The organism is Kitasatospora sp. NPDC002543, from assembly GCF_053594915.1.
In genome coordinates this window covers 1-56968 of record NZ_JBSFWR010000039.1, presented here as the reverse complement: position 1 = coordinate 56968, position 56968 = coordinate 1, and the positions used below count along the sequence as shown (strand labels likewise).

At 73.7% G+C, this 56968-nt stretch carries 50 protein-coding genes and 2 tRNA genes (1 of these 52 cut by a window edge); 26 read left to right on the top strand and 26 right to left on the bottom strand.

What is annotated here, in order from left to right:
• Positions 1-260: the final stretch of a dihydrofolate reductase family protein gene (locus ACWD4P_RS18680; RefSeq protein WP_449780292.1), read on the top strand. The gene continues 385 nt to the left of window position 1, outside the view; the window shows 260 of its 645 coding nt (coding positions 386-645); its start codon lies off the left edge, out of view; the stop codon is at positions 258-260.
• Positions 261-321: 61 nt separating this feature from the next.
• Here the strand turns inward: ACWD4P_RS18680 and ACWD4P_RS18675 are convergent, their stop codons facing one another.
• The 4 genes from ACWD4P_RS18675 to snpA (ACWD4P_RS18660) form a co-directional block, all read right to left on the bottom strand.
• Positions 322-2406, bottom strand: a complete 2085-nt coding sequence (locus ACWD4P_RS18675; protein ID WP_449780291.1) for a phosphocholine-specific phospholipase C — start codon at positions 2404-2406, stop codon at positions 322-324.
• A gap of 179 nt (positions 2407-2585) precedes the next feature.
• Complete coding sequence (locus ACWD4P_RS18670) at positions 2586-3245, bottom strand: pentapeptide repeat-containing protein (RefSeq protein ID WP_359821457.1); 660 nt, start codon at positions 3243-3245, stop codon at positions 2586-2588.
• 247 nt (positions 3246-3492) lie between these two features.
• The gene (snpA, locus tag ACWD4P_RS18665) at positions 3493-4116 is read right to left on the bottom strand and encodes a snapalysin (protein WP_359821460.1); all 624 of its coding nucleotides are present in this window, start codon (positions 4114-4116) and stop codon (positions 3493-3495) included.
• A gap of 311 nt (positions 4117-4427) precedes the next feature.
• Positions 4428-5069 (bottom strand): snapalysin, encoded by a 642-nt coding sequence (gene snpA, locus ACWD4P_RS18660; protein WP_449780290.1) that lies wholly within the window; start codon positions 5067-5069, stop codon positions 4428-4430.
• Between the two features lie 292 nt (positions 5070-5361).
• Here snpA (ACWD4P_RS18660) and ACWD4P_RS18655 point away from each other — a divergent pair, with 292 nt between their 5' ends.
• Positions 5362-6339 (top strand): LysR family transcriptional regulator, encoded by a 978-nt coding sequence (locus tag ACWD4P_RS18655; protein ID WP_449780289.1) that lies wholly within the window; start codon positions 5362-5364, stop codon positions 6337-6339.
• Positions 6340-6369: 30 nt separating this feature from the next.
• On the opposite strand, the gene ACWD4P_RS18650 is transcribed toward ACWD4P_RS18655, so the two are convergent.
• Positions 6370-7620 (bottom strand): low temperature requirement protein A, encoded by a 1251-nt coding sequence (locus tag ACWD4P_RS18650; RefSeq protein ID WP_449780288.1) that lies wholly within the window; start codon positions 7618-7620, stop codon positions 6370-6372.
• Positions 7621-8107: 487 nt separating this feature from the next.
• On the bottom strand, positions 8108-9814 hold the full coding sequence (locus tag ACWD4P_RS18645; protein ID WP_449780287.1) for an ABC transporter family substrate-binding protein: 1707 nt from the start codon (positions 9812-9814) through the stop codon (positions 8108-8110).
• Positions 9815-10146: 332 nt separating this feature from the next.
• Between ACWD4P_RS18645 and ACWD4P_RS18640 the strand changes: the two genes are divergently transcribed.
• The 4 genes from ACWD4P_RS18640 (at position 10147) to ACWD4P_RS18625 (ending at position 14408) form a co-directional block, all read left to right on the top strand.
• Positions 10147-11127 carry an ABC transporter permease gene (locus ACWD4P_RS18640; protein WP_359817812.1) on the top strand — a complete coding sequence of 327 codons (981 nt, stop codon included), beginning with the start codon at positions 10147-10149 and terminating at the stop codon, positions 11125-11127.
• A gap of 16 nt (positions 11128-11143) precedes the next feature.
• Positions 11144-12169 (top strand): ABC transporter permease, encoded by a 1026-nt coding sequence (locus ACWD4P_RS18635; protein WP_449780286.1) that lies wholly within the window; start codon positions 11144-11146, stop codon positions 12167-12169.
• A complete protein-coding gene (locus ACWD4P_RS18630) occupies positions 12166-14274 on the top strand; it encodes an ABC transporter ATP-binding protein (RefSeq protein ID WP_449780285.1) in 2109 nt (702 codons plus the stop codon). Before ACWD4P_RS18635 ends, ACWD4P_RS18630 begins: the two co-directional genes overlap by 4 nt.
• A 60-nt stretch (positions 14275-14334) precedes the next feature.
• A tRNA-Lys gene (locus ACWD4P_RS18625) sits at positions 14335-14408 on the top strand.
• A gap of 113 nt (positions 14409-14521) precedes the next feature.
• On the opposite strand, the gene ACWD4P_RS18620 is transcribed toward ACWD4P_RS18625, so the two are convergent.
• On the bottom strand, positions 14522-15406 hold the full coding sequence (locus ACWD4P_RS18620; protein ID WP_449780284.1) for an alpha/beta fold hydrolase: 885 nt from the start codon (positions 15404-15406) through the stop codon (positions 14522-14524).
• On the bottom strand, positions 15403-16194 hold the full coding sequence (locus tag ACWD4P_RS18615) for a DUF998 domain-containing protein (protein WP_449780283.1): 792 nt from the start codon (positions 16192-16194) through the stop codon (positions 15403-15405). The genes ACWD4P_RS18620 and ACWD4P_RS18615 overlap by 4 nt, the downstream gene beginning before the upstream one ends.
• A gap of 132 nt (positions 16195-16326) precedes the next feature.
• Between ACWD4P_RS18615 and ACWD4P_RS18610 the strand changes: the two genes are divergently transcribed.
• The 3 genes from ACWD4P_RS18610 (at position 16327) to ACWD4P_RS18600 (ending at position 20281) form a co-directional block, all read left to right on the top strand.
• A tRNA-Lys gene (locus tag ACWD4P_RS18610) sits at positions 16327-16400 on the top strand.
• 224 nt (positions 16401-16624) lie between these two features.
• Positions 16625-19024, top strand: coding sequence for a transglycosylase domain-containing protein (locus tag ACWD4P_RS18605; protein WP_449780282.1), 2400 nt, complete (start codon positions 16625-16627; stop codon positions 19022-19024).
• Between the two features lie 213 nt (positions 19025-19237).
• Entirely contained in the window at positions 19238-20281 is a 1044-nt protein-coding gene (locus ACWD4P_RS18600; RefSeq protein ID WP_449780281.1) for an EamA family transporter, read from the top strand.
• On the opposite strand, the gene lepB is transcribed toward ACWD4P_RS18600, so the two are convergent.
• Both lepB and ACWD4P_RS18590 read right to left on the bottom strand, forming a co-directional pair.
• Positions 20244-21032: a signal peptidase I gene (gene lepB / locus ACWD4P_RS18595; protein ID WP_359817825.1), complete on the bottom strand. Its 789-nt coding sequence runs from the start codon at positions 21030-21032 to the stop codon at positions 20244-20246. The genes ACWD4P_RS18600 and lepB overlap by 38 nt on opposite strands.
• Positions 21033-21207: 175 nt before the next feature.
• On the bottom strand, positions 21208-21543 hold the full coding sequence (locus tag ACWD4P_RS18590) for a chorismate mutase (RefSeq protein ID WP_359817827.1): 336 nt from the start codon (positions 21541-21543) through the stop codon (positions 21208-21210).
• Positions 21544-21818: 275 nt separating this feature from the next.
• Between ACWD4P_RS18590 and ACWD4P_RS18585 the strand changes: the two genes are divergently transcribed.
• Positions 21819-22244: an OsmC family protein gene (locus tag ACWD4P_RS18585; protein ID WP_359817828.1), complete on the top strand. Its 426-nt coding sequence runs from the start codon at positions 21819-21821 to the stop codon at positions 22242-22244.
• Between the two features lie 426 nt (positions 22245-22670).
• Complete coding sequence (locus tag ACWD4P_RS18580; protein WP_449780280.1) at positions 22671-24779, top strand: putative bifunctional diguanylate cyclase/phosphodiesterase; 2109 nt, start codon at positions 22671-22673, stop codon at positions 24777-24779.
• Positions 24780-24893: 114 nt separating this feature from the next.
• Here the strand turns inward: ACWD4P_RS18580 and ACWD4P_RS18575 are convergent, their stop codons facing one another.
• Positions 24894-25985, bottom strand: coding sequence for an LLM class flavin-dependent oxidoreductase (locus tag ACWD4P_RS18575; protein ID WP_449780279.1), 1092 nt, complete (start codon positions 25983-25985; stop codon positions 24894-24896).
• 641 nt (positions 25986-26626) lie between these two features.
• Between ACWD4P_RS18575 and ACWD4P_RS18570 the strand changes: the two genes are divergently transcribed.
• Positions 26627-27214 carry a DedA family protein gene (locus ACWD4P_RS18570; RefSeq protein WP_359817886.1) on the top strand — a complete coding sequence of 196 codons (588 nt, stop codon included), beginning with the start codon at positions 26627-26629 and terminating at the stop codon, positions 27212-27214.
• Positions 27215-27694: 480 nt separating this feature from the next.
• Positions 27695-28972, top strand: coding sequence for a polysaccharide deacetylase family protein (locus ACWD4P_RS18565; RefSeq protein ID WP_359817834.1), 1278 nt, complete (start codon positions 27695-27697; stop codon positions 28970-28972).
• A 142-nt stretch (positions 28973-29114) separates the two neighbouring features.
• On the opposite strand, the gene ACWD4P_RS18560 is transcribed toward ACWD4P_RS18565, so the two are convergent.
• From ACWD4P_RS18560 to ACWD4P_RS18535, 6 genes are all read right to left on the bottom strand, one after another.
• Positions 29115-30020 carry an alpha/beta fold hydrolase gene (locus tag ACWD4P_RS18560; protein WP_449780278.1) on the bottom strand — a complete coding sequence of 302 codons (906 nt, stop codon included), beginning with the start codon at positions 30018-30020 and terminating at the stop codon, positions 29115-29117.
• Complete coding sequence (locus ACWD4P_RS18555) at positions 30017-31147, bottom strand: branched-chain amino acid ABC transporter permease (protein ID WP_449780298.1); 1131 nt, start codon at positions 31145-31147, stop codon at positions 30017-30019. Before ACWD4P_RS18555 ends, ACWD4P_RS18560 begins: the two co-directional genes overlap by 4 nt.
• Before the next feature lie 164 nt (positions 31148-31311).
• The gene (locus tag ACWD4P_RS18550; RefSeq protein ID WP_359817840.1) at positions 31312-32178 is read right to left on the bottom strand and encodes a branched-chain amino acid ABC transporter permease; all 867 of its coding nucleotides are present in this window, start codon (positions 32176-32178) and stop codon (positions 31312-31314) included.
• Positions 32178-32942, bottom strand: a complete 765-nt coding sequence (locus tag ACWD4P_RS18545) for an ABC transporter ATP-binding protein (protein ID WP_449780277.1) — start codon at positions 32940-32942, stop codon at positions 32178-32180. Before ACWD4P_RS18545 ends, ACWD4P_RS18550 begins: the two co-directional genes overlap by 1 nt.
• Positions 32943-33028: 86 nt before the next feature.
• Positions 33029-33835, bottom strand: coding sequence for an ABC transporter ATP-binding protein (locus ACWD4P_RS18540; RefSeq protein WP_449780276.1), 807 nt, complete (start codon positions 33833-33835; stop codon positions 33029-33031).
• 5 nt (positions 33836-33840) lie between these two features.
• Positions 33841-35112 carry a substrate-binding domain-containing protein gene (locus tag ACWD4P_RS18535; protein WP_449780275.1) on the bottom strand — a complete coding sequence of 424 codons (1272 nt, stop codon included), beginning with the start codon at positions 35110-35112 and terminating at the stop codon, positions 33841-33843.
• Between the two features lie 507 nt (positions 35113-35619).
• Between ACWD4P_RS18535 and ACWD4P_RS18530 the strand changes: the two genes are divergently transcribed.
• From ACWD4P_RS18530 to ACWD4P_RS18515, 4 genes are all read left to right on the top strand, one after another.
• Positions 35620-36381: a CoA transferase subunit A gene (locus ACWD4P_RS18530; RefSeq protein ID WP_449780274.1), complete on the top strand. Its 762-nt coding sequence runs from the start codon at positions 35620-35622 to the stop codon at positions 36379-36381.
• Between the two features lie 4 nt (positions 36382-36385).
• A complete protein-coding gene (locus ACWD4P_RS18525) occupies positions 36386-37102 on the top strand; it encodes a 3-oxoacid CoA-transferase subunit B (protein WP_359817850.1) in 717 nt (238 codons plus the stop codon).
• Positions 37103-37599: 497 nt separating this feature from the next.
• On the top strand, positions 37600-39657 hold the full coding sequence (locus tag ACWD4P_RS18520; protein WP_449780273.1) for a glycosyltransferase family 2 protein: 2058 nt from the start codon (positions 37600-37602) through the stop codon (positions 39655-39657).
• 76 nt (positions 39658-39733) lie between these two features.
• Positions 39734-41665, top strand: coding sequence for a galactose oxidase-like domain-containing protein (locus ACWD4P_RS18515; protein ID WP_449780272.1), 1932 nt, complete (start codon positions 39734-39736; stop codon positions 41663-41665).
• A gap of 114 nt (positions 41666-41779) precedes the next feature.
• Here ACWD4P_RS18515 and ACWD4P_RS18510 read toward each other — a convergent pair whose 3' ends face one another.
• The 3 genes from ACWD4P_RS18510 to ACWD4P_RS18500 all read right to left on the bottom strand — a co-directional run bounded on the left by ACWD4P_RS18510 (position 41780) and on the right by ACWD4P_RS18500 (position 44810).
• Positions 41780-42820, bottom strand: a complete 1041-nt coding sequence (locus ACWD4P_RS18510) for a glycoside hydrolase family 6 protein (RefSeq protein ID WP_359817854.1) — start codon at positions 42818-42820, stop codon at positions 41780-41782.
• A 240-nt stretch (positions 42821-43060) separates the two neighbouring features.
• Complete coding sequence (locus tag ACWD4P_RS18505) at positions 43061-43789, bottom strand: uracil-DNA glycosylase (protein ID WP_449780271.1); 729 nt, start codon at positions 43787-43789, stop codon at positions 43061-43063.
• A gap of 241 nt (positions 43790-44030) precedes the next feature.
• Complete coding sequence (locus ACWD4P_RS18500; RefSeq protein WP_449780270.1) at positions 44031-44810, bottom strand: HAD-IIA family hydrolase; 780 nt, start codon at positions 44808-44810, stop codon at positions 44031-44033.
• A gap of 272 nt (positions 44811-45082) precedes the next feature.
• Here ACWD4P_RS18500 and ACWD4P_RS18495 point away from each other — a divergent pair, with 272 nt between their 5' ends.
• On the top strand, positions 45083-46159 hold the full coding sequence (locus ACWD4P_RS18495; protein ID WP_359817860.1) for a Gfo/Idh/MocA family oxidoreductase: 1077 nt from the start codon (positions 45083-45085) through the stop codon (positions 46157-46159).
• Between the two features lie 72 nt (positions 46160-46231).
• The gene (locus ACWD4P_RS18490; protein WP_359817862.1) at positions 46232-46834 is read left to right on the top strand and encodes a hypothetical protein; all 603 of its coding nucleotides are present in this window, start codon (positions 46232-46234) and stop codon (positions 46832-46834) included.
• Here ACWD4P_RS18490 and ACWD4P_RS18485 read toward each other — a convergent pair.
• Both ACWD4P_RS18485 and ACWD4P_RS18480 read right to left on the bottom strand, forming a co-directional pair.
• Positions 46821-47186: a type II toxin-antitoxin system VapC family toxin gene (locus tag ACWD4P_RS18485; RefSeq protein ID WP_359817864.1), complete on the bottom strand. Its 366-nt coding sequence runs from the start codon at positions 47184-47186 to the stop codon at positions 46821-46823. The two genes, ACWD4P_RS18490 and ACWD4P_RS18485, sit on opposite strands and share 14 nt — an antisense overlap.
• 49 nt (positions 47187-47235) lie before the next feature.
• Positions 47236-47520, bottom strand: coding sequence for a type II toxin-antitoxin system Phd/YefM family antitoxin (locus ACWD4P_RS18480; protein WP_196950091.1), 285 nt, complete (start codon positions 47518-47520; stop codon positions 47236-47238).
• A 273-nt stretch (positions 47521-47793) separates the two neighbouring features.
• Between ACWD4P_RS18480 and ACWD4P_RS18475 the strand changes: the two genes are divergently transcribed.
• Both ACWD4P_RS18475 and ACWD4P_RS18470 read left to right on the top strand, forming a co-directional pair.
• Positions 47794-48087 carry a DUF6412 domain-containing protein gene (locus tag ACWD4P_RS18475; RefSeq protein ID WP_359817866.1) on the top strand — a complete coding sequence of 98 codons (294 nt, stop codon included), beginning with the start codon at positions 47794-47796 and terminating at the stop codon, positions 48085-48087.
• A gap of 87 nt (positions 48088-48174) precedes the next feature.
• Positions 48175-48894, top strand: coding sequence for a YidC/Oxa1 family membrane protein insertase (locus tag ACWD4P_RS18470; protein ID WP_449780269.1), 720 nt, complete (start codon positions 48175-48177; stop codon positions 48892-48894).
• A gap of 103 nt (positions 48895-48997) precedes the next feature.
• On the opposite strand, the gene ACWD4P_RS18465 is transcribed toward ACWD4P_RS18470, so the two are convergent.
• Together ACWD4P_RS18465 and ACWD4P_RS18460 are read right to left on the bottom strand one after the other, a co-directional pair.
• On the bottom strand, positions 48998-49681 hold the full coding sequence (locus ACWD4P_RS18465) for an HAD family hydrolase (RefSeq protein WP_449780268.1): 684 nt from the start codon (positions 49679-49681) through the stop codon (positions 48998-49000).
• 51 nt (positions 49682-49732) lie between these two features.
• Complete coding sequence (locus tag ACWD4P_RS18460; RefSeq protein WP_449780267.1) at positions 49733-50308, bottom strand: NUDIX hydrolase; 576 nt, start codon at positions 50306-50308, stop codon at positions 49733-49735.
• A 395-nt stretch (positions 50309-50703) separates the two neighbouring features.
• Here ACWD4P_RS18460 and ACWD4P_RS18455 point away from each other — a divergent pair, with 395 nt between their 5' ends.
• The 3 genes from ACWD4P_RS18455 (at position 50704) to ACWD4P_RS18445 (ending at position 53740) form a co-directional block, all read left to right on the top strand.
• The gene (locus ACWD4P_RS18455; protein WP_449780266.1) at positions 50704-51471 is read left to right on the top strand and encodes a CDP-alcohol phosphatidyltransferase family protein; all 768 of its coding nucleotides are present in this window, start codon (positions 50704-50706) and stop codon (positions 51469-51471) included.
• 128 nt (positions 51472-51599) lie between these two features.
• A complete protein-coding gene (locus ACWD4P_RS18450) occupies positions 51600-51752 on the top strand; it encodes a hypothetical protein (RefSeq protein ID WP_449780265.1) in 153 nt (50 codons plus the stop codon).
• Between the two features lie 167 nt (positions 51753-51919).
• Positions 51920-53740, top strand: coding sequence for a hypothetical protein (locus tag ACWD4P_RS18445; protein ID WP_449780264.1), 1821 nt, complete (start codon positions 51920-51922; stop codon positions 53738-53740).
• An 18-nt stretch (positions 53741-53758) separates the two neighbouring features.
• Here ACWD4P_RS18445 and ACWD4P_RS18440 read toward each other — a convergent pair whose 3' ends face one another.
• Entirely contained in the window at positions 53759-54094 is a 336-nt protein-coding gene (locus ACWD4P_RS18440; RefSeq protein ID WP_359817878.1) for an ArsR/SmtB family transcription factor, read from the bottom strand.
• Between the two features lie 109 nt (positions 54095-54203).
• On the opposite strand from ACWD4P_RS18440, the gene ACWD4P_RS18435 reads away from it, so the two are divergent.
• Positions 54204-55238, top strand: a complete 1035-nt coding sequence (locus tag ACWD4P_RS18435; protein WP_359817880.1) for a quinone oxidoreductase family protein — start codon at positions 54204-54206, stop codon at positions 55236-55238.
• A 151-nt stretch (positions 55239-55389) separates the two neighbouring features.
• On the opposite strand, the gene ACWD4P_RS18430 is transcribed toward ACWD4P_RS18435, so the two are convergent.
• A complete protein-coding gene (locus ACWD4P_RS18430; RefSeq protein ID WP_449780263.1) occupies positions 55390-55575 on the bottom strand; it encodes a hypothetical protein in 186 nt (61 codons plus the stop codon).
• Between the two features lie 177 nt (positions 55576-55752).
• Here ACWD4P_RS18430 and ACWD4P_RS18425 point away from each other — a divergent pair.
• The coding region (locus ACWD4P_RS18425; protein ID WP_449780262.1) for a LuxR C-terminal-related transcriptional regulator at positions 55753-56968 on the top strand (1216 nt) is incomplete at its 3' end.

The following is a 56968-nucleotide window of genomic DNA, read 5'->3' as shown; positions in this document are numbered from 1 at the left end:
ACGGCGACCCGGCCACCGTCCTCAAGCAGGCCCGGGAGGCCGCCGACGGCAAGGACGTCCGCCTCGGCGGCGGGGTCACCACCATCCGCGAGTTCCTCGACGCCGACCTCGTGGACACCCTGCACGTCGTGGTCTCCCCGCTGGAACTCGGCTCCGGGCTGAAGCTGTGGGAGTCCCCCGACGAGCTGCTCGACCGGTTCCACCTGGAGGTCGTCCCCAGCCCGAGCGGCGTGGCGCACCACCTGTTCTGGCGGCGGTGACGCGGGGGCCCCGCTTCTCGGCGGAGGAGTGGGGCCCCGTTCGGCGCGGTGGGGACGACGGTCAGCCGGTGATGCTGGGGGCGCCCGTCTCCAGGTGGCCGGTGAACCGCTGCGACCAGCTGCTGTCGGCGTCGACCGTCACCGTGAAGTCGTACCAGCCGCCGTTGTACGCCACCGCGTTGAAGAAGTCGCTGACGCTGCCGCCGGCCGGGACCTGGTACGTCCAGGGGCCGTCCGTGCGGTAGTTGTTGGACGCGATCGTGAACGTCATCGGGGTGCTGCCGGAGTTGGCGAGCCGGAAGTAGAGCGCGAGCTTGCCGGTGCCCGGCTCGACCGCGTAGGAGGCGGTGACGGCCGCGTTCTTGCCCGCCTTCGTCGCGTCGCCCTTGAAGCGGCGCAGGAAGCGGTTGGGGCCGACCACCGTGAGGTCGTACGGGCCGCCGCCGAAGTTGGTGCCGCAGTTGAAGAAGTCGCTGGTGCTGCCGCCCGGGTCCACCGTGTACTGCCAGGGGCCGCCGCCGCGGTAGGCGTTGGCGTAGGCCGCGAAGTGCGCGGACTTGGTGGCGACGGCACCCCCGTTGTCCATCGCGATCCAGACCTTCATCACCCCGCCCGAGCCGAACTCGAGGTGGTCCAGGTTGGCGTTCGGCTGGTACGGCAGGGCGCGCGCCGGGCGGGTGCCGGACTCCTGCACCGGGAGCTGGTTGTTCACCGGCGCCGGGTTGGGCAGCGGGCCGCAGGCGGACAGGCCGATGGTCTGCGAGGTGTCGGGCAGCGCCGGGAGGCCGTAGACCGGGTTGGCGAAGTCGAACACGCTGGTCAGGTCCCCGCAGACGCGGCGGCGCCAGTCGCTGATGTTCGGGCAGGTGGCGGGCTTGCCGAGGGCGGCCGTCCAGGTCTCCAGGAAGCGCAGCACCGAGGTGTGGTCGAAGGTCTCGGAGTTCACCCAGCCGCCACGGGTCCACGGCGAGACGGCGATGAGCGGGACGCGGAAGCCGAGGCCGATGTTGGTGCCGTTGTAGAACTCGCCCGGGGTGCCGGCCGGGGCGGCGGGCGGCGGGACGTGGTCGAAGAAGCCGTCGTTCTCGTCGTAGTTGATGAACAGGACGGACGAGTCGAAGACGTTCGGGTCCGCGTTGAGCGCGTCGATCACCATGTGGACGAAGTGCGCGCCGTCCACCGGGGTGGCGTACGGGTGCTCGGAGGAGGCCTGGTCGGGGACGATCCAGCTCACCTGCGGCAGCGTCCCGGCCAGCACGTCGGCCTTGATGGCGGCGGCGATGTCGTCCGGGGTCCGCCCGGTGACCTTGGGCACCGAGCCCATGCCCTTGACGGCCAGCGGGCTGCCGGCCTGGGCGCCCGTGAAGTTGGTGAAGTACGCCAGGGCGTTGTCGCCGTAGTTGTCGGCGGCGTTCTGGTAGACCTTCCAGCTGACGCCGGCGCCCTCCAGCGCCTCGGCGTAGGTCTGCCAGCGCAGGCCCTTCTCGTCGCCGCCGTCGTAGGCCGGGCCGCCCGCGGTGCCGGCCGGGTCGATCTGGCCGGACCAGTGGTAGGTGCGGTTGGGGCCGGTCGCGCTCAGCACCGAGCAGTGGTAGGCGTCGCAGATCGTCCAGTTCTCGGCCAGGGCGTAGTGGAACGGGATGTCCTGGCGGGTGAGGAAGCCGAGCGTGCGGACGTTGCCCTTGGCGGCGACCCAGGAGTCCATCTTCCCGCCGTTCCAGGCCTTGTGCTGATCGCCCCATCCGTGGCTGAGGTCCCCGTTGCACTGGGCGAGGCGCTCCGGGTCCGCTCCCCCGGCCGGCTTGGTCTGGCTGAACTGCCACGGGTACTGGCGGGCGAGCAGGCCGTTGGGCTGGTTGAAGACGCTGTAGCCGCCGGAGATCTGGATGGCGCTGCGGTCCGCGAAGCCGCGCACGCCGCGCAGCATGCCGAAGTAGTGGTCGAAGCTGCGGTTCTCCTGCATCAGGATCACCACGTGCCGGGCGTCGGTGATGGTGCCGGTGGTGGCGCGCGCGGCGGTGGCGGCCGTCGCGGCCGTGCCGCTCGGGGCGGCGTCCGCGGCGCCGGTGCCGGTGCCGGCCACGGCGAGGCCCGCCGCGGCGGCGCCGGACAGCGTGACGAACTTCCTACGACTCAGCTCGGCCATCGGCCCGGCCCGTCCCTTCGCTGACGATGTTGTGTACACAAGTCGGGGCGCACTCGATCGCGCAGCAGTCTCCACCGCGCGCGGAGCGGGCCACCAGGTGTGCGCGGGAGGGTTGGCGGACTGTTCGCCCGGGTGTCACCGAGCGACGCCCGGTTGAACGGGCGAAGGGGCCGGCGTGCTCAGCGGTCCTTGACCTCGATCCCCAGCGCGTGGGCGAACTGCGGCGCCAGTTCGAGCAGTTGGGTGGAGCTGATGACGGCTCCGCGCAGCCCCTGGTGGCCGTCGGTCAGCCCGAGCCGGGCGGCGTCGCGCAGGTCCGTCCGGCTCAGCGTCGCACCGCGCAGCCGCACCTCCTCCAGCGTGGAGCCGGGGAAGGAGACGCCGGTCAGTTTCGCCTCGCCGAAGTCGACGTCGCGCAGCAGGCAGTCCTCGAAGACGACGTCCCGCAGCACGGCCGAGCGCAGGTTGACCGCCTCCAGCTTGCAGCCCCGGAACACCACCCGGCGCAGCGCCGAGCCGTACCCCGCGACGCCGGCGAGCACCCCGCCGACGAAGGAGCTGTCCTGCCACTCGGAGTCGCTCAGGTCGCAGGCGACCCAGCGGCCGGCCTGCACCCACACCTCGTTGAACCGGGCCTGGCGCAGCTTGACCCCGCTGAGCGCGACGCCGGTGAAGGCGCACTCCAGGAAGGCCGCCCCGGCGCCCGACTCGTCGGTGTGCTCGCCGCCGTCGAAGTGCGCGGTGTCGTACCGCTCGTCGCTGCGCAGCGGCCCGGTGTGCGGGCGCAGCAGCTCGGCGTACGGGAGGTCGGCGAGCCGGTCGGGGACGGGACGGGGCATGGGGGTGGCTCCTGGCGGTCGGGGCGTACGGGTCTCGGCCGCATGCTCGCACGCGGCACCGACAGCACCCGGCAACGGCAGCACCCGGCACCGACAGCACCCGGCACCGACGGCGCCCGGCCACGCCCCGGCGGCGTGCCCCGGCCGAGCCCCGCCGCCGAACCCGGCCGCGCGCCGATGCGGCGGTGCCCCGGACCGGCCGCGGGCGAGCCAGCCGGTCCGGGGCGGGGCGGTCACGCCCAAGGGGTCAGCCGCGCACCCAGAGCGAGTTGACGCGGCTGCGCTCGGTGGTGTTCGGGTACGGGTTGGTGCAGGAGGTGCCGGGGCCGCCGCCCGACATCAGCTCGCTGCACGGGCCGGAGTAGTGGTCCGGCAGGCCGAGCACGTGGCCGGTCTCGTGCGCCACCACGCGCACCGAGCTGTACTGCTGGTTCTGCTGGTAGTCGAGGAAGACGTAGCCGCGCCCGTGGCCGTCGGTGCTGGCGTAGGAGCCGCGGCTGTCGTTGCCCTCGTAGTAGCGGAAGTCGGCGGCCGAACCGGACCGCAGCTGAACGTTGGCGACCGAACTGTTCCAGATCTGCGCGGCCTGGGATATCTGGTTGCGGAAGGACGGCGCGGAACTGGCGTCATAGGTGACGGTGACGGTCGCCAGGCCCGGGTTGGCGGCCTGCTTGGCCTTGGCGGAGGCCATCACGGCCTGGAAGAAGGCCTGGTTGTTCGCGGCCTCCGCGGCCGAGCCCGCGTACGTCGTCGCGGTGTAGCCCTGCACGGCCGGGGCGGCCGGCGCCGCGGCGGCGGCCGTGGCGGGCAGGACGGCGAGGCCGGCCGCGAGGGCGAGGCCGAGGGTGGCGGACAGCACGGATCGCTTCATGTGGGGGCTCCGATTCCTGAGGTGACGTGGCCGGTGGGGGCCGGCCCGGGGGAACACCTGGTCAACGGGTGGTGTCCCCAGAGCTTCGGGCAACCCGGTGCGTGCGCGGATGATGCCAACCCGCGATAGCACCGTCCAATACCCCTTCCGCGGAGTCGAATTGAATTGTCTTTCCCTGACCTTGACTCAATCGTGCCCCTGGCATTCCGTTCCGGCGGCGGCTAGGCTCCCGTCCGGGGAAGTACCCGGAACGGCGGGCCGCTCGATTCCGGCCGAGCGGCCCGCCGTTCCGAACCCGCCCTCGGGTCCGGTCAGTTCCGCGCCGCGAGACCGTTCGCCCAGAGGTAGTCGACCTGGCTGCGCTCGTTCCCGTCCGGGTACGGGTTGGTGCAGGACGGGCCGGGGCCGCCGCCCGACATCAGTTCGCTGCACGGGCCGGAGTAGTCGTCGGGCAGGCCGAGCACGTGGCCGGTCTCGTGCGCCACCACGCGCAGCGAGCTGTACTGCTGGTTCTGCTGGTAGTCGAGGAAGACGTAGCCGTGGCCGTGGCCGTCGGTGCTGGCGTAGGAGCCGCGGCTGTCGTTGCCCTCGTAGTACGAGAAGTCGCCGTTGCCGCCGGTCTCCTGGAGCCGCACGTTGCTCTCCGAACCGTTCCAGATCTGGGCGGCCTGGGATATCTGACCGGTGAAGGAGGGCGCGTTCGCGGTGTCGTAGGTGACGGTGACGGTCAGCAGCCACGGGTCGGCGGCCTGCCGGGCCTTGGCGGAGGCCATCACGGCCCGGAAGAACGCCTGGTTGTTCGCGGCCTCCGCGGCCGGACCGGCGGACGCCGGGGCGGTGTAGCCCTGGACGGCCGGGGCGGCCGGCGCGGCGGCGGCCGCGGTGACGGGCAGGGTCGCGAGGCCGGCCGCGAGGGCCAGGCCCAGGGCGGCGGACAGCACGGATCGCTTCATGTGGGGGCTCCGGTTTCGCGGTGCGCCGGCCCGTCGGGGCCGGTGGGGGCCGGGCCCGGGGGCGACGCACGGTGGGGGCCGCCCCGGACGTGCTGCCGGGGCGGTTGCTGTCCACCGAGCTTCGACCCGCCCGGGGCCGTCACGGATGATGCCAACCCGCGATAGCTCCGCCGCATGGCGGCGGCGCGTCGCCGTCCGCCGAGCCGGCCGATCCGCCGGCCGGCCCTCCGGCATGCCTTGAATGCCTGTCATGTCCTTGGCGAGGCGGTGCGGCTGCGTCTATGCTCCGAACGTGGAGCTCGACGTGAGACACCTCCGGGTGCTGTGCGCGATTGCCGACACCGGCAGCCTCCGCAAGGCCGCGCTCCAGCTCGGCATGACCCAGCCCTCCCTCACGACCCAGCTGCACCGCATCGAACGCGCCATCGGCGGCACCCTGTTCACCCGCGAGCAGACCGGCAGCCGGCCCACCGTGCTCGGCCACTCGGTGCTGTCCCGGGCCCGGCCGGTGATCACCGAGATGGCCGCCCTGGTGGCCGCGGCCCGCCAGGAGGCCCGGGACGCCACCGCGCCCGGCCGGCAGCGGCGGCTGCGGATCGGCAGCGTCGGCAGCCGGGCCGTCGCCGCCTGGCTGCGCCGGGTGCACGAGCGGCTGCCGGACACCGACACCACCATCCACGTGGACGTCTCGGCCAGCGCGCTGCTGCGGATGGTCGGCGCCGACCAGCTGGACGTGGCCTTCGTGTACGAGAGCGAGGGCTTCCCGTTGCGGGTGCCGCCGGACGCCGAGCAGCGGGTGCTGATGGCCCGGGAGCCGCAGTTCGTCGCGCTCGCCGCGGGGCACCCGGCCGCCGCCCGTCCGGTCGTCCGCCTCGCCGACCTCGCCGAGGACACCTGGATGGTCGACCCGACCGCCGACCACGAGTACGCCGCGATGCGCCGGGTGTTCAGCGAGGCCGGGCTCAACCCCCGGGTGGTGCAGGTGCGGGACGCCGCCACCGCCGCCGAGCTGGTCGCGTCCGGCGAGGCCGTCCGCCCCTGCCAGCCGACCTCCCTGCCCGGTCCCGGCACGGTGGTCCGTCCGGTGCACGGGGACCCGCTGGCCGTCCGACTGCTGTTCACCTGGCGCCCGCGCGTGCTCAGCCCGCCCGCGCTGGACGCCCTGTACGGCGAACTGCGCTCCGCCTACCTGGATCTGGCCAAGGTCAACCCGGCCTATCTGGACTGGCTGGCGCGGCACGAGCCGGTCCTGCTGGGGCGGGCCGGCTGAAGCCCCGGGGCGGCCGGACACCCCGACCGGCTAGACCCCCGGTCCGACCGGCCCCCGGGTCGGCCGGACCCCGCGGGCGGTGGCCCGGCTCTCCCGGCCGTGGATCAGCACGCCCACCGCCACCATCAGCGCGCAGACCAGGCCCGCCGCGAGCACCCCGGCGCCGCCGAGCGCCGTGCAGGCCAGCACCAGGACGGCCCCCACCGGCGCCACCGCCTGGGCCACCGCGCCCCGCTTGGTGTGCCGGGAGTGCAGGAACCAGACCGTGACCAGGTAGAGCGCGGTGGGCACGGTGACCGTCGCGGTGGCCGCGGTCTCGGAGATGTGCGCCTGGTGCACCGCCGACTCCACCGCGACCTCCAGCCCGGTGCCGATCGCCGCCGCCGAGCCGAACACCAGGTAGTGCCCGTACCCCCAGACCAGCGCCTGCCGGTTGGAGCGCAGGTGCTCGTGGACGGGCCGGGCGAAGTAGATCCACCAGGCCGCGAAGCAGATCAGCAGCCCGCCGACGGCCACCGGCACCAGCCGGCCCAGTTCCTCGTGCTCGTCCACCGCCGACTGCACCGCGACGGTCGCCGCCGCCACCGTCTCGCCGAGCACGATGAGGGTGAACAGCCCGTACCGCTCGGCGATGTGGTGCGGGTGCCAGGAGGTCCGCATCCGCAGCTCGGCGATCACCGGCACGGTCAGCTCGCACAGCACCCCGACCGGGATGACGTACGGCCGCACGTCGTGCGGCAGGAACAGCATCACCACCCAGCCCGTCTGGCAGAGCGTGATGCCCGCCGCGTAGCCCAGCGCGACCCGGCGCGCCACCCCCTGCTCGCTGGCGGCGGCGCGCAGCCACTGGGTGACCATCGCCAGGCGCATCACCACGTAGCCGGCGATCGCCAGCGTCAGGTCCTGGGCGGCGAACAGCCGCGGCACCCCGGCGGCGAGGATCAGCACCCCGGCGATCTGCACCAGCGTGGTGACCCGGTACGGCACGTCGTCGACGTCGTACGCGGAGGCGAACCAGGTGAAGTTCATCCAGGCCCACCAGATGGCGAAGAAGGACAGGGCGTACCCCTGCAGGCCCGCCCCGTAGTGCCCGTCGGCCAGGGAGTGGGCCAGTTCGCGCCCGGCCTGGCCGACCGCGACCACGAAGCAGAGGTCGAAGAAGAGCTCCAGCGGGGTGGCGACCCGGTGCGGCTCGTGCCGGTCGCGCGGGACCATCCGGCGGACCGGCGGCGGGTCCACGGGGTGGCTGAGGGGTGCCGTCGCGGCGGGGTCACTGGCCATCGGAACTGCTCCGGGAATCGGAAGGGGGGACCGTCCCGCGCATCCTGGCAGCGGCTCCGCCCCGGCGCACGCACCGGCGCGGCAGGTGTGCGCGCACCGGCACGACAGTGTGCGCGCACGGGCGAGACCGGGGAAGGCCGCACGCCCCCGGTCACGATGGCCCCATATGCCCCCTTTTTTCCTTGCCGTCAGCCGTAGTTGACGCTCCGGTGCGCGAACCGGGTGACAGCGCGGCGGGTTTCCGCGCGTGCCCCGCGCGCTGCCTCGCGAGCGGCCGGAGCGCCGCTAGATTCTTCCCCGGTTGGAAGAGCGCGGGCCCTGCCGGGCCCCACGACACGGGTGGCGTGCGGGCAACGCGGAAGGTCAAGGCGGGTGGCGGGACAGCGGGGGTGGCGGAGCCGATCCTCCCGCGTCCGCGCCACCGGCCTCGTGATCACCGCGCTGCTCGCCAGCGCCTGCCGTGCGGCCCGCCTCCTCGCGGCGCCACCTACTTCTCCCAGCCGACCTTGCTGTAGTCCTCCTGGCCGAGACCGAAGGCGCCGTAGTTGGCCAGCCCCTTGCGGGTCGCCACCACGGCGGGCCGCTGGTAGAGCTCGACGGTGTGGCCGAGCTCCCAGATCTTCGCGTCCGCCTCGTTGTAGAGCTTCACGGCCTCCGCCGGGTCGACCGTCCCGGCCGCCTTCTTCAGCAGCGCGTCGATCTCCGGGGTGCCCAGCCGCGAGGGGTTGCTGAAGGTGTTGTCGCCCACCGGCAGGCGGAAGTTGGCCAGGCTCTTGGAGTTCGGGAACGAGTCGGTGTTGCGCCAGCTCGCGATGTCGAACTTGCCCGGGGTGACGTACTTGGCGAAGTAGTCGTTGGCCGCGACCTTGTCCAGGTCGACCTTGACCCCGACCGTCTGCCACATCGCCGCCGCCGCGGTGGCGAGGTCGAGCTGGGCCTGCGTGGTGCCGTCGCTGAGCACCCAGTGCAGCTCCAGCTGCCGGCCGTCCTTGGTGCGCGGCTGGCCGGCGCCGGACTCCTTCCAGCCGGCGTCGTCCAGCAGCTTCCCGGCCGCGGCCCGGTCGAACTTCGCCCACTCGCCGGAGTTGTCCTGGTAGCCGGTCTGGTTGGGCATGATGATGTGGTTGCCGAGCGGCTTGAACTCCACCGGCACCCCGTTGTTGGCGATCTTGATCAGCGCCGAGCGGTCGAGCGCCCTGCCGAGCGCCTGGCGGACCTTCTGGTCCGCCAGCGCGCCGGTGCCGCCGAAGGAGATGTGCACCTCGTCCCACGGGCTGGCGGCCCGGATCGTGGTGTCCTTGGCGTTCTTGAGCTGCCCGTACGCGGTGGCGGTGCCGGCCGAGGCCAAGTCGATCTCGTTGTTGAGGTAGGCCTGGATGCTCGCGGCCTTGTCCATCACCCGGAAGGTGATCTTGTCGAGCTTGGCCCGGGTGCCCCACCAGGCCGGGTCCGGGACGAGGCTGATGGTCTGCGCGGTCTTGTCCGCCGCGCCGATCTTCAGCGCGCCCGCGGTGATCGGGACCTTCTCCACCCAGCCCTTGTTGAAGTCGTCCGGGGTGGAGATGCCGGCCGCCGGGATCAGCGGGCGGAACAGGTTCTGCCAGTCCGCGTACGGCTCCGAGAAGGTGACCACGACCTCGTCCGGGCCGGCGCCCTGCTCCACCCCGGAGATCAGCTCGTAGCCGGACGGGTCGTAGATGTTGTACGCCGGGTCCTTGCCGCTGCCGGCCTGCCAGTCGGCCCTGAAGTCCAGGTAGCTCAGCGGCTTGCCGTCGGACCACTTGGCCTTGGGGTTCAGCTTGTACGTGACCACCTGCGGCGAGGTCGAGGTGACCTTGGCCTCCACCAGGTAGTCCGGGTCCGGGTGGAAGGCGCCGGAGGAGTCGGTGCGGAAGAGCGAGGGCTCCAGGGCGCGGACCAGGTTCACCGTGTCGGTGTAGGAGCCGCCGTCCACCTGGAGCGGGTTCCACTGGGTGATCCACTGGTCCAGCTGGAAGCGCACCTCGCCGCCGTCCTTGATCCGGTCCGACGGCTGGGCGTTGATGTCCTGGGAGTCCTGTCTCGGCGGCTCGCTCTTGGCCACGTTGTCGGCCGAGCCGCCCCCGCCCGAGGTGCACGCGGTGACCGCGAGCGCGACGGCGACGGCGAGGGCGGCCGCCCGGCCGGAGCGGCGGGCCGTGGTGGAAGCGTCCATGAGGGTCCCCCTGGGGTCGATGACGGTAGTTGGGGCGCGGGAGGTGTGGCGGGGCTTGAGCGTGGGCAGCCAAGTCGGCACCGGGCGAGCAGAACGTAACAGCGGATCAGATCCGCCACCAGGGGGAGGAGCGCACACCTGATCCAGACGTCACACGCGGCAACACGGCCGCAACACCGCCTCAGCGCACCGGTGCTTCACTCTGACCTGCTGGTTCCCAACCTGCCCGGGAACCACGACAACTGACGCCCCGACGGGCCCGGAACCGAAAGCCACCACTCGATGCCCACCAGACGCGTCGGCCCCACCCGCACCACGACGGGCGGCCGTTGATGCTCCGCTACCTGGCGAAACGGCTGAGCTACTACGCGGCGCTGCTGATCGCCGCCGTCTTCCTGGCGTACGCGGTCTCCGCGACCGCCATGCAGCCGCGCACCTACTTCGAGGCCAAGGTCCCCCGGCCGTCCGCCGAATCGGTCGAGCGCCAGCTCACCGCGCTCAACCTGAACGACCGCACCCCGGTCGTCGAGCGCTTCGGCCACTGGGCCGGCGGGCTGCTGCACGGCGACCTCGGCCGGTCCATCCACGACACCCCGGTCGCCGACGACTTCGGCCGCCGGGTCTGGGTCTCGCTGCGGCTGCTGCTGCTCGGCAGCCTGCTGGGCATGGTCCTCGGCGTCGCCGCCGGGGCCTGGAGCGCGGTGCGCCAGTACCGGATCTCCGACCGGCTGCTCACCCTGCTGTCCTTCGTCCTGCTCTCCACCCCGGTCTTCCTGGTCGCGCTGTTCCTCAAGAACGGCGCCATCGCCGCCAAGGACGCGGCCGGCCACGAGGTGGTCCCGTTCACCGGGTACGAGACCCCCGGGCTCACCGGCGGCCTCGGTGCCCACCTCGCCGACTGGGCGCTGCACCTGCTGCTGCCCACCGTCTCGCTGGCCCTCGGCGGCCTCGCCACCTACAGCCGCTACCAGCGCGGCACCATGCTCGACGTGCTCGGCTCCGACTACCTGCGCACCGCCGAGGCCAAGGGCCTGACCCGCGGCCGGGCCCTGCTGAAGCACGGGCTGCGGACCGCCGTGATCCCGATGTCGACCATGTTCGCCTACAGCTTCCTGGGCATCTTCACCGGCGCGATCTTCACCGAGACGATCTTCGGCTGGCACGGCATGGGCGAGTGGCTGATCAAGTCGATCAACGAACAGGACGTCAACTCGGTCGTGGCGATCAACCTGTTCACCGCCGCCGTCGTCCTCGTCTCCGGCTTCCTCGCCGACACCCTGCACGCCGCCCTCGACCCGCGCGTGCGGTCCTGACCGGAGGAGAGCCGAGATGACCACCACCGCCACCACCGCCGAACCGGTCGAACCGGCCGGCCCCGCCGAACCCTCCGCACCCGCCGGACCGCCCCGGGCCGCCGGCCGCGGCCGGCTCGTCCTCTCCCGGCTGCTCGCCGCCCGCGGGGCCGTGGTCGGCGCCGTCCTGGTGCTGCTGCTGTTCGCGCTCGCCTTCGGCGGGCCGTACCTGACGCGCTGGGACTACGCCGCCCCCGACTTCTCCGCGCTGCACCAGCCCCCCTCCGCCGAGCACCTGTTCGGCACCAACGGGGTCGGCCAGGACGTCTTCGCGCAGACCGTCCGCGGCCTGCAGAAGTCGCTGGTCATCGGCCTGCTGGTGGCACTGTTCTCCACCGTGCTGGCCTCCGTGGTCGGCGCCTGCGCCGGCTACTTCGGCGGCTGGACCGACCGGGCGCTGATGTTCCTGGTCGACCTGCTGCTGGTCTTCCCCGCGTTCCTGATCATCACCATCGTCTCCGCCCGGCTGAAGGGCGCCGGCTGGATCGCCTTCGTCCTGCTGCTCGCCCTGTTCAACTGGATGATCACCGCCCGGGTGGTCCGCTCGATGACCATCTCCCTGCGCGAACGCGAATTCGTCCGCGCCGCACGGTTCATGGGGGTGCGGCCGCTGCGGATCATCAGCCGGCACATCCTGCCGAACGTCGCCTCCTTCCTCATCATCGACGCCACCATCGCGGTCGGCGGCGCCGTGATGAGCGAGACCGCGCTCTCCTACTTCGGCTTCGGGGTCAAGCCGCCGGACGTCTCGCTCGGCACCCTGCTCGCCGCCGGGACCGGCGAGGCCCCGGTGTTCCCCTGGCTGTTCTACTTCGCCGCCGGGCTGCTGGTGCTGTTCGTCCTCGCCGTCAACCTGATCGGGGACGGGCTGCGCGACGCCCTCGACCCCACCTCGGGGGCCGCGCCCCGCCGGTCCCGCCGCACCCGCGGTTCCCGTCGCACCCGCCGTACCAGCCGTTCCGTCAGCAGCCCCAGCCCCGCCGGCCGTAGGAAGCACCCGTGACCACCACCGTCGAAACCCCGCTGCTCGCCGTCCGGGACCTGCGGGTGGACTTCGCCGGGCCCGACGGCCCGGTCCCCGCCGTCCGCGGGGTGGACCTCACCCTGCGGCGCGGCGAGACCCTCGGCATCGTCGGCGAGTCCGGCTCCGGAAAGTCCGTCACCGCGCTGTCCGTGCTCGGCCTGCTGCCCCGCACGGCGAGCGTCAGCGGCTCGGTGCGGCTGGACGGGCGCGAACTGGTCGGCCTGCCGGGCCGGGAGCTCGCCGCGATCCGCGGCCGCCGGATCGCCATGGTCTTCCAGGACCCGCTGTCCGCCTTCACCCCGGTCTACCGGATCGGCGACCAGATCGCCGAGGCGGTCCGCGTCCACCAGCGGGTGGACCGGGCCGCCGCCCGCCGCCGGGCCGCCGAACTCCTCGACCTGGTCGGCATCCCGGCGCCCGACCGGGCCCTGGACAGCTTCCCGCACGAGTTCTCCGGCGGCATGCGCCAACGCGCGATGATCGCCATGGCGGTCGCCAACGAACCGGACGTCCTGCTCGCCGACGAACCCACCACCGCGCTCGACGTCACCATCCAGGCCCAGGTGCTGGACGTGCTGCGCACCGCCCAGCGGGAGACCGGCGCGGCGCTCGTCCTGGTCAGCCACGACCTCGGGGTGATCGCCGGTGCGGCCGACCGGGTCGCGGTGATGTACGCCGGACGGGTGGTCGAGACGGCCGGGGTGGACGAGCTGTTCGCGGCCCCCCGCCACCCGTACTCGCTGGGCCTGATCGGCGCCCTGCCCCGGCTGGACGGACGCGGCGGTCCGCTCGTGCCGATCCCCGGCACCCCGGCACCGATGGCCGAGCTGCCCCCGGGCTGCCCGTTCGCGGCGCGCTGCCCGCTGGCGGAGGAGCGCTGCTCCGCGGCGGAACCCGCCCTGGAGGCCGCCCCGGACGACGTCGGCGGCGTCGACGGTGCCACCGGCCACCTGTCGGCGTGCGTGCGGTCGGCGGAGCTCGCCGAGCGGCGGCCCGCGCCGGCCGAGGTCTACCCCGTCCCGGAGCTGCCCACCGCCGCCGGACCCGGCGACCGCTCCGCCCGGACGCCGGTGCTGTCCGTGAGCGACCTGGGAAAAACGTTCCCGCTCCTCAAGGGCACGGTGTTCAAGCGCAAGGTCGGCGAGGTGTACGCGGTGGACGGCGTCGACCTGGACCTGCGGGAGGGCGAGACCCTCGGCCTGGTCGGGGAGTCCGGCTCCGGCAAGTCCACCACGCTGTTCGAACTGCTGCGGCTCGGCGCCCCCCAGAGCGGACGCATCGAACTGTTCGGCCGGGACACCTCCACCCTCACCCGGGCCGAGGCGCACCGGCTCCGCGCCCGGGTGCAGATCGTCTTCCAGGACCCGATGGCCGGCCTCGACCCCAGGATGCCGATCGGCGACATCGTGGCCGAACCGCTGCTCGCCCAGCGCGCCCCGCGCGAGGAGATCGCCCGCCGGGTGCCCGAGCTGCTGCGCCAGGTCGGCCTCGACCCGGAGCACGCCGTCCGCTACCCGCACCAGTTCTCCGGCGGCCAGCGCCAGCGCGTCTCGATCGCCCGGGCCCTCGCCGTCCGGCCCGGCCTGCTGGTGCTGGACGAACCCGTCTCCGCCCTGGACGTCTCCATCCAGGCCGGGGTGCTCAACCTGCTCCAGTCGCTCAAGGCCGAACTGGGCCTGTCCTACCTGTTCGTCTCGCACGACCTCTCGGTGATCCGGCACCTCGCCGACCGGGTCAGCGTGATGTACCTCGGCCGGACGGTCGAGCAGGGCGAGGTCTCCGCCGTCTTCGACCGCCCCCGCCACCCGTACACCCGCGCCCTGCTCTCCGCCGTCCCGCTGCCCGACCCCACCGCCGAGCGCGCCCGCGACCGCGTCCTGCTGGCCGGCGACCCTCCCCCGCCCACCGAACGCCGCGCCGGCTGCGTCTTCCGCGGCCGCTGCCCGCGCTACGCCGGGCTCACCGCCGCGGCCGACCGGGCCCGCTGCGAGCAGGAGCGGCCGGCCCTGCTCGGCGGCGCGCGGGAGGCGGACCACCAGGCGGCCTGCCACCACCCGGAGAGCGGAGCCGGACACGAAGAGTGATCACTCGAACACGATTCGGTGGATCCGGTCGGCGCCGTGTAGAGTCTTCGACGTCAGCAAGCGCCGCTAGCTCAGTTGGTTAGAGCAGCTGACTCTTAATCAGCGGGTCCGGGGTTCGAGTCCCTGGCGGCGCACATGGCAAGGTCTCAGGCCGTCCACTCTGGTGGGCGGCCTGAGGCGTTTCCGGCCCGGGTGGGCCGCCTCCTCGTGAACGCCTCCGAGGCCGCCTCGGCACCTCGGCTCGGCCTCAGTGGGTGTCGAGCACGGCCGAGGCCACCGCGTCCGGGCGGTCGAACATCACCAGGTGCCCGGCCGGGGCGGTGGTGCGGAAGTCCGCCCCGAGCAGCGCCGCCAGCTCCCGCTGCCGGGCCAGCCAGTCCTCGGTGCGGCGGGTCCGGCAGCCGTCGTCCGCGGCCAGCACGGTGATCGGCAGGTCCTCGGCCAGCGGCCGGGTGCGCCGCAGCTCGTCCACTTCGGCGGCCGTGTCGAGGTAGCGGCCGTTCTCCCGCAGCAGCGCGCGCAGGGCCCGCCCGGTGCGGTAGCAGTGCCGGACCAGGGGCGCCGGGGCGAGGTCCTCGCGGCGGACGGTGGACATCCGGGCCGTGGCCCGGCGGGCGGTCGGGCCCAGCAGGTAGGGCACGGCGAGGGCGGTGGCGGCGCCGGCCACCGCCCGGGCCGCCAGATCGCGCGCGGCGGGTGCCGGGTACGGCCGGGCCGCCCGCTCCACGCTGCCGTCCACCAGCACCAGGCCGGCGGTCCGCTCGGGGTGCAGCCGGGCGAACGCCTCGGCGTGGAAGCCCGCGAGCGAGTGTCCGACCACGGTGCAGGGCTCCCGCAGTCCGAGGCCGTCCAGCACCGCCCGGATCCGCGCGGCCTCGCCGGCCGCGGTCGGTGCCGGGCTGCCGGTCGCCGGCTCGGCGGCGCTCAGCCCGTAGCCGGGCCGGTCGAAGCGGACCACGGTGCGGTACGGGGTGAGGAAGGGGACGACCAGGTCCCAGTCGAACCAGCTGCTGCCGAGGCCGCCGGAGAGCAGGCAGAGCGGGCCGCTGCCCTCGGTGCGGACGTGCAGCGGGACGCCGTCGACGCGCAGGAAGCGCGCCCGGCCGGCGGTGTCCGGTCCGGGGGTGCTCATGCCGGCCGCCGCCCCGGGAGCGGCGCGGCCGGGCGGTGCCGGTCCACCGGATCCTCGGCCGTCCCGTCCGGTCCGTCGGGCCCGTCCGTGCGGGCGGAGCGGGCGATGCCCAGCGCCAGCAGGCCGAGCCAGAGCGCGACCAGCAGCACCTGGAGCCGCTGTCCGGCCCCGAGCGCCCAGGTCCCGTGCCCGGCCTGGAAGGCGGCGATCGAGGCGAGGCTCCAGCCGGTGGCGAGCAGCTCGGCGCCCAACAGCCAGGGACCGAACCGGCGCACCGGCGGCCACCAGCGGTGGCGCCGGGCGGCGACGGTGAGCGAGACCAGCGCGGTGAGCGCCCCGGCCATGGCGAGGCTGCTGGTGACGGCGTGCGCGGTGTGGGTGGCGGGGACGAGCCCGGCGGTCTCCCGGGCGGCGCACATCTCGTCGCTGGTGGGCGCGCAGCTGAGCGGCAGCCGGGAGTCGGCCGCGGTGGCGGCGCCGAACAGGGCCAGCGCGGACCAGCCGGCCAGCGCCCAGCGGTGCCGCCGGGAGGCCCCGGCCCGCCCGGTGGCGAGCGCGGTACCGGCGGCGGCGAGGAGGCAGAGCCCGGCGACCAGGTCGGTGGCCCGGAACAGGCCGCCCAGCGGCTGGTCCTCGGCGGCGAGTTCGCTGATGTACGCCTGCACCGGGTCGAGTCCGGTGCTCAGCACGACCTCCAGCACCCAGGCGGTGTACGCCACGGCGCTGAGCAGCAGCAGGGTGGCGACCGCCGTCGGCGCGGCGCGGCGTCCTGGCTGGGGGCTGGGCACCGTTCCACCCTAACCAGCGGCGAACTCCAGACCAACCGGAAGGAAAGGGGCGGATCGGGCGGTGGCCGCCCGGGCGGTCCAGGCCGGTTCGAGGCACCCCTCGGGAGCGTGTATTGTTTTCCAGGTCAGCAGGCGCCGCTAGCTCAGTTGGTTAGAGCAGCTGACTCTTAATCAGCGGGTCCGGGGTTCGAGTCCCTGGCGGCGCACAGACAGTTGGGGAGCCTCTCGCAGCAGCGAGGGGCTCCCCGATTTTTTGGCCTCCGACGTCCGTTTTGCGTGTGATGTCGGTCTCGATTGGCGATCCGCCGGAGCCATCCGGCCCGTTCTGCTCGTCCAGGGCAGTAGAACCGGAATCGGGACAAAGGTCCCCAACCGCCGATGTCCCCGTCCGTGCAGGCTGCCCAGGTGCGCCCGCAGGAAAGGCCGCGCTTTGTCCAGAAACGCCCAGGGCGGCCGTCGCACGCCGTCGATCGGCCTCCGCCCGGTCAAGCGGTTCAAGCGTTCCACCGGCTCGACCGGCTCCGCCGGCGGGTCCGGCGGCAGGAAGCCGCGCCGTCCGAAGCGCACCGGCTGGCGACGGCTGATACCCACCTGGCGGATGACCCTGCTCGGCTTCGGCTCGGCGCTGCTGCTCGGCATCGGCCTGTTCGTGCTCGGGGTGTTCCTGGTGAAGGTGCCGGACGCGCACGCCGCCGCGACGGCCCAGAGCAACACCTGGCTCTACTCGGACGGTTCGGTGCTCACCCGCACCGGCCAGACCAACCGGCAGAACGTCGCCCTGGACAAGGTCTCCCCCGCCGCCCAGCACGCCGCGCTGGCCGCCGAGGACCGGAACTTCTACAACGAGGGCGCGGTCAACGTCCAGGGCCTGGCCCGGGCCGCGATCAACACCGCCAAGGGCCAGGGCACCCAGGGCGGTTCCACCATCACCCAGCAGTACGTGAAGAACACGTACCTGAACCAGAAGCAGTCGATCACCCGCAAGGTGAAGGAACTGTTCATCGCCATCAAGGTGGACGCCACCGAGAGCAAGGACGACATCCTCTCCGGCTACCTGAACACCTCCTACTACGGCCGCGGCGCCTACGGCATCCAGGCCGCCGCCCAGGCGTACTTCGGCGTCGACGCCTCCGCCCTCGACCCCGCCCAGGGCGCCTACCTGGCCACCCTGCTGAACGCCCCGAGCGCCTACGACGTCGCCACCGCGACCGCGGCCGGCAAGCAGAACGCCGTCAACCGCTGGAACTACGTGCTCGACGGCATGGTCAAGGAGGGCTGGCTCTCCGCGGACGAGCGGGCGAAGACCGCCTTCCCGGACGTCCGGGACCCGCAGCCCAACCCGGGCCTGTCCGGCCAGGCCGGCTACCTGGTCGACGCGGCCACCAAGTACCTCACCTCCAGCGGCGTGATCAACGAGACCGAGCTGGCCAAGGGCGGCTACACGATCAAGCTGACCATCGACCCGGCCCGCCAGCAGGCCCTCCAGGACTCCGTCCAGGCCCAGCTGCACGACAACCTGAACCCGGACAAGCGGAAGAAGGACGCGGCCGCCCAGGCCGGCGCCGCCTCGGTGGACCCGAAGACCGGCGCGGTCGTCGCCCTGTACGGCGGCGTCGACTACGTGAAGCACTACGTCGACAACGCCACCCGGCGCGACTACCAGGCGGGCTCGACCTTCAAGGCGATCGCGCTGGCCGCCGCCTTCGAGAACAACGCCAAGACCCAGGAGGGGCGCACCGTCACCCCGCGCACGGTCTACGACGGCACCAGCGGCCGGAAGGTCCGCGGCGGCAAGGGCACCCCGTACGCGCCGCCGAACGAGGGCGACAAGAGCTACGGCCAGATCAGCCTCCAGCAGGCCACCGACTGGTCGGTCAACTCGGCGTTCGCGCAGCTCGCGCAGGACACCGGGCTCCAGAAGGTCAAGGACACCGCCGTCGCGCTGGGCCTGCCCGGCAACACCCCGGGCCTCGACCCGGTGCCGTCCATCCCGCTGGGCGCGGCCACCCCGAGCGTGCTCGACATGGCCGGCGTGTACGCCACGCTGGACAACGGCGGCAAGCAGATCACCCCGTGGCTGGTGCAGTCGGTGGACCGCGAGGGCGAGAACGTCGCGCTGCCCGCCCACAAGACCACCCAGGCGATCAGCGAGGACACCGCCAACCAGGTCACCTCGATGCTCCAGGGCGTGGTGAGCGACCCGGGCGGCACCGGCTGGCGCGCGAAGGCGCTCGGCCGCCCGGCGGCGGGCAAGACCGGCACCACCGACGACCAGAAGTCCGTCTGGTTCGTGGGCTACACCCCCGAGCTGGTCACCTCGGTCGCGTTGTTCGGCCAGGACCCGGGCAACGGCTCCCAGGTCAGCCTGAGCGGCGTCGGCGGCATCGACGGCGCGGCCGGCGGTCAGTTCCCGGCCCAGATCTGGACCAGCTACATGAAGGCCGCGCTCAAGGGCCAGTCGGTCAGCGACTTCCCGACCCCGGCCGGCGGCGACTCCTCGGGCGCCACCGACCTGCCGACCGCCCCGAGCACCCCGAGCAGCGCCCCGTCGACGAGCGCTCCGACCGACGCTCCGAGCACCGGCCCCACCACGACCCCGGGCAACGGCTCGACCTCGGCGGGCGGCGGTGACGGCGGAACGGCCACCACGCCGACGGCTCCGCCGACCAGCCAGCCGACCACCCAGCCCACCCGGCCGACCCGGCCCACCTCCAGGCCGACGCCGACCACCCAGCCGACCGCGCCCCCGACCTCGCAGCCGACCACCCCGTCCACGGGCGGGACGGACGCGGTCGCCGGGGCGGGCGCCTCGTCCGGGTCCGGGGGCTGACGGACGACGCCGGTGGAGCCCGGGGCCTTCGAGGCCCCGGGCTCTCGGGCCTTCCGGGCCTCCGCGCCTCGGGACCCGGGTGCGCGGAACCGGGTGCGCGGAACCGGGGCCGCACGGGCTCGGTTGAGTGCGCCACTACGCACAGGTGGAGGCAGGACCGAATGACGGAATGGCGCCTTACCCGATCATCGGTATGACTGTCACAATGCGGCCGTGCACAGATCAACGGCCTCGCCCTCCGTCCCCTCGGGCAGAACCCTCGGCCTCGGCCTCGCGCTGGTCTCCGCCATCGCCTTCGGCGGCTCCGGCACCGCGGCCAAGCCGCTGATAGAGGCCGGACTCTCCCCGCTGCACGTGGTGTGGCTCCGCGTCACCGGAGCGGCGGTCGCGCTCCTCCCGGTCGCCTACCGGCACCGGGACGCCGTCCTGCGCCGCCCCGGCCTGCTGCTCGGCTTCGGGCTGCTCGCCGTCGCGGGCGTCCAGGCCTGCTACTTCGCGGCGATCTCCCGCATACCGGTCGGCGTCGCCCTGCTCATCGAGTACCTCGGGCCGCCCCTGCTGATCGGCTACGTCAAGTTCGTCCAGCGCAAACCGATCACCCGCGGCGCGGCCATCGGCGCCGGCGTGGCGGTGGCCGGGCTGGCCTGCGTGGTCGAGGTCTGGAACGGTCTGAGCTTCGACGCGCTCGGCGTGCTGTTCGCCCTCGGCGCCGCCCTCTGCCAGGTCGGCTACTTCGTGCTCGCCGACGCCGGCCGGCACGGTGACCGCCCGGTCGACCCGCTCGCGGTCAGCGCGTTCGGGCTGCTCGTCGGCGCGGTACTGCTCACCGCCCTCACCCGGCCGTGGCAGGCCGACTGGGGCAAGCTCGGCGGGTCGGTGGTGATGAACGGGCACACCCTGCCCGCGTTCCTCCCGGCCGCCTGGATGGTGCTGATCGCGACCGTGCTCGCCTACCTGACCGGGGTGATCTCGGTCGGCTACCTCTCGCCGCCGATCGCCGGCGTGGTCGCCAACCTGGAAGCGGTGGTGGCCACCGTGACGGCCTGGGTGCTGCTCGGCGAACACCTCGGGCTGCCGCAGATCGCGGGCGGCCTGCTGGTACTGACCGGGGCCTTCGCCGCTCAGGCGAGCAAGCCCGCGGAGGCGGAAGCGGTGCCGGTCGGCTCCGCCGGCGGCTCCGCTCAGGGGGCCGCCGAGCGGGTGGCCGCCGAGCGCGGGGTCAGCGGCCGGTCCAGCCGAACCAGTCGAGGTGACTGAGCGGCCACACGACGGCCGACACCGGGCCCACCACGTTGTCCACCGGCACGGCGCCGCCACCCGGGCCGTGCTGGTGGTAGCGGGAGTCCGCGGAGTCGCTGCGGTGGTCGCCCTCGACCCAGACGTGGCCCGCGGGCACCTTCACCGGCCCGAAGTCCAGCCCGGCACAGGAGTCGTCCCCGGGGTGCAGGTACGGCTCGTCGACCTTCCGCCCGTCCACGGTCAGCGTGGTGCCCTGGCACTGCACGGTCTGACCACCGGTCGCGATGACCCGCTTGACCAGGTAGTTGTCGTCCTTCGGCGGCACCAGGCCGACGAAGCTGAGCACCGAGCTCACGGCGTTGGTGACGGGGTTCGGGTCGGTGGGCTGCGGCGGCAGCCATCCGCCCGGGTCCTTGAACACCACCGGCTGCCCCGGCTCCGGCTCCCAGCCGGTCAGCGGCGCCAGCTTGTTCACGCCGACCCGGTCGCCGATCCGCAGGGTGTTCTCCATCGAGCCGGACGGGATGGTGAACACCTGGAACAGGCAGGTCTTGATCAGCAGGGCGACCACCAGGCCGACCGCCGCCATCACCGGCAGCTCGATCCACCACGGCCGGGGACGCCGGCCCGAGCGGCGGTTCGCCCGGCCGCGCGGACCGCGCGCCCGGCGACGGTCCCCGCCGCGGCCTCCGGACACCCCGTGGGCGTTCGACGCGGGCCCGCCGGGGGCTCCGGCTCCGCTGGACGTCTCGGGCAGGTTCACCGCCATCGTCGCTGCTCCACCTCTCCGGCTGGGGAAACCTGCACGCTACGCCAACCGTGGAGCCTGACGAAATCGGTCATTTAGCCGCCGCCGACAACACCGGGTGTCCCGGTGCCGGGCCAGAGGTTCCCGGCCCGTGCTGCCGGGCTTCATGGTTCCCGGCCCGTGCTGCCGGGCCCGGTCAGGCGCGGGCGATGGCCTCGTGGTGGCGGATGACCTCGGCGATGATGAAGTTCAGGAACTTCTCCGCGAAGACCGGGTCCAGCTTGGCTCCGGCCGCCAGCTCCCGCAGCCGCTTGATCTGGTCCCGCTCGCGCGCCGGGTCGGCCGGCGGCAGCTTGTGGGCGGCCTTGAGCCGGCCGACCCGCTGGGTCGCCTTGAAGCGCTCGGCCAGCATGTGGACCACCGCGGCGTCGATGTTGTCGATGCTCTCGCGCAGGCTGGTCAGCTCGGCCCGTACGGCGTCGTCGATCCCCTCGGTCAGGCCGGTGTCGGGGGTCGTGGAGTGGTCCGTCATCGGGGCGGCTCCCGGTGTCTGGAGTGGGCGCCCGACCGCACGGCGGCCGGGCTCGGGCCCGGGCAAATCTAACAGGGCCCCCGCTCCGGCCCCGCACCGCCGGACGGAACCGTCCACGATCCGGACAGCGGGCCGGCACCTGTCCACCGGCGCCGCGCACCCGTCCGACCTCCCCGGCGTGACGCGCCGGAGCGGGAGGGCGCTGCCCGTAGGCTGGGCCGTGCATGACCGGAAGTGACCGCTCGAACACTCCCTCAGCACTGGAGGAACCGACCGTGGCAACCACCCGCACCGCCACCACCGCGTGGGAGGGCAACCTCCTCGACGGGAAGGGAGAGGTGACCTTCGAATCGTCCGGCATCGGCACGTACCCGGTGTCCTGGCCGTCCCGCGCCGAACAGGCCAACGGCAGGACCAGCCCGGAGGAGCTCATCGCCGGCGCCCACTCGGCGTGCTTCTCGATGGCCCTCTCGCACGGCCTCACCGGCGCCGGCACCCCGCCCACCAAGCTGGACACCAAGGCCGACGTGACCTTCCAGCCCGGCACGGGCATCACCGGCATCCACCTGACCGTCGTCGGCGTCGTCCCCGGGCTGGACGAGGCCGGCTTCGTGAAGGCCGCCGAGGACGCCAAGGCCAACTGCCCGGTCAGCCAGGCCCTGACCGGCACCACCATCACCCTCTCCGCCTCGCTGGCCTGAGCCTCCCTCCTCCTTCTCCCTCCTCCTTTCTCCGCGCTCCTCCCGAGTCCTTCCGGCGTCGGCTCCGGACCGGCTCCCGGCCCGCTCCGCTTCCGGCGCGCGACCGGCGCCCAGGGGCGCGGCTTCGGCGCACGCGCCCCTGGCGCACATCATGTGATGTGCACCGGGGGCGTCTGCACGTATCGCCATTCATGATCACAAAGCGGGCGAATCACCCTGGCGGCGGTCACCGCGTGTTGCCGTCGCGGCCTATGATCGGCCGCAGCGCCCTGTCCTTCAGGCGGGTCTCCACGCGCCGGCGCCCCACGACGGGCGGCCCCGCAGCGGACCGACTCCGATGACCACGACAGAGTGCGGAGCCGACCGCCGGATCCCGACCGGCCGGCCGGACCATCGTCAAGCGTCAGCAGCGGACGGGAGCATGCCGTGCCGGGCCAGAACGAGGGGGCCGACGCACACCACCCGGGCGTGCGGCACGAGGAGTCACCGCGCCACCGCCACCTCGCCTCGCCGCTCCTGGAACCCTCCGTCGGGCCCACCGTCGGATCGGCCGTCGGTACGGCCGTCGGGCCCCTGGGCGGATCCGGCGCCGGCCCCGCCTCGGGAACCACCACCGCCCTCGGCACCTGCGGAACGCTGGCGGAGCCGGAGCTGCTGTTCTGCCCCACCTGCGCGGCCCCGCTCACCGGCGACGCCCCCCGGGACCGGGCACTCACCGACGGCACCCGGGAGGGCCTCGGCGCCGACCGGCTGCTGGCGGCACTGCGGGCCAGCGAGTCCCGGTTCCGGGCCGCCTTCTGCGACGCCGTCATCGGCATGGCCCTGATCGACGCCGAGGACCGGATCATCGAGGTCAACCCCGCCTTCGCCAACCTGATCGGACGGAGCGTCGGCGAACTGGTCCGCACCCACCTGCACCGGATCATCGACCCGGAGGGCATGCCGGACCGGCTCTTCTCCGAGCTCGTCCGCGGGGAGCGGGAACGGTTCCGCGTGGAGAAACAGCTCAAGCACCGCGAGGGCCACACCGTCTGGAGCAAGGTCACCGTCTCGCTGATCCGGGACGGCGCCGGGGATCCCCTCTACACCCTCGCGCTGGTCGAGGACATCACCGAGCAGCGCCGCCTCGGCGACCGGCTGGAGTACCAGGCCCTGCACGACCCGCTGACCCGGCTGCCCAACCGGGCCTACTTCTTCGACCGGCTCGACGCCGCCTGCCTCACGCCGGTCGACCGGCGTGAGGCTACGGCCGAGACCCCGGACGAACGCCGGGTCGGGGTCTGCTACCTGGACCTCGACGGCTTCGCCGCGATCAACGAGGCGCTCGGCCACCACATCGGCGACCAGCTGCTGATCGCCGTCGCCACCCGGCTGCGGCGGGGGTTCGACAGGCGCGACACCCACCTGGTGGCCCGGATGGGCGGCGACGAGTTCGCCGTCCTGGTCACCGACAGCCGGGGCAGCGAGCAGCTGACCGAGCTGGCCGCCCGGATCCTGGAGGCGCTGGAACGTCCCTTCGACGTCGCCGGGCACCGGCTGGTGATCACCGCCAGCGTGGGCGTGGTCGAGCGGTCCGTGCACGAGACCACCCCTACCGACCTGGTCAAGGACGCCGACGCCACCCTCTACTGGTCCAAGGCCGACGGCCGCGCCCGCTGGACCCTCTACGACCCCGACCGCGGCGCCCACCAGCTCACCCGGCAACTGCTCGCCACCTCGCTGCGCCCGGCCCTGGAGCGCGGAGAGTTCACGATCGAGTACCAGCCGCTGGTCGGCCTGGCCGACGGCACCGTGCACGGCGCGGAGGCGCTGGTCCGCTGGCGCCACCCCCGCTACGGGACGCTCTCCCCGGACCGCTTCATCCCGCTCGCCGAGGAGACCGGCGCGATCGTGCCGCTCGGCACCTGGGTGCTGGAGGAGTCCTGCCGCCAGGCCCGGCAGTGGCTCGCCGAGTTCCCCGAGACCGAGACCTTCGTGAGCGTCAACCTGGCCGCCCGCCAGATCTGGGACTCCGACATCGTCGCCGACGTCGCGCGGGCCCTCGAACGCACCGGCCTGCCGGCCCGGCTCCTCCAGCTGGAGATCACCGAGAGCGCCCTGCTCGGCCCCGGCGGCCGCCCCCTCCAGGCGCTCCAGGCGCTCGCCGACATGGGCGTGCGGATCGCGATCGACGACTTCGGCACCGGCTACTCCAACCTGGCCTACCTCTCCCGGCTGCCGGTCCACGTGCTCAAGCTCGACGGCACCTTCATCGAGGGCTTCCGCGAGCCCGCCCCGACGGACCGCCCCGGCCGCCCCGAGCTCGGCTCCCGCCGCAGCGACGCGGACGAGCAGATCGTCGGCGCGATGGTGCAGCTCGCCCACACCCTCGGCCTGACCGTCACCGCCGAGGGCATCGAGAGCGCCGCCCAGGCCGAGCGCCTGCGGCTGACCGGCTGCGACACCGCCCAGGGCTGGTACTTCGCCCGCCCGGGCGAGGCCGAGCTGGTCGCCGCCATACTCCGCGAGGGCCGCCCCTCCCTGGACGGCCGTTAGCCGCGGAGCGGGGCTAACCAGGGACGGGCCCGCCACCCGGAAGGCCCCCGGCGGCCGGTCGCACCCGGGCCGCCGGGGCAGTGCTGTCAAGGCACCGTCGTCAGCGCACCCCCGTCAGACCGTCGCCGTCAGGCCGTACGCCTCGGCGATCAGGCCGTACGAGCGGAGCCGGGCCTCGTGCCCGTGGATGTGCGAGGTGACCATCAGCTCGTCCACGCCGGTCCGCTTGCGCAGCGCCTCCAGCCCGTCGGCGACCCGGCCCGGCTCGCCGAGCACGACGTTGTCGAGCCAGCTGTCGATGAAGTCCTCCTCGGCCGGGCTGTACGGGTACTGCTCGGCCTCCTCCGGGGTCGGGATCGGGCCGGGGTTGCCACGCCGCAGGCGGAGCATGCCGAGGGCCGCGGAGCGGGCGAGGCGCCGGGCGGAGGGCTCGTCGTCGGCGGCGACCGCACTGACTCCGATCAGCGCGTACGGCTCGGCGAGCACGGCCGACGGGCGGAAGGACGACCGGTAGAGGTCCAGCGCCGGGACGGTGTTGGCGCTGCTGAAGTGGTGGGCGAAGGCGAACGGGAGGCCGAGGCGGCCCGCCAGCTGGGCGCTGAAGCCGGAGGAGCCGAGCAGCCAGACGGGCGGGCGGCCCTCGCCCTTGGGGACGGCGGTCAACCGGGCGTAGGGGTGGCCGTCCGGGAAGTCGCCGTCCAGGAAGTGGGTCAGCTCGGCGAGCTGCTGCGGGAAGTCGTCCGCGCCTTCGGTGAGCCCGCGGCGCAGGGCCCGGGCGGTGGCCGGGTCGGTGCCGGGGGCCCGGCCGAGCCCGAGGTCGATCCGCCCGGGGTGCAGGGCCTCCAGCAGGCCGAACTGTTCGGCGATGGCCAGCGGCGCGTGGTTGGGGAGCATGACGCCGCCGGAGCCGAGCCGCAGCGTCGTGGTGTGGGCCCCGAGGTGGGCGATCAGGACGGCGGGGGTGGAGCTGGCCACCCCGGGCATGCCGTGGTGCTCGGCCACCCAGAAGCGGTGGTAGCCCCACTGCTCGGCCTTGCGGGCCAGTTCGGTGGTGGCGGCGAGGGCCTCGGCGGGCGTGTGGCCGACGCCGACGGTGGCCAGGTCGAGGATCGAGAGCGGCGCGGGTGCCGTTCCACGGGCGACGCCCCTGATCGCCGTGCCGGCCGGCGGCTCGGTCCCCTGCTCCTGCTGGTCCTCGGTGGTCATTCCGTCCGCCCTCCTGGCTGTCGTCCTTGAGCCGGCCGTCTCGAGCCGGCCGTCGTGGGCGACCGCGCGGGCCCGGGTGGCCCGCCGGTCTCTGTCGCCGACCGGGGTCAACCCCGGCCGGGGGCTCGCTGTTCCCGTTCCCGGGGTGTCGTCCGGCCACGGTCCGGACGGGTTTCGGCCATTTCGCACGGAAGTCCGGTTGGCGGCCCGGCTGACGGAGAGCCAGCGGCCGAACACGGTTGGCGACTTCCCGCCAGCGCCGGAAGTCGCCAACGCGGGTACTCGCGGCAGGGGCCCGGTGTCCGGCAGGCTGGGCCCGGAGCGGGTCGCCGGAACGGGATCCGCACTCCACCAGCAAGATCGTCGGGCTGGACCAGCACCGGACGATCACTGCGAGCCCTCGGCGCGGCACCCCGCCCCGGGGGCTCGTTCGGGTTCCGGCGGCCCTCCGCCACCCGGGCACCCCCGCCCTGACCGGCCCGGACGCGCGATTCGCCGTTGTCCGACGCGGCCGGAATCAGCGGCCGTGACCGATGCCATACCGGGGTGCTTCATGCCATGAAAAGTCGAGGCGCTAGCGTTGACCTCTGAGCCACCTGCTCCCCCGGGAGGCGTGGAGGGAGTAAAGGGCCTTGAACTTCGTGGCCGCGATCGGATCCTCGTGGATCTGCGCGCTGGCGCTCGTCGCCGTGCTCGGGGACGCCCTCCTTCCGTTCATCCCCAGCGGAACGCTGGTCATCCTGGCCGTGCTCAAGACCGCGCAGATCAACGGTGCGCCCGTACTGCTCGGACTGGGCGTGGCGGTGGCCTCCTTCCTGGGCGACCTCCTGCTGCTCAACCTGGCCCGGCGCGGCGCCCCGGTGCTGCACCGCCGGCTCGCCCGGCGTCCGAAACTCGCCGCCAGCGTGACCAGGGTCCAGGAGGCCCTGATCGAACGCCCCCACGGGGCGGCCGCCGCGATGGTGGTAATCGCGCGGTTCGTCCCGGCCGGGCGGACCGTCCTCGACCTGGCGATCGGCCACTCCCCCGCCCACCCGCACCGGTTCCTACACTGGTCCGCGCTGGCGGCGCTGGTCTGGGCCGCCTACATCGTGACGCTGGGCTGGCTGAACAGCCACTGGTTCGACACGGCCTGGCTGAGCCTGGCGGTCTCCTGCGTGGCGGCGACCGCCATCAGCACCGCGATCGCGCGCATGGTGCGGCGCACCCGGCGGCTCGCCGCGCTCTGACGGCCCTCCCGCCGCTCACGCCCGGCCGACCGGCCGACCCCGGTGACGCACCCGGGGTGACCGGACCGACCCGCCCCGACCACCCCCCTCCGTACGGCCCGCTCCGGGGGTCCGTACACCTGACGGGCGGTTCCCCTGGCGGGCCTCCGGCCGCCAGGGGCAGCACGGGGCAAAAGTTTCCCCAAAAGGGCGACCAACCCGGCCGAACGCTGACGAACTCCGCCGGGCGGCGGGCGGCCCGGCGGTACCGTACTGACCGGGCCGCACGGGGCGGGAAGCGTCACAGGACGGCAACAGTCGGCGCATCCCCGCAGCCCAGCCGGATGCGCCCGGCGTGTTCAGAGTCGTCAGCGCTCGGCGACCTTGGTGGCTACTGCGGCGACATGACATGCTAACGGCGGAATACTCATCAAATTGCCCGATTTGACCGGTGCGGCTGCGGGCCGCCCTCACCACCGGTATCGGCATCCAGGGGAGACGATGACCAACATCTCGCGCAGGACGGTGCTCAGTGCGACCGCCGCGACCGCTGCCCTCGGCGCGGTCACGGCCTGCTCCAGCGGCGGGTCCGGTTCGGGCCGGGGCACCACCTCCCCCGGTCCCGGCGGCGCGAGCACCAACCCGGCCGGGACCGGCGACCCCACCCAGGCGGTGGTGCCCAAGGGCACCCCGATCGGCGACGGTTCCAACGCGGACACCGGCCCCCAGCCGAACCAGCCCAAGCCCGAGAAGCTCAAGCCGGGCGAGCGCCCGCCCCAGTTCGTGGTCTTCTCCTGGGACGGCGCCGGCGGCACCGAGGACGGCCAGTTCCCCCGCTTCCTGAAGCTGGCGGAGCAGTACAAGGCCACGATGACCTTCTTCCTCTCCGGCATCTACGCCCTGCCCAAGGGCAAGGCCGACCTCTACCACCCGCCGAAGCACTCGGTCGGCGCCTCCGACATCCCGTACCTGTCGGACGGCGCGGTGAAGAGCACGCTCAAGCTCATCAGCCAGGCCTGGCTGGCCGGGCACGAGATCGGCACCCACTTCAACGGGCACTTCTGCTCCAGCCGTCCGGACAAGAACGGGGTCAACATGTGGACCCCCGAGGACTGGCAGAGCGAGATCGACCAGGCGATCGGCTTCGTCACCCAGTGGCGGACCAACACCGGCTTCACCGACGTCGACCCGCTCCCCTTCGACTACAAGAAGGAACTCATCGGCGGCCGCACCCCCTGTCTGGAGGGCCAGAAGGCGCTGCTGCCGACCATCGCCAAGCTGGGCTGGAAGTACGACGCCAGTTCCTCGGGCGGGCTGCAGATATGGCCGCAGAAGGTGCAGGACGGCAAGGTCTGGGACTTCCCGCTGCAGTCCATCCCCTTTCCCGGGCACAACTTCCAGGTCCTGTCGATGGACTACAACATCCTGGCCAACCAGTCCAAGGGCAGCACCAAGGGCGACCCCGCCATGTACGGCGAGTGGCGCACCCAGGCCGCCAACTCCTACCTCGCGGGCTTCGAGCGGGCGTACAACAGCAACCGCGCGCCGTTCTTCATCGGCAACCACTTCGAGCAGTGGAACGGCGGCATCTACATGGACGCCGTCGAGGAGACCCTCAAGAGCATCGCGGGCAAGCCCGATGTCCGGCTGGTCTCCTTCAAGCAGCTGGTCGAGTGGCTGGAGGTGCAGGACCAGTCCACCGTGCGCAAGCTGCGCTCGCTCAACGTCGGCCAGGCGCCGGCGGGCGGCTGGGAGAGCTTCCTCGGCACGGCGGGCTGACCCGCCCGGCGCCGGGGCGGGACACCGGCGCGGACACGGACGGCGGATACGGCACCGGTACCGGCCGACGGGGGTTCGGGCCCCGTCGGCCGGTGCGTCGTTCCGGGTCGGCCCGAGGCGGCCGACCGTCCGAGGCGGCCGGCTATCCGGCGGCGGGGACGTCCGCGAGCAGGAGGCGGGCGATGCGCTCCGCCCCGGCCTCGCCCCAGAGGATCGAGTAGTGGTTGGTGTCCGGCACCGGCGAGGCGGGCACCCGCTCCGGGTCCAGCCCGGCCAGTGCGATCCGCTCGTGGTCGTAGAGGCCCTGCGGCTCGTCGAGCAGGCCGCGCTCGGCCCAGAGCAGGTCGGCCGGACAGGGCAGCCGGTGGACGGCGGCGGCCGCGTCCTCGTCCAGCAGGACCTGGGCGCCGTCGGTCTGCACGGCCTCCAGCACGCAGGAGGAGCGCAGTTCGGGCTCCGTGCCGACGAGGTCGCGCTGGGTGTAGGCGTCGATCCCCTCGGTCCACTCACCGGCGAAGGCGGGGTGCCCGCGCCAGAACTCCCGGTAGGCGCCCCGGTCCGGGAAGGTCGTGGACAGCCGGGCCAGTGCGGGGCCGAGCACCGCGGCCAGGGCGTCCTCCTCGCGGATGCCCGGCGGCAGCGGGAAGGTCACCGCTCCGTCGACCAGCAGGACGCGGCGGACCAGGTCGGGGTGCCGGACGGCGGCCAGGGCGGTGACCCAGGCCCCCATCGAGTGGCCGACCACCGTGACGGGCCCCGATCCGAGCGTGCCGATCAGCGCGGCCACGTCGTCGGCGTGCCGGGCCAGCCCGTACGGTCCGGCGACCGAGCGGCTGGCGCCGCGGCCCCGCAGGTCGGGCGCGAGCAGGGTGGCCCGGCCGGCGAGCCGGCGGGCGACCTCGTACCAGGCGAGGCCGTTGGCGGTGATGCCGTGCACCGCCACGATCGTCGGGGCCCGCGGGTCGTCGGCGGGCCAGCGCAGGACGGCCAGGTCCCCACCGGGCACGGGGACGGTCGACTCCTCGGGCTTCAGCGGCGACTGGCTCACGCGGGGGTACCTCCGGTGGGGTGGGCGGTGCCGAGCCCGGCCGTCGCCGGAGCGGAGCGGGCGGACCGGGCGGATCGGATGCGGGCAGGCAGTCTAGCCAGGCCGCCGGGCAGCAGGTAGACCACGGCGACGAACAGGGCGCCCAGCAGGAACAGGGGTTGGGAGAGCGGCACGCGCAGCAGGGCCGGCAGGTCGGCGACGGTCGACGAGTTGGCGAGGTCGCCGAGCCGGTGGCTCGCCCAGGTGTACAGGACACCGCCGAGCAACGGCCCCCAGCGGGTGCCGGAGCCGCCGAGGACGACCATGACCAGGAGCGCGAGCGTGGCGTCCGAGGTGGCGGCCTGCGGGGTGGCGCCGCCGGTCAGCAGCAGGTAGACCACCCCGCCCAGCCCGGCGAGCCCGCCAGCCAGCACGAAGGCGACCAACTTGTAGCCGTAGGGCCGCAGTCCGAGTACCTCGACCCGGCGCTCGTTCTCCTTGATGCCCTCCCAGACCCGGCCGATCGGCGACCTGACGGCCCAGTGGACCGCGGCGAGCGTCAGCACCAGGTAGCCGACGGCGATCCAGTAGAGGTTGGCGGTGTTCTCGATCCCGAGCAGGCCGGAGGGCAGCAGGTCGGCCGGGGCGGACCGGCCCTCCTCGCCGCCGGTGACGCCGCCGGGGTTGCGCTGGACGAGGATCGAGCCGGCCTGGGCGAAGGCGAGGGTGACCATGGAGAAGCCGATGCCGGTGACCCGCAGGCTGACCGAGCCGAGCAGCAGGGCCAGCAGTACGGAGCAGGCGACGCCGAACACCGCGGCGGCGGCGAACGGCAGCCGGAGCTCCAGCATGCCGAGGTCGGTGGCGTAGAGGCCGGTCGCGAAGTAGAGCGCGTGGCCGAAGGAGAGCAGTCCGGTCCGGCCGAGCAGGAGGTCGTAGCCGGTGGCGAGCGCCCCGTAGAGCAGGCACAGGGCGAGCAGTTGGAGGCTTCCCGGGCTGCCGAGCGGGCCGTCGAGCAGTCCCGGGACGGGAAGCGCACTGTACGGGGCGACAAGGAGCGTGATCAGCAGGGCGATCGGCCACCAGCGTAGCGCTCTGTGCACGCCTGTCCGGCGATTGGTGACCGAATCACCTGTTCGAGGGATGATGCCGGACTCGGTCCTGTGTTCACCATGGGTCTCGGCAAGGCCGGTGTCAGTCCCCCTTGCCACAGTGGCGGTGTCGGCGGGGCTGGTGTCGGTCCCCCCTGCCGGACGGACGGCGCTGCGGTCGGCCCCGGGGCCACCGGTGCTCGTGATCGGTGTTTCGGCGCTCACGCGAGCCTCCCGGTGAGTCCACGGGGTCGGACGAGAAGCAGCACGGCGAGCAGGACGACGACCGAGAGGTCGCCGAGCCCGGCGCCGGTGTAGTAGTTGGCGAACTGCTGGACGAGGCCGACGCCCACGGAGGCGACGGCGGCTCCGGTCACGGAGCCCATGCCGCCCATCACCACGACGACGAAGGCGAAGATGAGCAGGCCGGTCCCCTGGCCGGGATTGACCGAACCGAAGTAGAGGCCGCCGAGGGCGCCACCGAGGGCGGCGGCCGCCCCGCCGAGGGCGAAGACGAGGGTGAACGCCTTCCGGACGTCGATGCCGAGCGCCGTGACCATCGCCCGGTCCTCGACGCCCGCCCGGACGATCAGCCCGTAGCGGGTGCGGGCGAGGAACAACCGAAGAGCGAGCAGCAACAGTGCGGCGGCGGCCACCAGCACGAACCGGTTGACCGGGACGGTCGCACCGAGCACGTGCCAGGTGCCGGACAGCAGCTCCGGCTGGGGGAAGGGGCGGGAGTCCGCGCCCCAGATCCCCATCAGCAGGGCGGGCACGGCGAGCCCGACCCCGACGGTGGCGAGGATCTGGTCGCGGGGTCGGCTGTAGAGCGGCCGGATCAGGAAGAGCTCCAACAGGACGGCGGCGGCCGTTCCGACCAGGGTGCCGAACGGCACCGCGAGCCAGAAGGAGAAGCCGGCCTCGACACCGGCCCACCAGGTGGCGTAGGCGCCGATGGAGAGCAGGGCGCCGTGCGCGAAGTTGAGCACGTCCATCAGACCGAAGATCAGCGACAGACCGGAGGCGACCAGGAAGTACAGCGCACCGAGACCGAGCCCGGTACAGAAGAGGAGGACGACGGTGTCCATCAGGGCTTCACCTCGGCGGTGAGGACGGAGGAGGCGGCGGGCCGGGGCCCGCCGGCGAGCGGGTGGCGGGAGCCGACGCCGAGCAGGCGGCGCGCGGCCTCCTCGTCGGACAACAGCTCGGCGGTGTCCCCGCGGTGGGCGGTACGGCCGTCGGCCAGGACGGCGCAGGTGCCGGCCAGTCGGCGGACGAGGGCGAGGTTCTGCTCGACCAGCAGGACGGGCACGGCCTCGGCCGCGCGGGCCAGCACGTCGGCCACCTCGGCGACGATCTTCGGGGCCAGGCCCTTGGTGGGCTCGTCGGCGATGATCAACCGGTTGCGGTTGAGCAGCGTCCGGCCGATCGCCACCATCTGCTGCTGACCGCCGGAGAGCGTCCCGGCCAACTGGCCGGCGCGCTGCTTGAGTTCGGGGAAGAGCTCGTGGACGAGCGCGTAGTTCGGCTCACCGGCTTCGCCCCCGCTCCCGGCGGCGCGCTCGGCGAGGCGGAGGTTCTCGGCGACCGTCAGGCCGGCGAAGATCCCCCGGTCCTCGGGCGCGTAGCCGATGCCGTGGCGGACGACCAGATGTGTGGGAAGGGAGGCGAGTTCGGCGCCGTCGAGACGGATGCTTCCGGTGCGCGGCACCAGGCCCATGACGGCCTTGACGGTGGTGGTCTTTCCGGCGCCGTTGCGGCCCAGGAGCGCGGTCACCCCGGCGGGGGCCACATCGAGGTCCACGCCGTGCAGGATGTGCAGCCCGTCGATGACCACCCGCAGATCGCGCACGGAGAGGAGGGGTCCGCCGACGGACGACGGAGAGGATGCGGAACGCCCCGAAGGAGCGGGGCGCCCGGCGGAGAGCGGAGAGGAGGTCACAACGCCTCACCCAGGTAGGCCTGTTGCACGGTCGGGTCGGCCATCACGGCCTCGGGGGTGTCCAGGGCGAGCAGGGTGCCGTGGTGCATCACCGCGAGCCGGTCGGCCAGGCCGAGCAGGACGTCCATGTGGTGCTCGACCATCAGGACGGTCCGGCCCAGGTCCCGGTGGACGGAACGGATCAGCTCGGTGAGGGCGGGCACCTCCTCCGCGCTGACACCGGCCATCGGCTCGTCCAGCAGGATGAGGCGGGGCTCGGAGACCAGCAGGACGGCCAGCTCCAGCTTGCGCTTCTCCCCGTGGGAGAGCGCGCCGGCCAGGGTGTCCGCGCGGTGGGTGAGTTCGGTGCGCTCCAGGGTGTCGGCCAGCTGCCGCTCGTAGCGGTCGGCGCGGCGCCAGAGCCGGTACGAGGCCCCCGGTCCGGCCGCTGCCTGGGCGGCCAGGCGGACGTGGTCGGCGACGGTCATCCCCGGCCAGAGGGAGGAGGTCTGGAAGGTGCGGCCGAGCCCGCGGCGGGCCCGGGCGTGCACCGTATCGGCGGTGATGTCCGCGCCGTCGAGGTGGAGGCTGCCGTGGGTCGCTGGGTAGATGCCCGAGACCAGGTTGAACAGGGAGGTCTTGCCGGCGCCGTTGGGCCCGATGAAGGCGATGAACTCGCCTTCGCCGACCGAGAAGGAGACGTCCTCGACGATCGGCACCCCGCGGACGGACCAGCCGAGCCCGTCCAGGCGCAGCACCGGGGAGGAGGACGCGGAGGAGCGCGTGGAGGACGTGGCAGGGGTGGAGGTGGTGCGGGCGGACATGGGGATCAGCCCGCCATCGGGGTGACCGGAGGTGCCGCCTCGTCCGCGGTCAGGGTCTTCTCCACCGAGGGCTTGGCGGCGGCGCCGGTGCCGGTCAGCCGCACCTGGAACATCGGCTGGAGCAGGGCGTGGTCCTCGGCGCGAACCGTGGTCCTTCCCTTCACCCCGTCGAAGCTCCAGCCCTCCAGCGCCTTGACCAGGGCCGAGGTGTCGTCGGCGGAGCCGTGGTTGGACTCGACGGCGTGCACGATCATCTGGGCGGCGGTGAAGCCGTCCGGGGTGAAGATGTCCGTCTTGCCGCCCGCGGCGGTGACGGCCTCGGTCATGGCCTTCTCGACCGGGGTGCCCGCGGCGCCGTCGAAGTAGTGGTTCAGGAAGGAGATCTTCTCGCCGGCCGGGCCGAACAGCGGGTAGGAGGCGGCCAGGTCGAGGCCGGTCACGACCTTGGTGTCGGCGAACACGTCCTGCTGGTTGAGCGCCGTCCACAGGGCCGAGGCGGTGTCGCCGGCCCAGGCGACGAACAGCAGGTAGGGCTTGGCGGTCTTGGCCTGGGTGGCGAAGGGGGTGAGGTCGGTGGCGCTCGGCGGGGCGAGCACCTGGTCGACCGTCGCGCCCTCGGCACCGAGCAGCGCCTTCACGGCGGCCACGTTGGCCTGGCCGAAAGCGTTGTCCTGCGCGAGCACGGTGACCTTCTTGCCCTTGGCGTCACCGACGAACGAGGCCGCGGTCTTGATGTCCTGGTAGGACTGGCGGCCGGAACGGAAGGTGTACGTGTTCAGTCCGGTGGCCTTGTCGGCGGCGGCGGGGCCGCTGATGAAGAGCACCTTGTTCTGGGCGGCGATCGGGCCGACCTGGAGGGCCACCCCGGAGGCGGTGGATCCTGCCAGCACCTTGTAGCCCTTGCCGATCAGGTCCTTGGCGGCGGACACCGCCTTGGCCGGGTCGCCCGCGTCGTCCTGCTCCTCGAACTCGATCTTGTGCCCCTCGACCGCGCCGGTGCCCTTGGTCGCGTAGCCCAGGCCGGCCTTGAAGCCCTCCAGGTACTGCTTGCCGTAGGCGGCCAGCGGCCCGGTCTTGGAGTACACCAGGCCGACCTTGATCGGGCCCTTCGTTCCACCGTCCGCCGCGCTCGTCCCGGCCGTGCCGGCCTTGGCGCAGCCGGAGGCGAGCAGGACGCAGGCCGCGAGGGCGGCGAGCTTCCGCGCCGGGCCGCCGGTCAGGGAGTCGCCCGGGCGAACGCCGGAGGCGGTCCTGGAGGGGGCTGTCGAGCTGCGCATGGTGACCGACTCCTGAGGTGCGGCGGGGTGGATGCGGGAACCGTAGGTGTGCGGTGGGGGCGGCGACATGTGCCCGATCGACGCATCAGCCCGCCGGGATGTGGCGTCAGCCCACATACCGTCGGCCTGCCGCGGCCTCCCTTGCCCGAGGGTGTGGCAGGACGCCATGGGTCGGTGCGGACCCATGGCGGTGGTCGCCATGGCTGCGGAGCCCCTGCCCGGTGACGGTGGAGGGGCGCGGAGCCCGGCCGGCGGCAGCCACCCCAGCGGCGTGCCCGACCCGGTCCCGCCCGGGCAGGACCCCAGCCCTGCCCGGTACGGCCACGGGCTCCGCGCCGTTCCCGAGCCCGCCGGCCCGGCCCTCCCGCCCGTCCCGCCCGTCCCACCGCCGCGCACGCCCCTGCCCCACGCCCGCGGCCCGTCCTCGCTCCGCGCCCCTTCCTCCGCGCCCCTTGCCCCGCCGCTCCCCCTCTCCTCCCTCCTCCCACTCCCTCAAGAGGTGACCCCTTGGACAAGGTCCTGGACTCCCCCGCCGCCGCGGTCGGGGACATCCCCGACGGAGCCGTGCTGGCCGTCGGCGGCTTCGGTCTCTGCGGCATCCCGAGCACGCTGATCGGCGCCCTGGTGGACTCCGGTGCCACCGGACTGCGGGTGGTCTCGAACAACTGCGGGGTGGACGACTGGGGGCTGGGCCTGCTGCTGCGGGCGGGCCGGATCGCCCGGATGACCTCCTCGTACGTCGGGGAGAACAAGGAGTTCGCCCGGCAGTACCTCTCCGGCGAGCTGGAGGTGGAACTGACCCCGCAGGGCACGCTGGCCGAGCGCTTGCGGGCGGGCGGTGCCGGCATCCCGGCGTTCTTCACCCCGGCCGGGGTCGGCACCCAGGTCGAGGAGGGCGGGCTGCCCTGGCGCTACGCGGCCGACGGTTCGGTGGCCCTGGCCTCCCCGCCGAAGGAGGTCCGGGAGTTCGGCGGCCGTCGGTACCTGCTGGAGGAGGCGATCACGGCGGACTTCGCGCTGGTCCGGGCCGAGGTGGCCGACCGGCACGGCAACTGCGTCTTCCACGCCGCTGCCCGCAACTTCAACCCGCTCTGCGCGGCGGCGGGCCGGATCACCCTCGTCGAGGCGGACCGGATCGTCGAGCCGGGCGAGCTCCCCCCGGACGCGGTGCACCTGCCCGGGGTGTACGTCGACCGGGTGGTGGCCGCCGACCCCGAGGACCGCCGCATCGAGCGCCGGACCGTCCGCCCCGCACTCCAGGAGGCCTGACCCGATGCCCACCGAGACCGCCGCCCCCACGCCCGTGGCCGCCGACACCGCTGCCGCCCTCGGCACCGGCGCCGCCGCCTCCCCCGCCCTCGACCCCCGCAACGCCCTGGCCGCCCGCGCCGCCCGCGAGCTGCGCGACGGCCAGTACGTGAACCTGGGCATCGGCCTGCCGACCCTGATCCCCAACCACCTCCCGCCGGGCGTCGAGGTGGTGCTCCACTCGGAGAACGGCATCCTCGGCGTCGGCCCGTACCCGGAGGAGGGCGCCGAGCACGCCGACCTCATCAACGCGGGGAAGGAGACGGTGACGGTCGCCCCCGGCGCCTCCTACTTCGACTCCGCCTTCTCCTTCGGCATGATCCGGGCCGGACGGATCGACGTCTCGGTGCTCGGCGCGATGCAGGTCTCCGCCGCCGGGGACCTCGCCAACTGGATGATCCCCGGCAAGATGGTCAAGGGCATGGGCGGGGCGATGGACCTGGTGCACGGGGCCCGCCGGCTGATCGTGGTGATGGAGCACACCGCCCGCGACGGCTCGCCGAAGATCGTCGAGGGGCTGTCACTTCCGGCTACCGGCCGGGGAGTTGTGGACCGGATCGTCACCGACCTCGCGGTGGTCGACGTGACGCCGGAGGGGCTGCGGGTGGTGGAGACGGCGCCCGGCGTCGGCTTCGCCGAGGTCCAGGCAGCGACCGGCGCCACCCTGCTGCCGCCGCTCTGAGGCAGGCCCGGACCCCCGCTCGAAACCGCACACGGAACGGCCGGACCGCCCCTCGGGCGGTCCGGCCGTTCCACTGCCCCCGCAAACCACCTCGCGGGCCGCCCCTCGCACCACCCCCGGAGCGAATTCCCCGCAATAGCACCACCGCCCGCCATCGCGGCCGGGAACCGCGGCATCTTCACGCCTGGACGGCGCCGATCTCCAGGACTGGTTGCGATCACCGGTGCGCTCAGGGAGAGTTGGGGAGACCAAGGATCCCGACGTGCCCGGAGGGGAAACTGGAAAGTGCATCGGGATCCCGGATTCGAAGCCGCCGTACCGACGCACGACTGAACCGGTCGCACCCGCCGAATACGCGGGACGCCCCGGCCGATTCCGGCTGAGGCCGACCGGTTCCACCCGTTCCGCCCCGCTCCACCCGGACGGCTCCGAGTCGACGCAGGTCCACGCAGAAGCCGAGCGAGCCGAACCAGGCGCGAACTCCGGGGGGAGCAGCTATGACCACGCCGCCGTTCTCACGACGCAGGGGCGTCGGAACGGCCCGCGGGCGAGGCGCCGGGGAGCTGGACGAGGCCGCGCTGAGGGCCGTCCCCGCACCCGAAGCCCCTTATGACTACGGCCACTTCAGTCGGCTCGCCGGTCCGGCGCACGACCCGGACGAGGACGACGACCTCGGCGGCGGCGTCTACTGGCCCGAGCCGATGCCGCCGCACGGCCGGCCCCTCGATCCGGCCCCCGAGCCGTCCGCCGCGGCTCCCTACCGGGTCCGGTACCGCAGCCTGCTGCGCCGGGAGCCGCACCGGATCCGCGCCGCCCTGCTGATGCTGGCCGCCCCGGTGGTGGAGGCGGTGCTGCTGGTCTGGCTGCTGCTGCCGGAGCACTGGCCCGAGCGGCTGGACGAGACGAACGCCCTGGTGCTGCTGGGCGACAAGGTGATGATCGGCATCATCGCCGTCGTCGAGGTGTTCCGGCTGGTCAACGTGGTCTCCAACACCCACGCCACGCTGGTCGCCCGCGATCCCGTCCCGGTGACGCCGGAGTCCGGCACCCGGGTCGCCTTCCTCACCACCTGTGTGCCGGGGAAGGAGCCGCCGGAGATGGTCCGGGCCACGCTGACCGCGGCCCGGGCCGTGAGACACGACGGACCGTACGACGTCTGGCTGTTGGACGAGGGAAACGATCCTGCAATGCAGGCGCTCTGCACCGAGTTGGGGGTCCGCCACTTCAGCCGCGCCGGCCGGCCGCACTGGAACCGGCCGAAGGGCCGCTTCCGCGCCGGGACCAAGCACGGCAACTACAACGCCTGGCTCCAGGCCCACGGCGACGACTACGAGTTCTGGGTGTCCGTGGACACCGACCACGTCCCGCTGCCCGACTTCTGCGAACGGATGCTCGGCTACTTCCGCGACCCCGACGTGGCATTCGTGGTCGGCCCCCAGGTGTACGGGAACTACCGCAGCTCGGGTTCGGCCGTCACCAAATTCTCCGAGAGCCAGCAGTACCTCTTCCACGCCCTCATCCAACGCGCCGGAAACCGTTACGGCGCACCGATGTTCGTGGGCACCAACAACGCCGTCAGAATCCGCGCGCTCCAGTCGATCGGCGGGTTGTACGACTCCATCACCGAGGACATGGCGACCGGCCTGGAGTTCCACCGGAGCCGGAACCCGGAGACCGGGGAACGCTGGAAGTCCGTGTACACCCCGGACGTGCTCGCGGTCGGCGAAGGACCGTCCTCCTGGACGGACTTCTTCTCCCAGCAACTGCGCTGGAGCCGCGGCACCTACGAGACCCTGCTCACCCGGTACTGGCGGGTGCTGTGGCAGCTGTCGCCCGGCCGGCTGCTCAACTACTCGCTGATGGTGGGCTTCTACCCGATGGCGGCGCTCACCTGGCTGCTCGGCGGCCTGTCCAGCGTGCTCTACCTGGGCTTCGGCGCCTCGGGCGTGCACGTCTCCTCGGAGATCTGGATGATGCTCTACAGCGACGCCGCCGCGCTCCAACTCCTCCTGTACACCTGGAACCGCAAGCACAACGTGAGCCCGCACGAGCCGGCCGGCTCCTCCGGCGTCGCCGGCATGGTGATGTCGGCGCTCTGCGGCCCGGTCTACGCGGCCTCCCTGCTCCAGGCGCTCGTCCGCCGCCGCAGCCGCTTCGTGGTGACGCCCAAGGGCAGCTCGGCCAGCACCGACCGGCTCTCCACCTTCCGCTTCCACCTGTTCTGGACGCTGGTGTTCGCCGGCGCGATCACCGCGTCCCACTTCACCGGCTACGACCACGTCGCGATGCGCACCTGGGCCTGGATCGCCCTGCTGCTCACCCTCCTGCCGGTCCTGATCAGCGCCGGTGACGCCGTCCGCCGGCGCCGGACCCGCCCCACCGCCACCCTCACCGTCACCGGCGGCCCGTCCTCCACCCCGACCGTCCTCCTGGAGAAGCGCCGTCCCCGCCACGCCCGCGACCCCCGGGCTCCCCGGCCCGCCCGCACACCACCGGCGCCGCCGTTCACCCGGGCCGCCTCCGACCGCACCGAGGACCGCACGCCCCTGTCCTGACCGGAGCCACGCCCGAGCACCCCGGGCAGCCCCCGAGCAGAACCGCCCCGACCGCCTCCCGAGGGGAACACCCACCGTGAAGATCCACAAGGCCGGCCGCACCAAGCGCCTCGCCCTCGGCAGCACCGTGGCGCTGACCGTGGCCGGGATGAACGCCCCGGCCGTCCTCGGCTTCGCCTCCGAGCAGTACCACCACTACGTGATCAACCGCCCCGAGTACAAGGCCCGGTACGGCCACTGGCAGACCCTGTCGCTGCCCACCGAGTTCCGGGTCAACGCCGTGCACGCGACCCTGCTGCGCACCGGCAAGGTCCTGATCGTGGCCGGTTCCGGAAACGACGAGAAGCAGTTCACCGCGGGCACCTTCAAGAGCCTGCTCTGGGATCCGGCCGGGAACACCTACAAGCTGGTCCCCACCCCGGCCGACATGTTCTGCGGCGGCCACACCTCGCTGCCGGACGGCCGGGTCCTGGTGGCCGGCGGCACCCAGCGCTACGAGAAGCTGGCCGGCGCCGTGAAGAAGGCCGCCGGCGTCATGCGGGTGCGCAACGAGAGCCCGGAGCGCGCCCGGACCTTCCCCAAGGGCACCGTCTTCGTCTCCCCGGACGGCCACGAGTACGCCAGCACCGCCCCCGTGACCGTCCCGGCCGCGACCAAGACCGGCTCCGGCCGGCAGACCGTGGTCACCGCCGGCGAGCAGCACGTGTACGTGGAGGCGGTCGGCGCCGGCCCGGACTACGTGTCCGGCTCCCCCGCCCAGTTCCGGATCAAGGGCCTGGACGGCACCGACGCCCACAACCTGTACGGGCAGAACGAGAAGCTGACCCTGGACAAGCAGGAGTACCAGGGCATCCGCGCCGCCTTCGAGTTCAACCCGGACACCGAACTGTACGAGCCCGTCACCGACATGGCCCACGCCCGGTGGTACCCGACGCTGACCGGGCTGGGCGACGGCCGGGTGGTCACCGTCTCCGGGCTGGACGACACCGGCGAGATCCTCAGCGGCAACGACAACGAGATCTACGACCCGAAGACCAAGTCCTGGTCCAAGGGCCCCGACCACTACTTCCCGACCTACCCGGCGATCTTCCTGACCGACTCCGGCAAGCTCTTCTACTCGGGCTCCAACGGCGGCTACGGCCCCGGCGACAAGGGCCGCGAACCCGGCCTGTGGGACGTGTCGACCGGGGCCTTCCAGCCCGTCCCCGGCCTGCGCGACCCCGCGCTGACCGAGACCTCCTCCTCGGTGCTGCTGCCGCCCGCGCAGGCGCAGAAGGTGATGGTGCTCGGCGGCGGCGGCGTCGGCGAGTCCCCGCTGTCCACGGCCCGCACCGACATCGCGGACCTCTCCCACCCCGCGCCCGCGTTCACCCCCGGCCCGGACCTGCCGGCCGGCGGCACCCGCTACCTCAACAGCGTGATCCTCCCGGACGACACCGTCTTCACCACCGGCGGCTCCAGCGGCTACCGCGGCCGGGGCGACAGCGACCTGCTCAAGGCGCAGGTTTACCACCCGGACACCAACAGCTTCAGCACCGCCGCCGAGCCGACCGTCGGCCGCGACTACCACTCCGAGGCGCTGCTGCTGCCGGACGGCCGGGTGGCCGTGCTCGGCTCCAACCCGCTCTTCGCGGACAAGGCCGAGACCCAGCCGGGCGGCTTCGAGCAGCGCATCGAGATCTACACCCCGCCGTACCTGTACCACGGCGACCGCCCGCAGGCCGGCGCCGTTCCGCGGACGGCCGGGCTCGGCACCACCCTCGCCGTCGGCACCGCGCGACCGGAGGCGGTCGCCACCGCCAAGCTGATCCGGCCCAGTTCGGTCACCCATGTGACGGACGTCGAGCAGCGCTCGGTGGCCCTGGACGTCACCGGACGGACGGCGGACGGAGTCTCGCTCGCCCTGCCCCGCAACCCCGACCTGCTGCCGCCGGGCTGGTACATGCTGTTCCTGACGGACGCCGCCGGCACCCCGTCGGTCGCCCGCTGGATCCAGGTCACCGCCTGACGCGCCGGAGCCCACCGGCCGGTACGCCGGAAACCCACCGCCTGACGCGCCGGACATCGCCGGCCGGCGCGTCGGCCGGCGCGTCGGCCGGCGCGTCGGCCGGCGCGGGCGGCCTCAGCGCGCCGCCTGCGCCAGCCCGAGCGCGTACGGAAGCCAGAACTCGCCCGCCCGCGGCTCGCCCCGGCCGCAGTCGCCGTCCGACTCCCCCGGGTTCTTGATCCACAGGTAGGCGTCCACCCCGGGCCGCCCGGTCTCGGTGGTCGGCCGCTCGCCGATCGCCCGCCCGGGCGGGTTGCACCAGGAGTCGCCGCCCAGCGCCCCGTTGCCGCTGCGGCTGGTGTCGATGACGAAGTTCTTCCCGCCCAGGGCCGCGGAGAGCCGGGCGCCGTACGCCGCGTTCCGGTCGGTGTCGTAGAAGTTGGCGACGTTCACGGCGAATCCGTCCGCCGCCGCGATGCCGGACTTGCGCAGGGCGGTGGCCAGTTCCTCCGGGTCCTGCGCCCAGCCGGGGTTGCCCGCGTCCAGGTAGACCCGCGCGTTCGGGTTCTTCTTCAACTCCTGGACGGCGAAGGCCAGGAGGCCGTACCGCTCGGCGGCCAGGTCGCCCTTGATCCCGCAGGTGTCCAGGGTGTGGGCGACGGCGTCCGGCTCCAGGACGACCCAGGCCTTGCGGTCGGCGAGGGCCTTGGCGACGCCGGTGATCCAGGACCGGTAGGCGGCCGCGTCGGGGGCGCCGCCGGCCGAGTACTGGCCGCAGTCGCGGTGCGGGATGTCGTAGGCGACGAAGACCGCCGTGCGGCCCGCCTCGGCGGCCCGCCGGCTCACCTGCTCGGCGATCTCCTGGGCGCCCTGCTCACCGAGCCACTGCGAGGAGGGCTGGGCGGCGATGCGCAGCAGCGTGTCGGCCTCCGCCGTCCGGCCCTGGCCGCGCAGCGCGGTCACCTGGTGGGCGGCGTTGGTCCGGTCGGAGACGTAGAAGGCCTGCCCGGGGAGTTGGGCGAAGCCCGTCCCCGCACCTGCCTCCGTACCGGCGGTGGGGGCGGCGGAACCGCCGTCCGGCCGGCCGCCGTGAGAACCTCCGCCGCCCGGACCGCCGCAGCCCGTCCCGGCCGCCAGCACGACCCCGGCCAGCAGCGCTCCCGCGGCCCCCCGCAACGTCCCTGTCCGCCCCAGCCCGTGCACGTACCGCCCCTCCCGGCGCCGGTCCGGCGACCGGTCGCCACCAGCTAAGCACACCCGGCACCGGCTGGCGGCCACCGCCGGTGAACGCCAAGTGGCCGTGGACGAACGGGACATCGAACCCGTCCGGCCCACGGCCACCGACGCCGGCACCGGGGATCACGCCCAGGAGGCACCCGGCAGTGCTCAGGAGCACTCAGGAGCGCCCGAAGGGGCTCAGGCCTCCTTCAGGTTCGGCACCCGCCAGTCGATCGACTCGGCGCCGAAGGAGTCCAGCGCGGCGTTGATCTGCGAGAACGGACGGCTGCCGAAGAACAGCTTGGCGGAGAGCGGCGACGGGTGCGCGCCCTGCACCACCACGTGCTTGGCGGTGTCGATCAGCGGCAGCTTCTTCTTCGCGTAGTTGCCCCACAGCACGAAGACGACCGGCTCCTCGCGGTCGCTGACCGCCTTGATCACCGCGTCGGTGAACTTCTCCCAGCCCTTCGCCTTGTGCGAGTTGGCCTCGTGCGCGCGGACCGTGAGCACCGCGTTGAGCAGCAGCACGCCCTGCTCGGCCCAGTGCATCAGGTAGCCGTTGTCCGGGGCGGGAACGCCCAGGTCGGCGTCCAGCTCCTTGAAGATGTTGCGCAGCGACGGCGGCGTCTTGGTGCCCGGCAGCACCGAGAAGCTCATGCCGTGGGCCTGGCCGTTGTCGTGGTACGGGTCCTGGCCGAGCACGAGCACCCGGACCTTGTTGTACGGCGTCGCCTCCAGCGCGGCGAACTCCTGGCCGCTCGGCGGGAACACCTCGTGCTCCGCGCGCTGGGCCGCCACGAAGGCCTCCAGCTCGGCGAAGTACGGCTTCTCCGTCTCGGCGCCCAGCACCCCGCGCCAGGACTCGGGCAGCTCCAGCCCGCCGCCCGCGCCGGCCTCGACCACGCCCGCCTCGACCGTGTCCGTCACGACATCTACCTCCCACACCGCGGCTGCTGCGCCGCTCGCCCTCTATCACCCCGAACGCTACACAGCCCCACCGACAACTCACTCCCCCAGAGCGGGTTCCGGGCCCCGGAGGCCGTCCCCGTCCGCCCGCGGACACGCGGCGGCCCCGCCCCGGCGACCGGCCGGAACGGGGCCCACGACGGCACCGCGACGAACGGGGCGTGCCCGGCCGCTCGGACCGGGCACGGGCCGCCGGACGCGGTCAGATCAGCTCGACCAGGTCCGCGATCGACTGGACCACGCGGCTCGGCCGGTACGGGAAGCGCTCCACGTCGGCGGCGGAGGTCAGGCCGGTGAGCACCAGGATGGTCTCCATGCCGGCCTCCATGCCCGCGACGATGTCGGTGTCCATCCGGTCGCCGATCATCACCGCCGTCTCGGAGTGGGCGCCGGCCGTGTTCAGCGCCTCGCGCATCATCAGCGGGTTGGGCTTGCCGACGAAGTACGGCTCGACGCCGGTCGCCTTGGTGATCAGGGCCGCGACCGAACCGGTGGCCGGCAGCACGCCCTCGGTGGAGGGGCCGGTCTCGTCCGGGTTGGTGCAGATGAACCGGGCGCCCTGGTTGATCAGGCGGATCGCCTTGGTGAGCGCCTCGAAGGAGTAGGTGCGGGTCTCGCCGAGGACCACGTAGTCGGGGTTGTTGTCGGTCAGCACGTAGCCGGCCTGGTACAGCGCGGTGGTCAGCCCCGCCTCGCCGATCACGTACGCGGTCCCGTTCGGCCGCTGGCTCTCGAGGAACTTGGCGGTGGCCAGGGCTGAGGTCCAGATGCACTCCTCGGGCACCTCCAGCCCCATCCCGGCCAGCCGGGCGCTGAGGTCGCGCGGGGTGTAGATGGAGTTGTTGGTCAGGACCAGGAACGGCTTGCCGGACTCCCGCAGCTTGCGCAGGAACTCCTCCGCCCCCGGGATCGGCGTGCCCTCGTGGATGAGGACCCCGTCCATGTCGGTCAGCCAGGACTCGATGGGCTTGCGCTCTGCCACGTGCGTGTCTCCCGAAGTGTTGCAGTGTGTTGCGTCATACGAGGGGGCCCTGACGCGGCCCAGCCTAAACCGCCCGGGTGTCCGGGGACAGAACGTCCGTCCACCGGAACGGCAGCCCGCGCACCGGTGCCGACCGTGCACCGGCCGTACGCCGGCACCGGCCGCCCGCCGTCCCCGGGAGGCCTCCGCCCACGGGAGTCCGCCGCCCGCCCCGCGGGAGCGGCCGTGCACCAAACCGGGAGCAACCGGTCGACTCGTGATTGAGTAGGCGCATGACACCGCAGACGACCTCCGGTCCGTTCCGCGTCGGCCTGATCGGCTACGGCCTGGCCGGCTCCGCGTTCCACGCGCCGCTGATCGCCAGCACGCCGGGGCTGCGGCTGGACGCCGTCGTCACGGCCAATGCCGACCGGCGTGCCCAGCTGGCGCGCGAGCACCCCGGCGCCCGCGCCGTGGACACGCCCGAGCAGCTGCTCGCCGCCCCGGACGCGCTCGACCTGGTCGTCATCGCCTCGCCCAACCGCACCCACGCGCCGCTCGCCCGCGCCGCCCTGCGGGCCGGCCTGGCCACCGTGGTGGACAAGCCGCTGGCCGGCACCGCCGCCGAGGCGCTGGAGCTGTGCCGGCTCGCCGAGGAGCGGGGCGTCCTGCTCTCGGTGTTCCACAACCGGCGCTGGGACGGCGACTTCCTCACCGCGAGCCGGCTGGTGCGCGGCGGCGCGCTCGGCCGGGTGCACCGCTTCGAGTCCCGCTTCGAGCGGTTCCGTCCCAAGCCCAAGCCGGGCTGGCGGGAGCTGGCCGACCCAGCCGAGGTCGGCGGCACCCTGTACGACCTGGGCAGCCACCTGGTCGACCAGGCGCTCACGCTGTTCGGGCCGGTCGAGACGGTGTACGCGGAGATCGACGTGCGGCGCGACGGCGCGGTGGTGGACGACGACGCCTTCCTCGCCCTCACCCACGCCTCCGGCACCCGCTCGCACCTGTGGACCAGCGCCATCACCCCGCTGATCGGCCCCCGGCTACGGGTGCTCGGCGACACCGCCGGCTACGTGAAGCCCGGCATGGACCCGCAGGAGGCCGACCTGCGGGCGGGCCTGCGCCCCGACGGCAGCCGCCCCTGGGGCGCCGACCAGCCCTCGCACTACGGCACCCTCGGCACCGACGAGTCCGCGATCTCGCTGCCCACCGACCCGGGCGACTACCCCGCCTTCTACGCCGGCATCGCCGCCGCCCTGGCCACCCCGGGCACTCCGCCGCCGGTCGACCCGCGCGACGCGGTGGCCGCCCTGGCCGTGCTGGAGGCCGCCCGTACCTCCGCCGCGACCGGAACGGCGGTCCGCCCGGGCTGACGCGCGGTCCGCGCGGGCCGGCGCACGACCCGTCGGCTCCGCCGCCCGGAACGCCGCTCCTACGATGGTCGGATGAACAGTCAGCGGGGGCGGCAGGTCGACGTCGAGGAGCGCCTGCGTCGCGAGCGGGAGTGGTCCGCCGAGCAGAAGAAGCGCGAGAAGGCCTGGACCGCGGAGTTCGAGCAGCGCCAGGAGGCCCGGGCGGCCGAGGAGCTCGCACGCCAGGAGGGCCTGTCGACCGCGAGGGAGCGGGAAGCCTGGGCGCGCGGCGAGCGGGACGGCTCGATCGGCTACGTCGACGTGACCGGGCCCGACCGCCGCCCCGTTCGGATCGCGGTGGTGTGGCTCGGCCGCCTCGGGGCCACCGCGAGGCCCCTGCACGCCTACGACCCCATGCGGCACGTCGACGGCAGCGGCTCCGGCGGCGAGGGCGTCCTCCTGCTCATCCCGATCGCCGCCCTCCTGGGGCTGAACTTCGGGCTCCGCTGGCTGCTCCTCGCCCTGCTCGGCCGCCCCCGCTGGGCCGTGGCCGCCAAGGCGGGACGCGACCGGGGCAAGCGCGGGGGCAACACCGTCCTGCTGCGCACGCGGGACCGGAGGCAGGCCCTGAGGTACGCGGCCGCGCTGGCCGACCGGGTCGAACGGGACGGCACCGCCGCCCTCACACCCCGATGACCTCCACCGCCGAGCCCAGCCCCCGGAAGTCCGCCACGTTGCGGGTGTACAGCGGCAGCCCGTGGGCCGAGGCGACCGCGGCGATCATCAGGTCGATCCGGCGCGGGCGCGGCTGCCGTCCGGCGGCGATGGTGAGGGTGACCAGCGTGCCGTAGCGGGCGGCGGCGGCCGCGTCGAACGGCAGCGGGTCGAAGTCGGCCATGGCCGCGCCCAGCACCTCCAGCCGGGCGGCCCGGCTGGCCGGGTCCCGGGCCATCGACACGCCCTGCTGAAGCTCGGCGAAGGTGATCGCGGTCAGCTCCGGCACGGCCGGCAGGTCGGACGCGTTGAGCAGCGCCAGGTCGATGTACACGCACGTGTCCAGCACCCCGGCGGGCCGCCGCCGGGACGCTCTGCGGCGCTCAGCCACGCCGCCGCTCGAACGGGTCGTCGCCCTCGTCGCCCACCAGTTCCTCGGGCCCGAAGTACTCCTCGGACTCCTTGCGCATCTGCTGGTAGTCCACCCGCGGCAGCTTCACGTGCCGCGCCACCAGCTCCTCCGCCGTGAGCCGTCGACGCCCGGACACCGGCCGCAGCTCGGCGACCTCGACCCCGTTCCTGGTGATGTGGAAGGTCTCGCCCGCCTCCACCGCGTCCATCACCGCGGCGGAGTTGTTCCGGAACTCCCGCTGGGTAATCGTCTTCACCCTTCCACGGTAGCCCCGTGTAGCCCCGTCGGCTACACCCCCGCGCGGGCCCGTACGGACCCCCGCCCGACGCCGTACGGACCCCGCCGCGCCGGCCCGCCCGGTCCCCCGGGAGGGCGCCGAGCCGCCGAGCCGTCCCGGGCGCGGGTGTGCCCCGGGGATGCCCCGCGGGGATGGGGGATTTCCCTGATGGCGACGGGAACCCGGGCGGTCGTAGGATCGTCGTGTTGGTACGTCAGGAATCCGACGGGACACCGGGAGGGGGAGCGCGCCGTGGCCGTGGTCGCGATGCTGCTGGGCCTGCTCCGGGTGTTGACCGGGGAGTTGGTGGCCGACAGCGGGACGCTGGCGTCGGTCGCCGCGGTCGCGGCCGTGGCGCTGGTGGCCGGGGCGGTCGCCGGAGCGCTGGCCGGGGCCCGGTTGTCGGGGGTACGGGCGCCGGCGGCGGTGCGCAGCGGGGTGCTGCGGCGCCGGGCGTTTCGTACGGCGTTCCTTCCGCAGCGTGATCCGGACGCCCGGGGCAGGCGACGCCCCAGGGCGCCGGGGGCGGCCCTGGCGGCCGCGTAAGCACCCTCGCACGTCTCGCAAGACGTTCTTCGTGGCCGTCCTCCGCCGATCGCTCATGTCCTGAGACCCCGGAGGGCTCGCTTCACCATGTCCGTACTCGCCGTTCTCGACCCTGCCGTCGCCCTGGCGCACGCCGTCGTCGCCGCCGTCGCCCAGCTGGTGCCGACCGCACTGGCCATCGTCCTGTTCACCGTCGCCGTCCGGCTGGCGCTGCATCCGCTGGCGCGGGCGGCCGCACGCGGGGAGAAGGCCAGGGCGCGGTTGGCGCCGAGGGTCGCCGCGTTGCAGCGCAAGCACAAGGACCGGCCGGAGCGGCTGCGGGAGGCGCTGGCCGAGATGTACCGCGAGGAGAAGGCGTCGCCGTTCGCCGGGTGCCTGCCGGTGCTGGTGCAGATTCCGTTCTTCTCGGTGATGTACCGCCTGTTCACCACCCCGAACGACCTGCTCGACCACACCCTGTTCGGCGTTCCGCTGGGCCTGCACGTCACGGGTGCGCACGGCGCCGGGCAGTGGGCGGTGTTCGGGGTGCTGTTCGGCGGGCTGGCGGCGGTCGGGGTGGTCAACTTCCGCCGGGCGAGGCGCGCGGCCGCGGTGGCGAAGGCGGCAGCGCCCGGGACGGCGCGGCCCGCCCCGCAGCCGGGGGCGGGCCTGCTGCCGTACCTGTCGTTCGGGTCGGTGCTGTTCGCGGCGCTGGTGCCGGTGGCCGCCGTGCTCTACCTGCTGACGGCCGGCGTCTGGTCCGCCGCCGAGCGGGCCTGGCTGTACCGGGACGGGACGCCGGTGCCGGCTTCGGCGATGGTGGGTTGACGCCCCCCGGGGGGCGGTCGTCCGAGGGGCGGTCGTCCGGGGTGCGGCCGACGGGCGCGGCCTGCGGGCGCGGCCTGCGGGTGCGGCCCGCCTGGCGTGGCCGTCAGAAGTGGCGCAGCAGCTCGGGAAAGGCCGCGAGCTGCAGCGTCGCCTCGTCCGGGCCGAGTTCGGTGTGCTCCAGCACCCAGGTGTGCTCGTGCGGGATGAAGACGGTGCGCAGGCCGGCCCGGCGGGCGGGGGCGATGTCGGACTTGGGCGAGTTGCCGATCATCCAGGTCCGGCCCGGGTCGAGGTCGAGCTCGGCGGTGAGCTGCTGGTAGGTGTCGACCGACTTCTCGGCGACGATGTGGATGCCGCGGAAGTGGTGGTCGATGGTGGACTCGGTCACCTTGCGCTGCTGTTCGCCCTGGTCGCCCTTGGTGAGCAGCAGCAGGTGGTGGCGGTCGGCGAGGGCGGCCAGGGTGTCGGCGACGCCGGCGATCAGTTCGACGTTCCGGCTGGTCAGCGGGGTGAGCAGGTCGTCGATCCGGGCCTGGTCCTCCACCGTGGGGGTACGGCCGCTGAGCTGCCGCAGGCAGTCGGCGAGGCTCTGCCGGAAGACGGTGGCGCCGTAGCCGAGGGTGGCGGAGTTGGCGGCCTCGATCTCGTTCAGCAGGGCCCTGGTGCGCGCCTGCTCGGCCGGGGTGGTGACCCAGTCCAGGAAGCCGTCGATGGCCCGCTCGAAGAGGACGTTGTTCTCCCAGAGCGTGTCGTCGGCGTCGAAGATCAGGATCTGGTCGGTGTGCATCCGGTGGTCTCCAGAGGAGGGGTGGGAAGGGCGTGCGGGCGGGGCGGCCGGTCAGTCGGCCGGGAGCAGGCGGGCGGCGCGGTCGAGCGTCTCACGGAGGTTGTCCTCGGTGGTCCGCCGCTTGGCCTCCTCGACGGTGAGCCACTCCAGCGGGGACGCCGGGTTCTCCGGCCGGGCCGCCCCGGGGGTGTCGGTGGCGAGCAGGAAGCGCAGGTCGGCGTGGGCGTGCGCGGGTTCGGCGGGCGAGGCGGGGACGGGCACCACGGCGAGGTGGACGAGGGCGGGGCCGGGCCAGGGGGTGAGGTCGGCGAGGCCGGTCTCCTCCAGGCCCTCGCGGAGGGCGATGTCCAGCGGCGAGCTCTCCCCCGGGTCGCCGTGGCCGCCGACGTGCAGCCAGGCCTGTTGGCGGACGTGCCAGCGCAGCAGCACCCGGCGGGTGGGCGGGTGGACGATCAGCGCGGAGGCGGTGAAGTGGAGCGGGAAGGTGCCCCGGTCCCAGGCGTCGGGGACGTCGAGGAGGCCGCGGGCCCGCTCGTGGTCGGCGGTCTCCACCGGGCCCTGCGGGCGGTGGTCGTGCAGCAGTCGGGCCAGGTCGGGGCTGTGGGACGGGCCGCCCGTGGTCACCATGGGTCTGCGCTCCTCGTTCCGCTCCGGCGGCCCGCACGGACCGCGCGGACCGTGCGGACGGCGTCGACCGGCGTGCGGGAACGGGCGGTCGTCGGCGGGCGGTCGGCGACGGGCGGTGGGGCCCGGGGCTTCGGGTTCCGGCGAACCCGCGCAGCCTAGCCCGCGGCCGTTCGGGCGGCCCACCGGTTTTCGCCGCCGCCCGCCCGGGGCGCCCGGCGGACATTTCGGCCGGCGCTCCGACGGGCGCTCCGACAGGCGCCCCGGAGGGGTGCCCCGGCAGACGTTCCACTGCCGTCCACCTCCCGTACCGCCCACGGCATACCGCCTGGTCCGGGCGCTTCCCCGGAGGCCGTAGCCTGTGGTGATCGTTTCGGGACAGGTGGAGGGATGTCGTCATGGTGGCTGCTCCGGCACTCGCCGAGCTGCGCGAGGTGTGCCAGCCGCAGGCCAAGATCCAGAGCCGTAACGGCGAGCACTGGGCGGGCCGGATGTACATGCGGGCGATCTCGCTGCGGACGACCCGGCAGCTGGTGCGCACCTCGGTGTCGCCGAACACCCTGACCTGGGTGATGGTGGTGTGCGGGGTCGGCGGTGGCGCGGCCCTGCTGATCCCGGGCCTGACCGGGGCCGTGCTGGCCGTCGTGCTGTTCCAGCTGTTCCTGCTGTTCGACTGCGTGGACGGCGAAGTGGCGCGCTGGAAACGCCAGTTCAGCATGGCCGGGGTGTACGTGGACCGGCTCGGAGCCTACCTGGCGGATGCCGCTCTGATGATCGGCGCGGGCGTACGGGCGGCGCGCAGCGGGTCGGAGCTGTGGGTGTCGGCGGGGCTGGCGGCCGCGCTGGGCGTGGTGCTGCTCAAGGCCTCGACGGACCTGGTGGACGTGGCCCGGGCCCGCAGCGGGCAGCTCCCGGCGACCGAGGAGTCGACGCAGCCGCGCTCCCAGGGCATCGCGACCGCCCGCAAGGTCGCCTCGCTGTTCAAGATCCACCGGGTGACGAACGGCATCGAGGCCTCGCTGGTGCTGCTGGCGGCGGCCGCGGTGGACGCCGGGCTCGGCAATCTGGACGCCACGCGGTGGACGCTCGCGGGCATCACGGTGATCACCTGGGGCATGGTGGTCGCGCACCTGGCGTCGATCCTGTCCTCCTCGCGACTGCGCTGAGCGGTCGACTGCGCCACCGGCGCGGGCTTCCGTCGACGGAGGCCCGCGCCGAACCACGTGCGGAGGGGGTGAGACGCCCCTCCCCCGCCGCGGGGGAGGCCCCCGGGGCCGCGCGGGAGGGTGAGGGCATGACCCCGCTCGACCGCGCCCTGGCCGGTTCCCTCCCCCCGCCGACCGTCGCCCGGGCCCCGCTGCCGGCGGCCGTCACCGCGTCGCACCACCGCCGGCACCGGGCCGCGACGGCGACGGCGACGGCGGTGCCCCTTCCCCGCGCCGTCTGACGCGACGACCGCGCGCGGCGCTCCCTCTCCTCCAGTGATCCCGCCTCCGGCCGGGCCGTCCCGGCCCGGTCGCGGGAACCTGCCCTCCCCGTGCAACCAATCGGACTACATATACAGTCCAACGACATATGCAGTCGTCCGACAGTCCGACAGGAGGGGGCACTCCCATGCCACCCCGCACGCCGACCCGGCCGCACCAGACCCGCACCCAGCCGGAGCCGGAGCCACAGCCGCAGCCACAGCCGCTCCGGCCCATCCCGCACCTGCTCGCCACCGTCCGCGCCACCGCCGTCCGGACGGCCGCGTCCCGGCCCGCCGCCGTCCTGCTCGCCGGCTACCTGGCCGAGCTGCTGTTCCGGCTCGTCCTCTCCCGGTCCATGAGCTTCCCGTCCGTCCACCCCGACGAGGACTCCTACCTCGCCCTGGCCCGGGTGCTGGCCGGCGGCTCGGCGACCGAGATCCCGGTCGGCGTGGTCGTGCCCGGCGGCTACCCGCTGCTGATATCCCCCGCGCTGCGCCTGGCCGACGACCCGACGACCGCCTATCACCTGATCATGGCCGTCAACGCCGCCGTCAACGCGCTGGTCTTCCCGCTCGCCTACGTCGCGCTGCGCCGCCTCGGCCTGAACCGCCGCCGCTCGTACGCCTTCGGCGCCGCGACGGCCCTGCTGCCACCGGTGGTCTTCTACTCGCAGTTCGTGATGACCGACGCCGTCCTGCCGGTCCTGCTGCTCGCCTGGCTGCTCTGCCTGCACGGCTGGCTGGCCGACGGCCCGCTGCGGCGCCGTGCCTGTCACGCCGTCGGGACGGGGGCGTCGGCCGGGTACGCGATGTCGGTGCACGACCGCGGCGCCGTGGTGGTCGCGCTGACCGCCGTCGTCCTGCTCGGCGTCCTGCTGCTGCGCCGGGCTCCGTGGCGCGCCACGGCGGCCGGGCTCGCGGCGCTCGGCCTGGGCGTGCTCGGCTCCAAGCTGCTGTCGATGTGGCTGCACGCGCAGTTCACCGTCCCGGACAGCAACGTCGGCGGTTCGCTCCTGAAGGGGCTGACCAACCCGTCGATCGCCGTGCAGACCCTCGCCCGCGCGACGGGTCAGATCTGGTACTTCATCGCCTCCACCTGGGGCATCGGCGGGCTCGCCGTGGTCGCCTGCCTGTGCGCGGTGTTCGACCGCCGTCCGCCGTGGGCGCTGCGGGTCACCGGCGGCGTGCTGGTGGCACTGCTGTTCGGCACGGCCCTGGCCGCCTCCGCCGCCCTGCCGCTGGACGGCCGGGTCGACGACTGGGTGTACGCCCGCTACACCTCCTGCCTCGTCCCCCCGGCCTTCGTGGCGGGCGTCGCGGCGCTCGCCGGGTACGGGCGCCGCGCGCTGGTCCGGGCGGCGGCGGCGACGGCCGGGCTCACCCTGCTGCTCGCCGGGGTCGTGGCGCTGGCCGCCGGCAAGCGGCTGTACAGCTCGATGTTCATCCCCTGGACGCTGCCCGACATCTCCTTCCTCGCCGCGGACTGGGCCCGGGTCGACCTGCCCCGCACCTGCGCCGCCGTGGTGCTCCTGCTCGGTGCGGCGGTCCTGGTCCGCAACGCCGGGGGCCGTCGGGCGCTCGGGGCGCTCGGCGTCTCGCTGGCGCTGTTCGCCGCCTTCGCCACCACGACGATCACCGCGCAGGTCGCCCGGCCGCACTCGGAGGGCCGGGAGGGCCTGGCGACCGGCTTCACCCGTGCCGCGGGGATCAAGGCGGACGACAACGTGGTGTTCGCCTGGGACATCGACTGGTCGCTGCGCGCCGCCCAGACCTTCGAGGTGTACCGGGGGCGGGTGTGGTCCCGCGACCCCCGCTGGCAGCCCGTCCCGGCGGAGGCGAACGTCATGGTCCTCCCGCTGCCCGCGGCCGGGCTGCCGCCGGAGGCGTACTGGCCCGGCCACCCCGCCGACTGGTACGTCGAGCGGTCCAACACCGCGCAGAACTGGGCGGTGTGGCATCGGCGTTGAGCACCTCCCGGGCCGGCTTCAGCCCTCCGTGCGGGCGTGGGCGGCGAGGACGGTGTCGAGCAGGCCCGGGAACCGCCGCTCCAGGTCGACGGTGCGCAGCGCGGAGAAGCGCCGGTTGGCCTCCTCGCGCTGGGCGATCAGCCCGGACTCCCGCAGCACCTTGAAGTGGTGGCTCAGGGTGGAGGGCGCGACGTCCACCGGGAAGGTGCCGCAGGCCCGTTCGGGTTCGGTGCGCAGGACGCGGACGATGGTCATCCGGGTGGGGTCGGAGAGCGCGTGCAGGACGTCGAAGAGGTCGATCTCCTCGGCCGCGGGGTGGGCGAGCGCCGGTCGTCGACGGGTACTGCGGGGCATGGGTCGACCTCCCTGATCTGCGATGTTCGACATCCATGGAAAGAGCGTGGTAGCACTGTCCCGCGCAAATTTCGTTGTTCGTCGAACATCGTAGCCGAGGGGGTCCGACATGCGCGCACTGGTGATGACCGCACCCGGTGGAGCCGAGAACTCGCTGGTCCGGGAGGTCGAGGCACCACGGCCGGGGCCGGGGCAGGTGGCGATCGACGTCGCCTACGCCGGGCTGAACTTCGTGGACGTGATGACCCGTCGCGGCGACGCCGCGTACGCCGCCGAGTGGCCGTACCGGCCGGGCAAGGAGGTGTCCGGCACGGTCCGCGAGCTGGGCCCCGGCGTCACCGGGCCGGCGGTGGGCGACCGGGTGGTCGCCGCGCCGGTCGGCGCCGGGCTGGCGGAGGTCGCGGTCGCGGAGGCCGCGCTCACCGTGCCGCTCCCGGACGGGGTGGCGCTGCGCGAGGCCGCCGCCGTTCCGCTGGGGCTGGCCACGGCGCTCCTGCTGCTCACCGACGCGGGCCGCTTCACCGCCGGGGAGACCGTCCTGGTCCACTCCGCGGGCGGCGGGATCGGCAACGCCGTCGCCCGGCTCGTCCCGCTGCTCGGCGGCGGCCGGCTGATCGGCACGGTCGGGCGGCCGGAGAAGGCCTCGGCGGCGGTCGCCTCCGGCTACGACCACGCCTTCGCCCGGGGCGCGGCCGAGGGCCCGGCGACCGGCGGGCCCGCCGAGCCCGACGGGCCCGCCGGCCTTGCCGGGGCGATCCGCGCCGCCACCGGCGGCCGGGGCGTCGACCTGGTGCTCGACCCGCTGGGCACCGCGGCGCTCGAACTCGACCTCGCGGTGGCGGCGCCCGGCGCGCGGATCGTGCTGTTCGGCAACGCGGGCGGCGGCGCCGTCGCCGACCTGCCCCCGCTCGGCCGCCTGATGGCGGGCAACCTGACCGTCACCGGCTTCAGTCACCGCGGTCTGGCGGCCACCGCCCCCGAGCGGCTGGCCCGCGCCATCGGGCGGGCGCTCGACCTCCTCGCCGGGGGCGGCCTCGACCTGCCGGTCACCGAACTGCCCGGCCTCGACGCCGTCCCGGCCGCCCACGACGCCATGCAGGAGGGCCGGGCGACCGGCAAGTACGTGGTGCGCACCGCCCGTTGAGCCCAGGGGTCAGCTCGCGGCCCCGGCGGAGGGGGCGGAGCCGGCCCGGCCGGTGGCGGTGGGGGCGGGACGGACGGAGCGCTTCAGAGCCATGTGCATGTCTGAGCTTCCTTTCGAGGAGGAGGGGATGGGAGCAGTCCGCGGCGGCGCGTCAGCTCTGCGGCCGGCCCGGGCACCAGGCGTCGCCCCAGGCCGTCGTCTGGATGCAGTTGTGGCCGCCCTGCCCGGCGCTGAGGTCCGTCAGCGTCGCGCCGTCGAACACCGAGGCGCCGGCCGGGGCCACCCCGCCCAACCAGGCGGCGGCACCCAGCGCGACCGCGGCCAGTGTCCGCGTCACGATTCCTCGCATCACGACAGCTCCCATCACTTCGGGGACAGTTCCATACGTTTCGGACGTTTCCGCAGCTCCTGCGGTCCTGCCCGGCCCGTGCTCGCCACCCTGCCAGTCGGCGGATGGCCACGGCATCCCCCGCAAGGGATCATGAGCCTGCCTGGCAGCTTGAGGAGGCATGCGATGGACTCCGGGACCAGCCCCGCCCCGACCGCCGACGTACCCGCGCTCGACAGCGCGGCCGTCACGCTCTACCGGTGGACGGTGGTGCACGAGCGGCTCACCCCGGCGACCCTGGCACAGGCGGCGTCGGAGACCGACCTGAGCCTGCCGGAGTGCGAGGCGGCCGTGCGGCAGCTCACCGAAGCCTGCCTGTTCCGGGAACTGCGCACCCCCGTCGACCCGGCGCCCGACGACCCGGCGCCAGGCGACCCGGCGCCCGACAGGGCCCCCACCTGCGAGTCACCCGGCGAGGAGGCACCCGGCGGAGTCCGGATCGTCTGGCAGCCCGTCAGCCCCCAGGCCGCGACCGCCCAGCTGCTCTCCGCCCGCGACACCGCCCTGCGCGCCCGCGAGGAGGCCCTGCGCGAGCAGCGCCGGATCATCCAGCAGCAGCGCGACGGCCTCGCGGCGCTGGTGCCCGTCTACCTCCAGGCCCGCCAGCACGCCTTCCCGCAGGGCACCATCGACCGCCTGCCGGACAAGTTCGCGGTGCGCTCGCTGCTCGCCGACATCATGGACTCCTGCCGCAGCGAGGTGCTGGTCTCCAAGCACGGCGGGTCGTTCCCGCCCGCCGCGCTGCGCGAGGCACTGCCGCGCGACCTGGCGCTGCTCGACCGGGGCGTCCGGATGCGGAGCCTCTACCAGCACGCGACCCGCTTCGACCAGCCCACCCGGGTCAACGCGGAACAGCTCATCGAGGCCGGCGCCGAGATCCGGACCCTGCCGGAGGTGCTGCCCCAACTGATCATCGTGGACGGCTCGCTGGCCCTGCTGCCCGCCAGCTCCGGCGGCGCGCTGATCATCCGGGAGCCCGACCTGCTCTCCTACCTGCTGACGGTCTTCGAGCGGGACTGGGAGAACGCGGCGCCGTTCGCCAGCGGCCCGCAGGCCGCGCACGACGTCACCAAGACGATGAAGCAGAGCATCCTGGTGCTGCTCGCGAAGGGCCTCAAGGACGAGTCCATCGCGCGCCGCCTCGGCATCTCCCTGCGCACCTGCCGCCGCCACGTCTCGGACCTGCTGGACGGCCTCGGCGCGCACAGCCGCTTCCAGGCCGGCGTGGTCGCGGAACGGCTCGGCCTGACCTCGCACCCGGTCCCCGCCGCCGCCCCCGCCGTCGAGGCCGGGGAGGCGGCGCAGGCCGCGGCCGGCGCCGCCTGCGGCGGCCCGCTGGCGG

Excerpts from the sequence above, each read along its gene's own strand:
- ACWD4P_RS18675 (WP_449780291.1), bottom strand. The coding sequence starts at position 2,406 with ATGGCCGAGCTGAGTCGTAGGAAGTTCGTCACGCTGTCCGGCGCCGCC.
- ACWD4P_RS18670 (WP_359821457.1), bottom strand. The coding sequence starts at position 3,245 with ATGCCCCGTCCCGTCCCCGACCGGCTCGCCGACCTCCCGTACGCCGAG.
- snpA (WP_359821460.1), bottom strand. The coding sequence starts at position 4,116 with ATGAAGCGATCCGTGCTGTCCGCCACCCTCGGCCTCGCCCTCGCGGCC.
- snpA (WP_449780290.1), bottom strand. The coding sequence starts at position 5,069 with ATGAAGCGATCCGTGCTGTCCGCCGCCCTGGGCCTGGCCCTCGCGGCC.
- ACWD4P_RS18650 (WP_449780288.1), bottom strand. The coding sequence starts at position 7,620 with ATGGCCAGTGACCCCGCCGCGACGGCACCCCTCAGCCACCCCGTGGAC.
- ACWD4P_RS18645 (WP_449780287.1), bottom strand. The coding sequence starts at position 9,814 with ATGGACGCTTCCACCACGGCCCGCCGCTCCGGCCGGGCGGCCGCCCTC.
- ACWD4P_RS18640 (WP_359817812.1), top strand. The coding sequence starts at position 10,147 with ATGCTCCGCTACCTGGCGAAACGGCTGAGCTACTACGCGGCGCTGCTG.
- ACWD4P_RS18635 (WP_449780286.1), top strand. The coding sequence starts at position 11,144 with ATGACCACCACCGCCACCACCGCCGAACCGGTCGAACCGGCCGGCCCC.
- ACWD4P_RS18620 (WP_449780284.1), bottom strand. The coding sequence starts at position 15,406 with ATGAGCACCCCCGGACCGGACACCGCCGGCCGGGCGCGCTTCCTGCGC.
- lepB (WP_359817825.1), bottom strand. The coding sequence starts at position 21,032 with ATGGCGGTGAACCTGCCCGAGACGTCCAGCGGAGCCGGAGCCCCCGGC.
- ACWD4P_RS18590 (WP_359817827.1), bottom strand. The coding sequence starts at position 21,543 with ATGACGGACCACTCCACGACCCCCGACACCGGCCTGACCGAGGGGATC.
- ACWD4P_RS18575 (WP_449780279.1), bottom strand. The coding sequence starts at position 25,985 with ATGACCACCGAGGACCAGCAGGAGCAGGGGACCGAGCCGCCGGCCGGC.
- ACWD4P_RS18565 (WP_359817834.1), top strand. The coding sequence starts at position 27,695 with ATGACCAACATCTCGCGCAGGACGGTGCTCAGTGCGACCGCCGCGACC.
- ACWD4P_RS18550 (WP_359817840.1), bottom strand. The coding sequence starts at position 32,178 with ATGGACACCGTCGTCCTCCTCTTCTGTACCGGGCTCGGTCTCGGTGCG.
- ACWD4P_RS18540 (WP_449780276.1), bottom strand. The coding sequence starts at position 33,835 with ATGTCCGCCCGCACCACCTCCACCCCTGCCACGTCCTCCACGCGCTCC.
- ACWD4P_RS18535 (WP_449780275.1), bottom strand. The coding sequence starts at position 35,112 with ATGCGCAGCTCGACAGCCCCCTCCAGGACCGCCTCCGGCGTTCGCCCG.
- ACWD4P_RS18525 (WP_359817850.1), top strand. The coding sequence starts at position 36,386 with ATGCCCACCGAGACCGCCGCCCCCACGCCCGTGGCCGCCGACACCGCT.
- ACWD4P_RS18520 (WP_449780273.1), top strand. The coding sequence starts at position 37,600 with ATGACCACGCCGCCGTTCTCACGACGCAGGGGCGTCGGAACGGCCCGC.
- ACWD4P_RS18495 (WP_359817860.1), top strand. The coding sequence starts at position 45,083 with ATGACACCGCAGACGACCTCCGGTCCGTTCCGCGTCGGCCTGATCGGC.
- ACWD4P_RS18490 (WP_359817862.1), top strand. The coding sequence starts at position 46,232 with ATGAACAGTCAGCGGGGGCGGCAGGTCGACGTCGAGGAGCGCCTGCGT.
- ACWD4P_RS18470 (WP_449780269.1), top strand. The coding sequence starts at position 48,175 with ATGTCCGTACTCGCCGTTCTCGACCCTGCCGTCGCCCTGGCGCACGCC.
- ACWD4P_RS18465 (WP_449780268.1), bottom strand. The coding sequence starts at position 49,681 with ATGCACACCGACCAGATCCTGATCTTCGACGCCGACGACACGCTCTGG.
- ACWD4P_RS18460 (WP_449780267.1), bottom strand. The coding sequence starts at position 50,308 with ATGGTGACCACGGGCGGCCCGTCCCACAGCCCCGACCTGGCCCGACTG.
- ACWD4P_RS18455 (WP_449780266.1), top strand. The coding sequence starts at position 50,704 with ATGGTGGCTGCTCCGGCACTCGCCGAGCTGCGCGAGGTGTGCCAGCCG.
- ACWD4P_RS18450 (WP_449780265.1), top strand. The coding sequence starts at position 51,600 with ATGACCCCGCTCGACCGCGCCCTGGCCGGTTCCCTCCCCCCGCCGACC.
- ACWD4P_RS18445 (WP_449780264.1), top strand. The coding sequence starts at position 51,920 with ATGCCACCCCGCACGCCGACCCGGCCGCACCAGACCCGCACCCAGCCG.
- ACWD4P_RS18440 (WP_359817878.1), bottom strand. The coding sequence starts at position 54,094 with ATGCCCCGCAGTACCCGTCGACGACCGGCGCTCGCCCACCCCGCGGCC.
- ACWD4P_RS18435 (WP_359817880.1), top strand. The coding sequence starts at position 54,204 with ATGCGCGCACTGGTGATGACCGCACCCGGTGGAGCCGAGAACTCGCTG.